Annotated in this window: 54 protein-coding genes, 1 tRNA gene and 3 pseudogenes (1 of these 58 cut by a window edge); 27 read left to right on the top strand and 31 right to left on the bottom strand. The window is 71.5% G+C overall.

Annotated elements, in window-relative coordinates; translation table 11 throughout:
* The 7 genes and pseudogenes from ORI94_RS30215 to ssd form a co-directional block, all read right to left on the bottom strand.
* Window positions 1–180, bottom strand: a pseudogene (locus tag ORI94_RS30215) (Rv3654c family TadE-like protein); its annotated part reaches 30 nt to the left of the window's first position; the annotation flags it as partial.
* A 341-nt stretch (window positions 181–521) separates the two neighbouring features.
* The gene (locus ORI94_RS30210; protein ID WP_266073141.1) at window positions 522–887 is read right to left on the bottom strand and encodes a TadE family type IV pilus minor pilin; all 366 of its coding nucleotides are present in this window, start codon (window positions 885–887) and stop codon (window positions 522–524) included.
* Window positions 874–1083 carry a DUF4244 domain-containing protein gene (locus ORI94_RS30205; RefSeq protein ID WP_266073242.1) on the bottom strand — a complete coding sequence of 70 codons (210 nt, stop codon included), beginning with the start codon at window positions 1081–1083 and terminating at the stop codon, window positions 874–876. The genes ORI94_RS30210 and ORI94_RS30205 overlap by 14 nt, the downstream gene beginning before the upstream one ends.
* A gap of 93 nt (window positions 1084–1176) precedes the next feature.
* A complete protein-coding gene (locus tag ORI94_RS30200) occupies window positions 1177–1965 on the bottom strand; it encodes a type II secretion system F family protein (RefSeq protein WP_266073139.1) in 789 nt (262 codons plus the stop codon).
* Window positions 1962–2819, bottom strand: coding sequence for a type II secretion system F family protein (locus tag ORI94_RS30195; protein WP_416237783.1), 858 nt, complete (start codon window positions 2817–2819; stop codon window positions 1962–1964). Before ORI94_RS30195 ends, ORI94_RS30200 begins: the two co-directional genes overlap by 4 nt.
* A gap of 157 nt (window positions 2820–2976) precedes the next feature.
* Window positions 2977–4194 (bottom strand): TadA family conjugal transfer-associated ATPase, encoded by a 1218-nt coding sequence (locus tag ORI94_RS30190; RefSeq protein ID WP_266073138.1) that lies wholly within the window; start codon window positions 4192–4194, stop codon window positions 2977–2979.
* A gap of 197 nt (window positions 4195–4391) precedes the next feature.
* Window positions 4392–5492, bottom strand: coding sequence for a septum site-determining protein Ssd (gene ssd / locus ORI94_RS30185; protein WP_266073137.1), 1101 nt, complete (start codon window positions 5490–5492; stop codon window positions 4392–4394).
* 576 nt (window positions 5493–6068) lie between these two features.
* On the opposite strand from ssd, the gene ORI94_RS30180 reads away from it, so the two are divergent.
* The gene (locus ORI94_RS30180) at window positions 6069–6902 is read left to right on the top strand and encodes an HAD family hydrolase (RefSeq protein WP_266073135.1); all 834 of its coding nucleotides are present in this window, start codon (window positions 6069–6071) and stop codon (window positions 6900–6902) included.
* Between the two features lie 400 nt (window positions 6903–7302).
* Here ORI94_RS30180 and ORI94_RS30175 read toward each other — a convergent pair whose 3' ends face one another.
* Together ORI94_RS30175 and ORI94_RS30170 are read right to left on the bottom strand one after the other, a co-directional pair.
* On the bottom strand, window positions 7303–8127 hold the full coding sequence (locus ORI94_RS30175; protein WP_266073133.1) for an oxidoreductase: 825 nt from the start codon (window positions 8125–8127) through the stop codon (window positions 7303–7305).
* Between the two features lie 94 nt (window positions 8128–8221).
* Window positions 8222–9493: a hypothetical protein gene (locus tag ORI94_RS30170; RefSeq protein ID WP_266073131.1), complete on the bottom strand. Its 1272-nt coding sequence runs from the start codon at window positions 9491–9493 to the stop codon at window positions 8222–8224.
* Between the two features lie 336 nt (window positions 9494–9829).
* On the opposite strand from ORI94_RS30170, the gene ORI94_RS30165 reads away from it, so the two are divergent.
* The 6 genes from ORI94_RS30165 (at window position 9830) to ORI94_RS30140 (ending at window position 18348) form a co-directional block, all read left to right on the top strand.
* Window positions 9830–12406: a bifunctional SulP family inorganic anion transporter/carbonic anhydrase gene (locus tag ORI94_RS30165; RefSeq protein WP_266073129.1), complete on the top strand. Its 2577-nt coding sequence runs from the start codon at window positions 9830–9832 to the stop codon at window positions 12404–12406.
* Between the two features lie 215 nt (window positions 12407–12621).
* Complete coding sequence (gene acs / locus ORI94_RS30160) at window positions 12622–14577, top strand: acetate--CoA ligase (RefSeq protein WP_266073126.1); 1956 nt, start codon at window positions 12622–12624, stop codon at window positions 14575–14577.
* A gap of 261 nt (window positions 14578–14838) precedes the next feature.
* On the top strand, window positions 14839–16281 hold the full coding sequence (nhaA, locus tag ORI94_RS30155) for a Na+/H+ antiporter NhaA (protein WP_266073124.1): 1443 nt from the start codon (window positions 14839–14841) through the stop codon (window positions 16279–16281).
* A gap of 219 nt (window positions 16282–16500) precedes the next feature.
* Complete coding sequence (locus ORI94_RS30150; RefSeq protein WP_266073122.1) at window positions 16501–16989, top strand: phage holin family protein; 489 nt, start codon at window positions 16501–16503, stop codon at window positions 16987–16989.
* The gene (locus tag ORI94_RS30145; RefSeq protein WP_266073120.1) at window positions 16986–17936 is read left to right on the top strand and encodes an alpha/beta fold hydrolase; all 951 of its coding nucleotides are present in this window, start codon (window positions 16986–16988) and stop codon (window positions 17934–17936) included. The genes ORI94_RS30150 and ORI94_RS30145 overlap by 4 nt, the downstream gene beginning before the upstream one ends.
* 223 nt (window positions 17937–18159) lie before the next feature.
* A complete protein-coding gene (locus ORI94_RS30140; protein WP_266073118.1) occupies window positions 18160–18348 on the top strand; it encodes a hypothetical protein in 189 nt (62 codons plus the stop codon).
* Window positions 18349–18450: 102 nt separating this feature from the next.
* On the opposite strand, the gene ORI94_RS30135 is transcribed toward ORI94_RS30140, so the two are convergent.
* From ORI94_RS30135 to nth, 3 genes are all read right to left on the bottom strand, one after another.
* Window positions 18451–19650, bottom strand: a complete 1200-nt coding sequence (locus tag ORI94_RS30135; protein WP_266073117.1) for a MarP family serine protease — start codon at window positions 19648–19650, stop codon at window positions 18451–18453.
* Window positions 19651–19767: 117 nt separating this feature from the next.
* A complete protein-coding gene (locus ORI94_RS30130; protein WP_266073115.1) occupies window positions 19768–20463 on the bottom strand; it encodes an NUDIX hydrolase in 696 nt (231 codons plus the stop codon).
* A 128-nt stretch (window positions 20464–20591) separates the two neighbouring features.
* A complete protein-coding gene (gene nth, locus ORI94_RS30125; RefSeq protein WP_416237782.1) occupies window positions 20592–21533 on the bottom strand; it encodes an endonuclease III in 942 nt (313 codons plus the stop codon).
* Window positions 21534–21930: 397 nt separating this feature from the next.
* Between nth and ORI94_RS30120 the strand changes: the two genes are divergently transcribed.
* Complete coding sequence (locus tag ORI94_RS30120; protein WP_042163713.1) at window positions 21931–22605, top strand: Crp/Fnr family transcriptional regulator; 675 nt, start codon at window positions 21931–21933, stop codon at window positions 22603–22605.
* An 84-nt stretch (window positions 22606–22689) separates the two neighbouring features.
* On the opposite strand, the gene ORI94_RS30115 is transcribed toward ORI94_RS30120, so the two are convergent.
* The 4 genes from ORI94_RS30115 to ORI94_RS30100 form a co-directional block, all read right to left on the bottom strand.
* Window positions 22690–23520: an MBL fold metallo-hydrolase gene (locus tag ORI94_RS30115; protein WP_266073110.1), complete on the bottom strand. Its 831-nt coding sequence runs from the start codon at window positions 23518–23520 to the stop codon at window positions 22690–22692.
* Entirely contained in the window at window positions 23517–24446 is a 930-nt protein-coding gene (locus tag ORI94_RS30110; RefSeq protein ID WP_266073108.1) for an NUDIX hydrolase, read from the bottom strand. The genes ORI94_RS30115 and ORI94_RS30110 overlap by 4 nt, the downstream gene beginning before the upstream one ends.
* Before the next feature lie 153 nt (window positions 24447–24599).
* Window positions 24600–25070: a RidA family protein gene (locus ORI94_RS30105; protein WP_266073106.1), complete on the bottom strand. Its 471-nt coding sequence runs from the start codon at window positions 25068–25070 to the stop codon at window positions 24600–24602.
* Window positions 25067–25228: a DUF4177 domain-containing protein gene (locus ORI94_RS30100; RefSeq protein WP_019355547.1), complete on the bottom strand. Its 162-nt coding sequence runs from the start codon at window positions 25226–25228 to the stop codon at window positions 25067–25069. Before ORI94_RS30100 ends, ORI94_RS30105 begins: the two co-directional genes overlap by 4 nt.
* Before the next feature lie 81 nt (window positions 25229–25309).
* Between ORI94_RS30100 and ORI94_RS30095 the strand changes: the two genes are divergently transcribed.
* On the top strand, window positions 25310–26287 hold the full coding sequence (locus ORI94_RS30095; protein ID WP_266073101.1) for an ArsA family ATPase: 978 nt from the start codon (window positions 25310–25312) through the stop codon (window positions 26285–26287).
* Between the two features lie 94 nt (window positions 26288–26381).
* The gene (locus ORI94_RS30090; protein ID WP_266073100.1) at window positions 26382–27899 is read left to right on the top strand and encodes an ArsA family ATPase; all 1518 of its coding nucleotides are present in this window, start codon (window positions 26382–26384) and stop codon (window positions 27897–27899) included.
* Between the two features lie 292 nt (window positions 27900–28191).
* On the opposite strand, the gene wblA is transcribed toward ORI94_RS30090, so the two are convergent.
* Window positions 28192–28527 carry a transcriptional regulator WblA gene (gene wblA / locus ORI94_RS30085; protein WP_266073099.1) on the bottom strand — a complete coding sequence of 112 codons (336 nt, stop codon included), beginning with the start codon at window positions 28525–28527 and terminating at the stop codon, window positions 28192–28194.
* A gap of 783 nt (window positions 28528–29310) precedes the next feature.
* Here wblA and ORI94_RS30080 point away from each other — a divergent pair.
* The 3 genes from ORI94_RS30080 to ORI94_RS30070 all read left to right on the top strand — a co-directional run bounded on the left by ORI94_RS30080 (window position 29311) and on the right by ORI94_RS30070 (window position 32522).
* A complete protein-coding gene (locus ORI94_RS30080) occupies window positions 29311–31656 on the top strand; it encodes a transglycosylase domain-containing protein (protein ID WP_266073098.1) in 2346 nt (781 codons plus the stop codon).
* A 170-nt stretch (window positions 31657–31826) separates the two neighbouring features.
* Complete coding sequence (locus ORI94_RS30075) at window positions 31827–32327, top strand: hypothetical protein (protein WP_266073246.1); 501 nt, start codon at window positions 31827–31829, stop codon at window positions 32325–32327.
* Between the two features lie 18 nt (window positions 32328–32345).
* A complete protein-coding gene (locus ORI94_RS30070; protein WP_266073244.1) occupies window positions 32346–32522 on the top strand; it encodes a hypothetical protein in 177 nt (58 codons plus the stop codon).
* Between the two features lie 111 nt (window positions 32523–32633).
* Here the strand turns inward: ORI94_RS30070 and ORI94_RS30065 are convergent, their stop codons facing one another.
* On the bottom strand, window positions 32634–33098 hold the full coding sequence (locus ORI94_RS30065) for a GatB/YqeY domain-containing protein (protein WP_266073097.1): 465 nt from the start codon (window positions 33096–33098) through the stop codon (window positions 32634–32636).
* 189 nt (window positions 33099–33287) lie between these two features.
* On the opposite strand from ORI94_RS30065, the gene ORI94_RS30060 reads away from it, so the two are divergent.
* The 3 genes from ORI94_RS30060 (at window position 33288) to ORI94_RS30050 (ending at window position 35260) form a co-directional block, all read left to right on the top strand.
* On the top strand, window positions 33288–34214 hold the full coding sequence (locus ORI94_RS30060; protein ID WP_266073096.1) for a metallophosphoesterase: 927 nt from the start codon (window positions 33288–33290) through the stop codon (window positions 34212–34214).
* A 135-nt stretch (window positions 34215–34349) separates the two neighbouring features.
* Window positions 34350–35153, top strand: coding sequence for a Pr6Pr family membrane protein (locus ORI94_RS30055; RefSeq protein WP_266073094.1), 804 nt, complete (start codon window positions 34350–34352; stop codon window positions 35151–35153).
* A 33-nt stretch (window positions 35154–35186) separates the two neighbouring features.
* Window positions 35187–35260: transfer RNA gene (locus ORI94_RS30050), tRNA-Pro, on the top strand.
* Between the two features lie 289 nt (window positions 35261–35549).
* Here ORI94_RS30050 and ORI94_RS30045 read toward each other — a convergent pair.
* The 4 genes from ORI94_RS30045 to ORI94_RS30030 all read right to left on the bottom strand — a co-directional run bounded on the left by ORI94_RS30045 (window position 35550) and on the right by ORI94_RS30030 (window position 38874).
* Complete coding sequence (locus ORI94_RS30045) at window positions 35550–36617, bottom strand: alkene reductase (RefSeq protein ID WP_266073092.1); 1068 nt, start codon at window positions 36615–36617, stop codon at window positions 35550–35552.
* A 47-nt stretch (window positions 36618–36664) separates the two neighbouring features.
* Window positions 36665–36916, bottom strand: a complete 252-nt coding sequence (locus ORI94_RS30040) for an alpha/beta hydrolase (protein ID WP_266081558.1) — start codon at window positions 36914–36916, stop codon at window positions 36665–36667.
* Between the two features lie 81 nt (window positions 36917–36997).
* Window positions 36998–37939, bottom strand: a complete 942-nt coding sequence (locus ORI94_RS30035) for an NADP-dependent oxidoreductase (protein ID WP_266081551.1) — start codon at window positions 37937–37939, stop codon at window positions 36998–37000.
* 113 nt (window positions 37940–38052) lie between these two features.
* Window positions 38053–38874, bottom strand: coding sequence for a helix-turn-helix transcriptional regulator (locus tag ORI94_RS30030; RefSeq protein WP_266081549.1), 822 nt, complete (start codon window positions 38872–38874; stop codon window positions 38053–38055).
* A 485-nt stretch (window positions 38875–39359) separates the two neighbouring features.
* On the opposite strand from ORI94_RS30030, the gene ORI94_RS35645 reads away from it, so the two are divergent.
* On the top strand, window positions 39360–39632 hold the full coding sequence (locus ORI94_RS35645) for a hypothetical protein (RefSeq protein WP_266081547.1): 273 nt from the start codon (window positions 39360–39362) through the stop codon (window positions 39630–39632).
* Window positions 39633–39904: 272 nt separating this feature from the next.
* Here the strand turns inward: ORI94_RS35645 and ORI94_RS30020 are convergent, their stop codons facing one another.
* Window positions 39905–40396, bottom strand: a complete 492-nt coding sequence (locus tag ORI94_RS30020; protein WP_266081545.1) for a DUF5994 family protein — start codon at window positions 40394–40396, stop codon at window positions 39905–39907.
* Window positions 40397–41173: 777 nt separating this feature from the next.
* On the opposite strand from ORI94_RS30020, the gene ORI94_RS30015 reads away from it, so the two are divergent.
* From ORI94_RS30015 to ORI94_RS30000, 4 genes are read left to right on the top strand one after another with little or no spacing between them, the layout of a single operon-like run.
* The gene (locus ORI94_RS30015; protein ID WP_266081543.1) at window positions 41174–41521 is read left to right on the top strand and encodes a hypothetical protein; all 348 of its coding nucleotides are present in this window, start codon (window positions 41174–41176) and stop codon (window positions 41519–41521) included.
* A 57-nt stretch (window positions 41522–41578) separates the two neighbouring features.
* Window positions 41579–42319, top strand: a complete 741-nt coding sequence (locus ORI94_RS30010) for a DUF5994 family protein (protein ID WP_266081541.1) — start codon at window positions 41579–41581, stop codon at window positions 42317–42319.
* A gap of 10 nt (window positions 42320–42329) precedes the next feature.
* On the top strand, window positions 42330–42602 hold the full coding sequence (locus ORI94_RS30005) for a hypothetical protein (RefSeq protein ID WP_266081540.1): 273 nt from the start codon (window positions 42330–42332) through the stop codon (window positions 42600–42602).
* Window positions 42603–42654: 52 nt separating this feature from the next.
* Window positions 42655–43095, top strand: coding sequence for an STAS domain-containing protein (locus ORI94_RS30000; RefSeq protein ID WP_416237928.1), 441 nt, complete (start codon window positions 42655–42657; stop codon window positions 43093–43095).
* A gap of 153 nt (window positions 43096–43248) precedes the next feature.
* Here the strand turns inward: ORI94_RS30000 and ORI94_RS29995 are convergent, their stop codons facing one another.
* Both ORI94_RS29995 and ORI94_RS29990 read right to left on the bottom strand, forming a co-directional pair.
* Window positions 43249–44220: a class I SAM-dependent methyltransferase gene (locus tag ORI94_RS29995; RefSeq protein ID WP_266081538.1), complete on the bottom strand. Its 972-nt coding sequence runs from the start codon at window positions 44218–44220 to the stop codon at window positions 43249–43251.
* Window positions 44221–44353: 133 nt separating this feature from the next.
* Complete coding sequence (locus ORI94_RS29990; protein WP_266081536.1) at window positions 44354–44950, bottom strand: helix-turn-helix domain-containing protein; 597 nt, start codon at window positions 44948–44950, stop codon at window positions 44354–44356.
* A gap of 212 nt (window positions 44951–45162) precedes the next feature.
* Between ORI94_RS29990 and ORI94_RS29985 the strand changes: the two genes are divergently transcribed.
* Window positions 45163–46818 (top strand): MFS transporter, encoded by a 1656-nt coding sequence (locus ORI94_RS29985; RefSeq protein ID WP_266081534.1) that lies wholly within the window; start codon window positions 45163–45165, stop codon window positions 46816–46818.
* A 244-nt stretch (window positions 46819–47062) separates the two neighbouring features.
* Here the strand turns inward: ORI94_RS29985 and ORI94_RS29980 are convergent, their stop codons facing one another.
* Together ORI94_RS29980 and ORI94_RS29975 are read right to left on the bottom strand one after the other, a co-directional pair.
* Window positions 47063–48136 carry a TerC family protein gene (locus ORI94_RS29980; RefSeq protein ID WP_266081532.1) on the bottom strand — a complete coding sequence of 358 codons (1074 nt, stop codon included), beginning with the start codon at window positions 48134–48136 and terminating at the stop codon, window positions 47063–47065.
* 247 nt (window positions 48137–48383) lie between these two features.
* Window positions 48384–49100 carry a restriction endonuclease gene (locus ORI94_RS29975; protein WP_266081530.1) on the bottom strand — a complete coding sequence of 239 codons (717 nt, stop codon included), beginning with the start codon at window positions 49098–49100 and terminating at the stop codon, window positions 48384–48386.
* Window positions 49101–49623: 523 nt separating this feature from the next.
* Here ORI94_RS29975 and ORI94_RS29970 point away from each other — a divergent pair.
* Window positions 49624–50247 (top strand): DUF4291 domain-containing protein, encoded by a 624-nt coding sequence (locus ORI94_RS29970; protein WP_266081528.1) that lies wholly within the window; start codon window positions 49624–49626, stop codon window positions 50245–50247.
* Here the strand turns inward: ORI94_RS29970 and ORI94_RS29965 are convergent.
* A complete protein-coding gene (locus ORI94_RS29965; RefSeq protein ID WP_416237927.1) occupies window positions 50202–50708 on the bottom strand; it encodes an ATP-binding protein in 507 nt (168 codons plus the stop codon). The genes ORI94_RS29970 and ORI94_RS29965 overlap by 46 nt on opposite strands.
* Window positions 50709–50908: 200 nt before the next feature.
* Here ORI94_RS29965 and ORI94_RS29960 point away from each other — a divergent pair.
* From ORI94_RS29960 to ORI94_RS29950, 3 genes and pseudogenes are all read left to right on the top strand, one after another.
* Window positions 50909–51827 (top strand): annotated as a pseudogene (locus ORI94_RS29960) (helix-turn-helix domain-containing protein).
* Window positions 51784–51999 (top strand): DUF397 domain-containing protein, encoded by a 216-nt coding sequence (locus ORI94_RS29955; RefSeq protein ID WP_323056101.1) that lies wholly within the window; start codon window positions 51784–51786, stop codon window positions 51997–51999. Before ORI94_RS29960 ends, ORI94_RS29955 begins: the two are co-directional and overlap by 44 nt.
* 222 nt (window positions 52000–52221) lie before the next feature.
* Window positions 52222–52401 carry a hypothetical protein gene (locus tag ORI94_RS29950; RefSeq protein WP_266081560.1) on the top strand — a complete coding sequence of 60 codons (180 nt, stop codon included), beginning with the start codon at window positions 52222–52224 and terminating at the stop codon, window positions 52399–52401.
* A gap of 152 nt (window positions 52402–52553) precedes the next feature.
* Here ORI94_RS29950 and ORI94_RS29945 read toward each other — a convergent pair whose 3' ends face one another.
* The 3 genes from ORI94_RS29945 to ORI94_RS29935 all read right to left on the bottom strand — a co-directional run bounded on the left by ORI94_RS29945 (window position 52554) and on the right by ORI94_RS29935 (window position 55160).
* Complete coding sequence (locus ORI94_RS29945) at window positions 52554–53099, bottom strand: sigma-70 family RNA polymerase sigma factor (protein ID WP_266081524.1); 546 nt, start codon at window positions 53097–53099, stop codon at window positions 52554–52556.
* A gap of 205 nt (window positions 53100–53304) precedes the next feature.
* The gene (locus ORI94_RS29940) at window positions 53305–54285 is read right to left on the bottom strand and encodes a hypothetical protein (protein WP_266081522.1); all 981 of its coding nucleotides are present in this window, start codon (window positions 54283–54285) and stop codon (window positions 53305–53307) included.
* Window positions 54286–54311: 26 nt separating this feature from the next.
* Window positions 54312–55160: a transglycosylase SLT domain-containing protein gene (locus ORI94_RS29935; protein WP_266081520.1), complete on the bottom strand. Its 849-nt coding sequence runs from the start codon at window positions 55158–55160 to the stop codon at window positions 54312–54314.
* A gap of 464 nt (window positions 55161–55624) precedes the next feature.
* Here ORI94_RS29935 and ORI94_RS29930 point away from each other — a divergent pair.
* Window positions 55625–55828 (top strand): annotated as a pseudogene (locus ORI94_RS29930) (ABC transporter ATP-binding protein); the annotation flags it as partial.

Genomic DNA, 55828 nt, shown 5'->3' with positions numbered 1-55828 from the left:
CACCAGGCGCGTGCCCTGTGCCCCGGCCACCCGGTCGGCCCGCGCGCAGGCCGCCGTCGTACCGTCCATCCACCGGCCCGCCGCCGCCAGCGCGGCGAGATCCGCACCGCCGGCCGCCCGGTGCCGGACCACGACGGCCTGTCCCAGGGTGAGGACGGCGCCGAAGACGACACACAGCACGGTGATCGCCCCGACGCTCCAGACGGTCGCGGAACCCCGGTCGGGTACCTGTCCGGAGTACCGGCGCCGACCTGGGGGCCGGGCCTGGTGCCGGCGGTACTCCTGACGCCGGTCCGCGTCCCGGCACCGGTCGGGCTCCTGGTGGCGGTTGCCGTCCGGGCTCAGTCCCCGCCCGGGCCCGGCCGCCTCCCGTCCGGCCTGTGCGGCGCGCCCTCCGGCACGCTCCCCACGGGTACGGCGCTCGGCCCTCCGGTCCGACGGACCGGCTCCACACCCCCGCCCGCGCCCTCGGCCACGCCCCCGGTCGCTCTGCCGTCGCCGCCTGTCACGGAGCTCCTGCTTCACGTGTCCGCCCCCACGGTCTCCTCCACGGCCGCCACCGCCTCCTCCCGTACGTCGAAGGGCAGTCCGTGCAGCAGCGGGGGCCTGGCCACGACCGTCACGCGGACGTGCGTCGCCTCCCGGCGCACGGTGACCTCCGCGCCGGACGGTGCCGCCCGGCGGGCCACCTCGGCGACGGCACCGGGGGAATCCTGCCGGGCCGCCGCGCGGGCACCGGTGCGGGCCGCGTCCACGCACCGGATCTGCGCCGCCACCACCAACAGCGCCCACACCAGCGCCATCGCGAACATCACCAGTACGGGCAGCACCATCGCCGACTCCGCCGTCACGAAGCCGCGGTCCGAGCGCCGTTCACATGTCGCCATCGAGCGCCTGCTCCACGATCCTCGTCAGCGCCTCGTCGACCGGGCCGCTCGTGACCACCTTGTAGAGCACGACGGCGAAGGCCACCGCCGCCACGATGCCCATGGCGTACTCGGAAGTGACCATTCCGGCGTCCTTCCGTGAGGCGCGCCCCCTGCACAGCAGGGCATACAACCGAGCCCGTACCACCTGCACCACCTGATACATCTCCACTCCTTCATGCGAAAGTCCTGTTGAAACACCACTCGCCTGTCTGACGGTTCGTCCTGCCGCCGTTCCGGTTCCCTCCCGTCATCGACCACCTCCTCCCAGCACCCCGCCGGCGAGTCCGATCACCACGGGCAGCACGCCGACCGCGATGAAGGCGGGAAGGAAGCACAGCCCGACCGGCGCGGTGACCATGACGGCGGCCCGCCGTGCCCGTGCCGTCGCCTCGCGGGCCCACTGCGCGCGGGAGTCCGCGGCGAGCCGCGCGACGGGCGCGGCCATGGGGAGTCCGGACACGTCAGCCCGTTCCAGCAGCCTGGCCAGGGCCGCGGCTCCCGGCACAGCGGCCAGCCGGCGCCAGGCCTCGCCCGGTTCCCCACCGAGCCGTACCTCCGCCGCGCCTCCGGCCAGCGCGTCCCCGACCGGCCCGCCCAGGGCCTCACCGACGGCCTGCGCAGCGGGCACGGGTCCGGCGCCGGCCGCGATGCAGGCGGCCAGCAGATCGGCGGCAAGGGGGAGTTGCCGTGCCGCACAGGCCTGCGCGCGTTCCCGCTCGTGCGCGCCGGCCACCGTCTGCCGCAGGCGCCATCGCCACAGTCCGGTGGCGCAGGCCAGCCCGACCAGTACTCCGGTGGGACCGCCCACCAGTAACCAGCCCGCGCAGGCCACGCCAGCCGGAGGCAGCCAACCGCGCGCACCTTCCGGCACGGTGAGGCGCGGCCGGGCAGTCGCCTGTCCTTCGGCCAGCATCTCGGCCAGCCGTCGTCGCAGCCGGCGCTCGCACCGCACGTGGCGCAGCCACCAGGCCGGCCAGCCGAGCGCCAGCGCCGCCCCCACCACAATCCCCAGCCTGTGGACAGCCTCGCCGCTCATGCCGACACCTCCTCGGCACCCCGCATGATCCGCAGCACCCACCACAGCCCCAGGCCCTCCAGGACCCCGCCGGCCACGAGACAGCCGAGCCCCGACGGGGTGTGCAGGAGGACGTGCAGGGGGTCGGCCCCGAGTGCGGCGCCGAGCCCGAGCCCCAGGGCGGGGAGCCCTGCGAGTACCACCGCGGTGGCGCGGGCACCGGACAACTGGGCGCGCAGGTCGGCACGCTGGTCCCGTTCGGCACGCAGCGCCGCTTCCAGCCTGTCCAGTCCGGCCGCGAGTCCCGCCCCCTGGTCCACGGCGACCCGCCAGCACGCGGCGAGTCCCCGGAGCCCTTCGGCGCCCGGCTGCCGCGCCGCCGCCGCGAGCCCTTCCGGCACGTCCCCGCCGAACCGTGCCGCCGCCAGCACCGCCGCCTGGGCGGCACCGAGCCCACCGGAGTCCCGCACGGCCGGTGACAGCGCCTCACCCGGCTGCCGCCCCGCGCGCACCTCCCCGGCGAGCGCCCCGCACAGTGCGATCACCGCGTCGCCCCGGCGCTCACGGGCCCGGCGCTCCCCAGCGGCCAGCCGCCCCCGCCGCAGCAACGGCACCCCGACCGCGCCCGCGACGAGCGGCAGCGCCGATGCGCCCAGCAGCGCGAGCACCGCCCCGGCGGCCAGGGCCCACCATTCGGCCCGCAGTCTTCCCCGGATGCGTCCCCACGCGCGGATCACCCGGGGCCATCCCGGTGGCCCGCTCCCGACCGGCCCCCCGTGGGCCAGCAGCAGCCGCGCCCGCCTGGCTCCGGCCCGCCGGCCGCCCAGCAGCCACGCGGCGGCCCCCAAACACGCCATGGCCGTCCCCACCGACATCCCGGTCGGCATCCCGGCAGTCCCGTTCACCCTCGGTCCTTCCTCACCGTCTGCTGTCTCCACCGGTTCAGCGGCCCTTCGGTCAAGGGCTCCTCGGTCAAAGACCTCTCGTCCAGAGGCCGACCTCCCGCGAGCCGGCCTCCCACGAGCCGCCCGCTCACAGTCCGCCGCCGTCGGCGCCGCCGCTCCGGAGCAGGACCCGCAGCCGCTCCCATCCCCGCTCGGGGACGAACGCGTCGGAGCCCCAGCGCAGGGCGGGCACGGTCCGCACCAGCCCCGACGCGTCCCGTTCCAGCACGTGCAGCTCAGCGATCCGCCGCCCGCCGGTCCGGTCGCGGACGAGGTGCAGCACCACGGACAGGGCAGCTGCCAGCTGGCTGTGCAGTCCGAAACGGTCGAGCCCGGCCGCCGTGCCGAGCGCCTCCAGCCGGGCGGGCACGTCCGCGGCGGCATTGGCATGGACGGTCCCGGCGCCCTCGTGTCCGGTGTTGAGGGCCGCCAGCAGATGGACCACCTCGGGGCCGCGCACCTCACCCACGACCAGCAGGTCCGGCCGCATCCGCAGCGCCTGGCGCACCAGGTCCTCGAGCGTGACGAGCCCGGCGCCCTCCTGGTTCGCGGGCCGGGTCTCCAGGCGCACGACGTGCGGATGGTCGGGCCGCAGTTCGGCCGAGTCCTCGGCGAGGACGATCCTCTCGTCCGGACCGACCAGCCCCAGCAACGCGCTGAGCAAGGTCGTCTTACCGGTCCCGGTGCCGCCGCTGACCAGGAAGGACAGCCGTGCGTCGAGCAGTGCGCGCAGAATCCGGTCGCCGCCCGGCGGCACCGTGCCGGCCGCCGTCAGTTCGTCCAGGGTGAAGGCTCGGGGCCGTACGACGCGCAGCGACAGGCAGGTGCAACCGACGGCCACCGGGGGCAGCACGGCGTGGAGCCGCGTCCCGTCGGGCAACCGCGCGTCGACCCAGGGCCGGGCGTCGTCCAGACGGCGGCCTGCCACGGCGGCGAGCCGCTGGGCGAGCCTGCGTACGGCCACCGCGTCCGGGAAGGAGACGCCCGTCAGCTCCAGTCCGCCGCCCCGGTCCACCCAGACCCGGTCGGGCGCCGACACGAGCACGTCGGTGACCGACCGGTCGGCGAGGAGCGGGTCCAGCGGTCCGCTGCCGATCAGTTCGGACCGCAGGTGTTCCGCGGCGCCCAGCACTTCGGCGGCACCGAGCACCCGCCCCTGCTCCCGCAGGGCCTGAGCCACCCGCGCGGGCGTCGGTTCGGACCCGCTCTCCGCGAGCCACCGCCGTACTCCGTCGAGCAGTCCGGGAGGCGCCCCCGGCCCACTCCCGGCGGCGCTCACCGGCGTACCGGGCGTCCTTCCCGCCATCGGCGCCCCGGCCCCGTGCCCCGCCGCCCCGCCGCTACGGGAGCCCGCGGCAGCCACACCGCCGCCCCCGCCACCGGCCGGGGCCATGTCCCCGAACCCTGTTGGTGGCGTCCCCCACGACTCCGGGGGCAGGGCAGCCTCCCGGCCGCCCGCCGGCATCCCGTGCGGCCCCTCCGGCCTCTGACGTACTCCGATGTTCATGCGGCCCTCGCCTCCACCAGCGCCCGCTCCCAGAACTCCTTGCAGAACCGGGCCAGTGGGCTCCGGCTCGACGCCCCGGGTGGCCGTCCCGAACCGGGCGGGCGCTGCAGTCCGGGCTCGACGGGTACGTCGCCCACGAGAGGCAGGCCGAGCAGCCGGGCCACCTCCCGGTCGTCGAGGCCGGGCGCGTACGGGCCGCGCACCGCCACCCGCAGGTCCCGCAGCACCATGCCGACGGCGGAGACGACGCGTCCGGCCGCCGCGACGGCGCGCAGTTCGGCGGGGACCACCAGGAGCCCGAGGTCGAGTTGCGCGAGGATCTCGGCCACCCCGCCGTCGACGCGCCGGGGCAGGTCGACCACGACCGCGCCGCCCCCTCGCCGGGCCGCGGCGAGCACCGCCCGTACGGCCTGCGGCGGCACGGTGACGCAGTCGCCGCGATCCCAGCTGAGCACCCGCAGGGAGTGCAGTTCGGGCAGCGACTCCTCCAGGGCGCCACCGCCGACCCGCCCCCGTGAGGCGGCGAAAGCGGGCCAGCGCAGCCCTTCCGCCGTTTCGCCGCCGAGGACCACGTCGAGTCCGCCGCCCAGCGGATCCGCGTCCACCAGGAGGGTGCGCAGCCCCTCACGCGCCGAAGTGACGGCGAGCGCGCACGCGAGCGTGGAGGCGCCGGCCCCGCCCCGGCCGCCGAGGACGCCGACGGTCAGGGCCGGCCGGCCCACGCCCTCGGCCACATCGGCGATGCGGTCGACCAGCCACTGCTCGCCATCGGGCAGCATCAGCACATGGTCGGCGCCGATCTCGACGGCCCGGCGCCAGACCCCGGAGTCGTCCTGGTCGCGGCCGACCAGCACCACTCCGCGCCGCCGCGCGGCACCGCGCACGCGCCGCGCGGCGTCGTCCCCGACGAGGACGAGCGGTGCGGCCTCCCAGCTGCCCCGCTGCTCCGGTACCCCGTGGTGGACCTCCGGGGTGGCACCGGCCGCCGCGCACAGGCGCAGCAGATCGTCGAGAAGTCCGGCGTCCTCGGTGACGATCAGCGGTCCGCCCGGCCGGCCTCCGGCGGCGGGCGGATCGTGTGTAACGGTTCCTGCCATTTCCTTCCCCCTTCGCTGCATCACGCGCCGCCTCTGCGGCCCCGCGATTCCCAGACGTGTGAAGAACCGGCAAGCGGTCTTCTTATGAACGGCCGGTGGAAACCGGCCGTACGCGACTCGGCAAACGGAACGGGCGGTGAACCCGCCGCGAGCGGGACGCGCTGGAATCACGGTGCGGCGATCCGGAAAATCGTGTGGATCTTGGTCGAAAACTGTGGACAGTCCGACGCCTGTGAATATCGCCGTCACCCGTACCGGTGAGTCCCGGGCACCCCTGGGAGAATCTCGCAGAGCACCCCAATGACTACGCAGAGCAACGAGCCATGGGCATGACAATCAATCCGGGCAGGGCCGTCGAGCGGCGCCTCGGCTGTGAAGAGAAGGAGGAAAACCCACCCGGACATGCGACGACCCCCGCCGGGGGGGAGAGCGGGGGTCGTCCCCACGGCCGACTCGGGGGGGGAGGAGCCGGACCGGGTTAGCACGGTCGCGAACGATCCGTGACTTCCATGGTGTACCCGAGAGCCCTCTCAGGCAAACCCACGCGCCACACCTTACGCCGAATGGGCTGCCCCTATGCTCAGGGGCGTGGAAAACCACTCACTGCCCCGTACAGCCGCCTTCTTCGACCTGGACAAGACGGTCATTGCGAAGTCGAGCACGCTCACGTTCAGCAAGTCGTTCTACCAAGGCGGTTTGATCAACCGCAGGGCAGTCCTGCGTACCGCGTATGCCCAGTTCGTCTTCCTGGCCGGCGGCGCCGACCACGACCAGATGGAGCGGATGCGCAAGTACCTGTCCGCACTGTGCCGCGGCTGGAACGTCCAGCAGGTCAAGGAGATCGTCGCCGAGACCCTGCACGACCTGATCGACCCGATCATCTACGACGAGGCCGCCACCCTCATCGAGCAGCACCACACCGCCGGCCGCGACGTGGTGATCGTGTCCACCTCGGGCGCCGAGGTGGTCGAGCCGATCGGCGAGCTGCTGGGCGCGGACCGGGTCGTCGCCACCCGCATGGTCGTGGGCGACGACGGGTGCTTCACCGGGGAGGTGGAGTACTACGCGTACGGGCCGACGAAGGCCGAGGCGATCAGGGAGCTGGCCGAGTCGGAGGGCTACGACCTCGCCCGCTGCTACGCCTACAGCGACTCGGCGACCGATGTACCGATGCTGGAGTCCGTGGGCCACCCGCACGCCGTGAACCCGGACCGGACGCTGCGCCGCGAAGCCGTCGCGCGCGCATGGCCGATCCTGGACTTCCACCGGCCCGTCCGGCTCAAGCAGCGCATCCCCGCGCTCTCCGTCCCGCACCGCCCGGCCCTTGTGGCGGTGGCCGCGATAGGAGCCGCCGCGGCCACCGCGGGCCTGGTCTGGTACACCAGCCGACGCCGCGCGCCGGTGGCCTGACCGGGCACAGCGAAGACGCACCCGCGGGTGCGGGTTTCCGTCCGGCACCCGGACGCCCGATCGGCGCGCCTTCGAACCCAAAAGTAAAGAAGCGGGCCCTCCACTTCCGCTTGCTTGGAACCTGGAGTACAAAGGACTCAACGGCCCGCGAGACCAAGGACATCCGAGAGGATCACCTTCACAACGCATTTGGCCCCACGGACCGAGCATGGCCACAGGGCACCCACGCGACGTCGACCCGTCGATTACGGGCCAGCCGCACCAGGGACGGGCAGAGTTCCCGACCTGATGGGTACATATCGAGGACGCCTGGTAACCAGGTGGACATGCCAGCGGCGGTACGAGAACTCGTACCGCCGCATTTCTGCGCAGGCCCCCGCACTCGGGCCCCGAGCGCGCGTTACGCCGCCCCGCGCTGCAGTGCCTCGCACACCGCCGTGGACTCGCGTGCCCCCAGCTCGACCGCCCGGCCGCAGTGGGCGATCCAGGCGGCCACACCCCCGGGGGTGCCGGAGACGTAGCCCTCCAGCGCCGTCAGATAGGCCTCGCGGCCCAGCTCGGCGTGACCGACCTCGGCAGGGCAGACCGACTTCGGGTCCAGTCCGCTGCCGACCAGCACGATGCGCTCGGCCGTACGTGCGAGAAGGCCGTTGTGGGAGGTGAAGGGGCGCAGCGCGAGCAGTTCGCCGTGCACGACGGCGGCCGTGACCAGCGCCGGGGCGGGACCGCCCGCGATGATCAGTCCGGCCAGGCCCTCCAGCCGACCGTGTGTCTCCGCCGAGCCGGGCAGCGGAAGGCCGATCAAGGGCTCGTCGACCCGCTCACCGTCCTTCCTGGGCCGTCCGACCCGGTCGGCCCGGTCGGCTGCCGCCACCAGGTGCAGCCGGGCGAGCACCCTCAGCGGGGACTGCCGCCAGATGGTCAGCAACTGGCCCGCCTCGGCGGACAGCCGCAGCGCGGCGCCCATCGTGCGTGCCTCGTCGTCGGTGCCGAAGTCGCTGCGCCTGCGCACCTCCTCCAGCGCCCAGTCCGCGCCGGACAGCGCGGCCGAGCCGCGGGCGCCGCGCAGCGCCGCCTCGGAAGTGATCTCGTTGCTGCGCCGCCGCATGACCCGGTGTCCGTAGACGCGGTCCACGGCCTTGCGCACGGTTTCCACGGATTCGGCCACACCGGGCAGCGAGCCCAGGGCCGCGAGCGGATCGGCGGTCGCCCCTGTCGTACTCATGAGTACGACATTACGCACCCCCGGCGCCCGCCCCTCGAAGGAGTGGCCTTCCTCACGCCGGACCGCCGCTCGCGGCCACGGCGGAGACCGCCGCTCACCCCTCCGCGGCGGGTGCCCCGGGTACGCCCTTGGGAGCCGGGGCGGGACTGGCGGACAGGAAGGACTTCCAGCCCTGCTTCGGGGCCTCGCCCACATTCAGGGTGCGCAGCTTCTCCAGGGTCTGCGGGTCCTGGGCGTCCAGCCAGTCCGCGAGCTGCCGGAAGGAGACGCAGCGCACCTCCGGCTTGGTGCACACCGCCTCGACGGCCTCCTCGACGGCGCGCATGTAGGTGCCGCCGTTCCAGGACTCGAAGTGGTTGCCGATGACCAGAGGTGCCCGGTTGCCGTCGTAGGCCCGCTGGAAGCCCGCGATGAGGCCGTCCCGCATCTGGTCGCCCCACAGTTCGTGCTTCGCGGGGTCGCCCTGGGTGGTGGTGCCGGACTGGTTGACCATGAAGTTGTAGTCCATGGTGAGCTGCTCGAAGGAGTGCCCGGGGAACGGGACGAGCTGCAGCGACAGGTCCCACAGGCCCCGCTTCTTCTTCGGCCACACCTGGTTGTTGACGCCACTGGTGTCGTAACGGAAGCCCAGTTCGCTCGCGGCCCTCGTGAAGTTCTCCTGACCTTCCAGGCAGGGGGTACGGGCGCCGATGAGCTCCTTGTCGTAGTCGAAGGGCAGGGGGGCCGCGTCCTTCATGCCGGTGTGTGTCTTCCAGGACTTCACGAACTCCTTGGCCTGGGCGATCTCGTCCTTCCACTCCTCCACCGACCATTCGCCGACCCCGCCGTCGGCACCACAGAAGTGGCCGTTGAAGTGGGTGCCGATCTCGTTGCCCTCCAGCCACGCGAGGCGCAGCTGCTCCACGGTGGCCGCGATGCCCTCCGCATCGTTGAAGCCGATGTCCGAACGGCCCGGTGAGTGCTGCGGCGGGCGGTACAGGTCCCGCTTCTCCTCCGGGAGCATGTACACGCCGCTCAGGAAGTACGTCATGCTCGCGTCGTTCTCCCTGGCGACCTTGCGGAAGTGCGAGAAGAGCTTCTGGCCGTCCTCACCCGCGCCGTCCCACGAGAAGACGACGAACTGCGGGGGCTTCTCGCCGGGCTTCAGCCGCTCGGGCTCGGTCAGGTACGGCTGCTCCCCGGTGTACGCGGTGGAGCCGTCGCCGATCAGACGGACCACCTTCTCCGGCGCGGGCGCCGGCTTCGCCCTCTCGGGGCCGTGCGACTCCTTTCCGGGTCCCTCGGCGCCGGTTCCGCAGCCGGCGAGCGAGGCGGCGCAGACCGCGGTGATCACGGTGCCCACGGCGATCCTTCGGGTGGCGGCCATGTCCGCCCACCTTCTTCCTTCTCTCGGGCCAACCCTGGCGGGGGCGATGTCTGGTGCCGTGTCGGCCCAGGCCGACAGAGCCGCCAAGGTCGCACGCAATCGAGAAGGAATTAGTACGACAAGCCGATGGAATGCCCACTTCACCCGTAAAGGTGATTCATTGCCCCATTTACCGGGAAAATCTATGCCTGCCCTTTACTCTGGATTACGATCCGTTTACTGATAGTTGGGATCCCCTCGTTCCGACGCCGTGCCCCAGGGCCGCGTCCCCCTGCAGTCGATCGGGTCACCACCCCCTTTCCGTGACCGCGCAGCCCCCCGGAGGAGACGGGAAACATGCCAGCCTGTGTTCCCACCCACGCCGCCGACCCGAACCGGCCCGAACGCGCTCATCCACCGCACAGTCCGCCACCGGCCCGGCCGCCCCGGCCCCGCCGCCTGCGCATCGCGGGCGCCGACCTGTCGGCCGCCGTGGCGGTCTTCCTGATCGCCCTGCCCCTGTCGCTCGGCATCGCCCTCGCCACCGGCGCGCCGCTCCAGGCCGGCCTGGTCGCCGCCGCCGTGGGCGGAATCGTCGCCGGACGGATCGGCGGCTCCCCGCTCCAGGTCAGCGGTCCGGCCGCCGGACTCACCGTCGTCACCGCCGACCTCATCCAGCAGTACGGATGGCGGACGACCTGTGCCATCACCGTCCTCGCCGGGCTCGCCCAGATCGGCCTGGGCTGCCTGCGGGTGGCGCGCGGCGCGCTCGCCGTCAGCCCTGCGATCGTGCACGGCATGCTCGCCGGCATCGGCGTCACCATCGCCGTCGCCCAGGTACACATCGTCCTCGGCGGCACCCCACAGAGCTCCGTCCCCGACAACCTCCGGGCGCTTCCAGCCCAGTTGGCGAACGTGGACCCCGCCGCCGTCGCGGTGAGCGTGCTCACCCTGGCCCTGCTCCTGCTGTGGCCGAGACTGCCCGGACAGGCCGGACGCCTTCTGCGCAGGATCCCCGCCGCTCTCGTCGCCGTCACCGGGGCCACCGCGACGGCCGCAGCGGCCGGACTCGTCCTGGCCGAGGTCGACCTGCCGTCCTGGCGCAGCCACGCATTGGCCGGGCTCCCCGAAGGGCCCGTGCTCGGGCTCGTCGCCGCCGTGCTCACCACCACGCTGGTGTGCAGCGTTCAGTCGCTGCTGGGCGCGGTCGCCGTGGACAAACTGGTGTCCCGGCGCCCCGGCCCGGGCCAAGTCCCACGCTCCGACCTGGACCGCGAACTGCTCGGCCAGGGCAGCGCGAACATCGCCTCCGGCTGCCTCGGCGGCCTGCCCGTGGCCGGGGTGGCCGTGCGCAGTTCCGCGAATGTGCACGCAGGTGCCGTGAGCCGGAACTCCACGATGCTGCACGGCGTTCTCGTAGTGGTCGCCGCGTTGCTGATGGTTCCCCTCCTGGAGCTCATCCCGCTGGCCTCGCTCGCTGCCCTGGTGATGGCCGTCGGCATCCAGATGGTGTCCCTGCACCACATCCGCACGGTGACCCGCCACCGTGAAGCCCTGGTCTACGCCGTGACCGTCGTCGGCGTGGTCTTCGCGGGAGTCCTGGAGGGCGTGGCCCTGGGGATCGCCGTCGCCGTGGGCGTGGCCCTGCACCGTCTCACCCGCACCCGGATCACGCATGAGGAGAAGGAAGGAGTCCATCACGTACATGTCCGAGGACAGTTGACGTTCCTGGCGGTGCCGAGGCTCAGCCGGGCCCTGCATCTCGTGCCCCAGGGGGCCACAGGTGTCGTGGCGTTGGACGGCTCGTTCATGGACCACGCGGCGTACGAGGCTCTGCACGACTGGCAGAACACGCACACCGCCCGGGGCGGGGCGGTGGAGATCACCGGGCGCCGGCCCGGAGTGGGCGTGCGGATCGCCGAGCCCGCGGTCCTCGCCTCCTCTCCCGCGGCGGACGAGACCGGCGTGCCGTCCAGCGCCGGGTGCCGCTGCCGGCCCTGGACCGCCTGGCGCAACCACCAGTGCGAGCCCCCGCTCTCCGCACCGGACGACGACCTGGGCGACCACGGCAGCCATAGCGCCGGAGACGCTGGTGGCGGGCAGAGTGGTCCCCGCGGGCGGCCGAAGCCGCCCGGCGTGGGGAACGACCCGTCGGGTACGGGGAACGACCCGTCGGGCACGGGCTCAGCCGTGGGCACGGGGTTGGACACCGCCTCCGGCACCGGCACCGTGTCAGGTGTCGGCAATCCGGAGACGTCCGGGACCGGGACCGACCTGGTGCGCGGGCTCAGTACGTTCCAGCGGAGCACCGCTCCTCTGGTGCGCGGTGAGCTGGCCCGGCTGGCGCGCGAGGGGCAGCAACCGACGCAGCTGTTCCTCGCCTGCGCCGACTCCCGGCTGGTCACGTCGATGATCACCTCCAGCGGCCCGGGCGACCTGTTCGTGGTCCGCAATGTCGGCAACCTCGTGCCACCGCCCGGCCAGGGGAGCGGCGACGATTCAGTGGCAGCCGCCCTCGAGTACGCCGTGGAGGTGCTGGCGGTGCGGTCCATCGCGGTGTGCGGGCATTCGGGCTGCGGTGCGATGCAGGCACTGCTCGACCCCCAGCCGGACGGCGCCCGCACCCCGCTGAGACGGTGGCTGCGGCACGGGCTGCCGAGCCTGGAGCGCGTGCGGGACACGAGCGGGCCCCGGGTGCGGCTGGCCGGGCGGGCACCGGCGGACACGGCCGAGCAGCTCTGTCTGGCCAACGTCGTCCAGCAACTGGAGCACCTGCGCGCCCACGAATCGGTGGCCCGCGCCCTGAAGGACGGGCTCCTGACGCTCCACGGCCTTTATTTCCACGTGGGTGAGGCACAGGCATATCTCCTCACCGAGGCGGACGGAGGAGAGCGGGTGTTCGACCGGGTACGGGCCGAGGACCTGGCACCGTGAGGGACGGCGACCGGACCCCGCAGGCACACGAGGCAGGGCCGAGGCTGAACCGCACATCACCGGCGTCCGTGGGTAGGGGTGACCTCTGGCCACGGAAGCAACCGGTCGACCTCGAAAGGTCTAAACCACTTTGCCGTCGACCCTTGTCAGCGCACCCCTGGTTCTGATGAGCTGTGGCCTGGGACACAACGGACACTCCGGGAAAGGCAGATGCCGTGAGCAACGAAAGCCTGGCCAACCTGCTCAAGGAAGAACGCAGGTTCGCACCCCCCGCCGACCTGGCCGCACACGCCAACGTCACCGCGGAGGCGTACGAACAGGCCAAGGCTGACAGGCTCGGCTTCTGGGCCGAGCAGGCCCGCCGGCTGACCTGGACCAAGGAGCCCACCGAGACCCTCGACTGGTCGAACCCGCCGTTCGCCAAGTGGTTCAAGGACGGCGAGCTGAACGTCGCCTACAACTGCGTGGACCGCCACGTCGAGGCCGGGAACGGCGACCGCGTCGCCATCCACTTCGAGGGCGAGCCCGGCGACGGCCGCGCGATCACCTACGCCCAGCTCAAGGACGAGGTCTCCCAGGCCGCCAACGCCCTGCTGGAGCTGGGCGTACGAAAGGGCGACCGGGTCGCCGTCTACCTGCCGATGATCCCCGAGGCCGCGATCGCGATGCTGGCCTGCGCCCGCATCGGCGCCGCGCACTCCGTCGTCTTCGGCGGCTTCTCGGCCGACGCGCTCGCGACCCGTATCCAGGACGCCGACGCCAAGGTCGTCATCACGGCCGACGGCGGCTACCGGCGCGGCAAGCCGTCCGCACTCAAGCCGGCCGTGGACGAGGCGGTCGGCAAGGCCGGCACCGTCGAGCACGTCCTCGTCGTCCGCCGCACCGGCCAGGACGTCGCCTTCGCCGAGGGCCGCGACGTGTGGTGGCACGACCTGGTGGGGCGCCAGTCCGCCGAGCACACCCCCGAGGCGTTCGAGGCCGAGCACCCGCTGTTCATCCTCTACACCTCCGGCACCACGGGTAAGCCGAAGGGCATCCTGCACACCTCCGGCGGCTACCTCACCCAGACGGCTTACACCCACTGGTCGGTCTTCGACCTCAAGCCGGAGACGGACGTGTTCTGGTGCACGGCCGACGTCGGCTGGGTCACCGGGCACTCGTACATCGTCTACGGGCCGCTCGCCAACGGCGCGACCCAGGTCATGTACGAGGGCACGCCCGACACCCCCCACCAGGGCCGCTTCTGGGAGATCGTGCAGAAGTACGGCGTGACGATCCTCTACACGGCGCCGACCGCGATCCGGACGTTCATGAAGTGGGGCGACGACATCCCCGCGAAGTTCGACCTGTCCTCGCTGCGGGTCCTCGGCTCCGTCGGCGAGCCGATCAACCCCGAGGCCTGGGTCTGGTACCGGAAGAACATCGGCGCGGACCGCACCCCCGTGGTGGACACCTGGTGGCAGACCGAGACCGGCGGAATCATGATCTCGCCGCTGCCGGGCGTGACCGCCGCCAAGCCGGGCTCCGCCCAGACCCCGCTGCCCGGCATCGCCGCGACCGTCGTCGACGACGAGGCGAACGAGGTACCGAACGGCGGCGGTGGCTACCTGGTCCTCACCGAGCCGTGGCCGTCGATGCTGCGCACCATCTGGGGCGACGACCAGCGCTTCCTCGACACGTACTGGTCCCGCTTCGAGGGCAAGTACTTCGCCGGTGACGGCGCCAAGAAGGACGACGACGGCGACATCTGGCTGCTCGGCCGGGTCGACGACGTGATGCTGGTCTCCGGGCACAACATCTCCACCACCGAGGTGGAGTCGGCGCTCGTCTCCCACCCGTCGGTCGCCGAGGCGGCCGTGGTCGGCGCGACCGACGAGACGACCGGGCAGGCCATCGTCGCCTTCGTCATCCTGCGCGGCACGGCCTCCGAGACCGAGGACCTGGTCGCCGAGCTGCGCGCGCACGTGGGTTCCGCGCTGGGACCGATCGCCAAGCCCCAGCGCATCCTGCCGGTGAACGAGCTGCCGAAGACCCGTTCCGGCAAGATCATGCGCCGCCTGCTGCGGGACGTCGCCGAGAACCGCGAGCTCGGGGACGTGACGACGCTGACCGACGCCACGGTCATGAACCTGATCCAGGCGAAGCTGCCCCAGTCGTCCAGCGAGGACTGACACCAGGGCGGGTTCCCTCTCGGAACCGTCGGTCACGGCCCGCCCGCCCGCGGGCCACGGAGCAACCCGGCGCCGCGTGGGCGCCGGGTTGCTCCGTGACATCCGTCACCGAAAGCTGTCGGTGCAGCAGCCAAGCACGTTGGTTACAGTGACCATGAAAGGTGGCCACAACAGGCCACCCGAGCAAACGTCGTCTCATGGAGCGCCGGGAAGTCTGGTCGGCACGCGATTCGTGCTGCCCGCCTACCAGAGGATCACCCTGTGCCCGCACCCCGCACCCCCACACCCACCCCGCCCAAGGCTTTCGGCCGCCTCTCCCTGCCTGAGCGGAACTACGTCGCGGACGCGCTGCGCACCGAGACCGTCGGCGGCGTGCTGCTGCTCATCGCCGCGGTCACCGCGCTGATATGGGCGAACGTACCCGCCCTGCAGGACAGCTACGAGAGCGTCAGCGACTTCCACTTCGGGCCCGCGACCCTCGGCCTGGACCTGTCCGTCGCGCACTGGGCCGCCGACGGACTGCTCGCGATCTTCTTCTTCGTGGCCGGAATCGAACTCAAACGCGAACTCGTCGCCGGTGATCTGCGCGATCCCCGGGCCGCCGCGCTCCCCGTCGTCGCCGCCCTGTGCGGCATGGTCGTACCGGCCCTCGTCTACGCGCTCACCAACGGCATCGGCGGCGGTTCGCTGGCCGGCTGGGCCGTTCCCACCGCCACCGACATCGCCTTCGCGCTCGCCGTGCTCGCCGTCATCGGCACGTCCCTGCCGAGCGCGCTGCGCGCCTTCCTGTTGACCCTCGCGGTCGTCGACGACCTCTTCGCGATCCTGATCATCGCGGTCTTCTTCACCAGCGACCTCGATTTCCTCGCGCTCGGCGGCGCCGTGGTGGGCCTGGCCGCCTTCTGGCTGCTGCTGCGCAAGGGCATACGCGGCTGGTACGTGTACGTGCCGCTCGCCCTGGCCATCTGGGGCCTGATGTACAACAGCGGGATCCACGCCACCATCGCCGGTGTCGCGATGGGCCTGATGCTGCGCTGTCACCGCCACGAGGACGAGAAGCAGTCCCCCGGTGAGCACATAGAGCACTTGGTCCGGCCCATCTCCTCGGGTCTCGCGGTTCCGCTGTTCGCCCTGTTCAGCGCGGGGGTCACGGTCTCCGGCGGCGCGCTCGGGGAGGTGTTCACCACGCCCGAGACGCTCGGTGTGGTCCTCGGCCTCGTCGTCGGCAAGACGGTCGGCATCTTCGGCGGCACGTGGCTGACCACCCGCTTCACCAGGGCCTCGCTCAGCGACGACCTCGCCTGGGCGGACATCCTGGCGGTGTCGGCCCTCGCCGGGATCGGGTTCACCGTCTCCCTGCTCATCGGGGAGCTCGCCTTCGAGGGCGACGCCCTGATGTCGGACAGCGTCAAGGCCTCCGTGCTGGTCGGTTCGCTGGTCGCGACAGTCCTCGCGACCGTGCTGCTGAAGATCCAGAACGCCAAGTACCGCAAGCTGACCGAGGACGAGGAACGCGACGACGACCTCAGCGGCGTCCCGGACATCTACGAGGAGGACGACCCGGCGTACCACCTGCGCATGGCGGAGATATGCGAGAAGAAGGCCGCCGAGCACCGGCGGATCGCGCGGGAGAAGGCCGAGGAACAGAACGGGCTTGCCGACGTACCGGGCGGGGCAGGCGAGGACCACGACGGTCCGGCATGATCTGACGGGACAGTACGAAGTCAGGACGGTCGAACGCCCCCGTCGGACGCCCGCACCCGCCCCCGCCGCACCCGCAGCCCTCACCACGGCCGCCACCACAACGGGACACACGCGGTCGGGCGCAGGTGGTGGGCGGACGAGGGCCGTCGGGCGGCAGACTGAGCCTTACCCAGAGGTACGCAGAGGCACCCAGGACGAAAGAAGAAGAGGGAGACCGCGATGAGCGCACCCGACGGCAGCCCGGTCGGCGCCGAACACAGCATCGGCCAGTTGTTCGCCTCGGCGACGGAGAACATGTCCGCGCTGGTGCACGACGAGATCGCGCTGGCGAAAGCACAGCTCAAGCGGGATGTGCAGCGGGGCGCGACGAGCGGCGGGCTGTTCACCCTGGCCGGCCTCGTGCTGCTCTTCTCCCTGCCGATGCTGAGCTTCGCCCTGGCCTACGGCATCCACACCTGGAGCGACTGGAACCTCGCCGTCTGCTTCCTGCTGTCCTTCGCGGCGAACGTGCTGCTCGCGCTCCTCCTGGCCCTGATCGGGGTGGTCTTCGCGAAGAAGGCGAAGAAGGGCCGCGGTCCGCAGAAGGTCGCCGCCTCGATGAAGGAGACGGCGGTCGTGCTGCAGAAGGCCAAGCCGCACCCGCGTCCCGAACTCCCCAAGGACCGGGTCCCCGAGGCGATCGAAGCTGTGGCACGCTCATCCTCATGACGGACCCCGCCACTCCTTCGGCGCAACCCCTCTCGGCCGTACGCCTCGACATCCCGGGCGGTGCCGAGGTGACCCACCGGGACGTCGCCGCCAACGGCGCGCGCTTCCACATCGCCGAACTCGGCGACGGGCCGCTGGTGCTGCTGCTGCACGGTTTCCCGCAGTTCTGGTGGACCTGGCGGCACCAGCTGACGGCGCTCGCCGACGCCGGGTTCCGCGCGGTCGCCATGGACCTGCGGGGCGTCGGCGGCAGCGACCGCACACCGCGCGGTTACGACCCGGCCAACCTCGCGCTGGACGTCACCGGTGTGATCCGTTCCCTCGGCGAGCCGGACGCCGCGCTGGTCGGGCACGACCTGGGCGGATACCTGGCCTGGACGGCGGCGGCGATGCGCCCCAAGCTCGTACGGCGGCTCGCGGTGTCGTCCATGCCGCATCCGCGGCGCTGGCGGGCGGCCATGGTCGCCGACGTGCGGCAGTCGTCCGCCATGTCGCACATCTGGGGGTTCCAGCGGCCCTGGATCCCGGAGCGGCGGCTCACCGCCGACGGGGGGGCGCTGGTGGCCAGGCTGATCCGGGACTGGTCCGGTCCCTGCCCGCCCGAGGAGAAGGCGCTGGAGCACTACCGACGGGCCATGTGCATCCCCTCCACGGCGCACTGCTCGATCGAGCCGTACCGCTGGATGGTGCGGTCCCTGGCCCGGCCGGACGGCATCCAGTTCAACCGCCGGATGAAGCGGCCGGTGCGGGTGCCGACGCTGCATCTGCACGGCTCGCTCGACCCCGTGGTGGGTGCCCGCAACGCCGCCGGGTCCGGGGAGTACGTCGAAGCGCCCTACCGCTGGCGGCTGTTCGACGGGCTCGGGCACTTCCCGCACGAGGAGGACCCGGCCGCGTTCTCCTCCGAGCTGGTCAACTGGCTGAAGGACCCGGAACCCGACCGCTGACAACCGGCCGAGGCGGCGGCTTCCGATGCCTCTCCCGCCCTTCCGCTCCGCGCTTCTCGGCACCCCTCAGCACTGCTCCGTGCTCTTCCGCCCCCTTCCGGTACACAGATCCGACCACCGGAACTGAACACCTGTCCTACGAAAGGCCATTTGCCTGGCGCATAGGCCAATTGGCCCCCCTCCAGGCGGTTATAGACCATGTGGTGGGGGCAGGGGTCGGAGTATGGGCTGGACGCACGACCACAGTGACGCAGGCCGCGACCGCCGCTCGGCGGCCGGCAGGGGATCCCACCAGCAAGGCGGTGCACCGCAGATGGCAGGTACGGATCTCCGGGTCGGGATTCCGCATATCCTCCGCCGCCGGGCCCGCTGGGTCTCGGTACGGCTCCGTCACCATCACCCTCGCGGCTGACGACGGGCGTACGGCCGAACGTGCCGCGGGCCGTTTTCCCGGCCGTACGCCCGTCCGCGGCGTTCCCCGCCGTACGCCCCTCCGCGGCAGCTCTCCCGCGGCTCAGAGTGCGCAGCTGTCGCTGTCCACCTGCTGGGTCGCGGAACGGCCCTTGACGATGTCCTCCTGGATCTCGTCCACGGTGAGCGCGTACCCCGTCTCGGCGTCATCGAGGGACTTGGCGAACACCACGCCGTAGACCTGGCCCTCGGGGGTCAGCAGCGGGCCGCCGGAGTTGCCCTGCCGGACCGTCGCGTACAGGGAGTAGACGTCACGGCGGACGGTGCCCCGGTGGTAGATGTCCGGGCCGTTGGCCGTGATGCGCCCGCGCAGCCGCGCGGACCGGACGTCGTACGCGCCGTTCTCCGGGAAGCCTGCGACGATCGCGCTGTCGCCGCTGCTCGCGTCCTCGGTGGTGAACCGCAGCGCGGGCGCCTCCAGGTCCGGGACGTCGAGGACCGCGATGTCGCGTTTCCAGTCGTAGAGGACGACCGTCGCGTCGTACTTCCTGCCCTCGCCGCCTATCTGCACGGTCGGCTCGTCGACGCCGCCCACGACATGCGCGTTGGTCATGACGCGGCGCTCGGAGAACACGAAGCCGGTGCCTTCGAGGACCTTGCCGCACTGCGGGGCGGTGCCCGTGACCTTGACGATGGACCGCTGCGCCCGCCCGGCCACGGGGCTGCCGGCCAGGGCGGGGTCGGGGGGCTGGACGTTGGTGATCGGCTCGTTCGCGAACGGGCTGAAGACCTGGGGGAAACCGTTCTGCGCGAGGACGGAGGAGAAGTCGGCGAACCAGGTGTCGGCCCGGTCGGGCAGTGCCCGGGAGACGCCGGTCAGCACCTTGGACTGGCGGACCTCCTTGCCGAGGGTCGGAAGGGTCGTGCCCGCGAGGGCGGAACCGATCAGCCAGGCGACCAGGAGCATCGCGACGACGTTGACCAGGGCGCCTCCGGTGGCGTCGAGCGCGCGGGCCGGGGACCATGTGATGTGACGGCGCAGCTTGTTGCCGAGGTGCGTGGTCAGGGCCTGGCCGACGGAGGCGCAGACTATGACGACGACGACCGCGACCACAGCGGCGGCCGTGCCGACCTCCGCGTTGTCCGTCATGAGGTCCCAGATGACGGGGAGGATGTAGACGGCGACGAGACCGCCGCCCAGGAACCCGATCACCGACAGGATGCCGACGACGAACCCCTGGCGGTAGCCGACGACCGCGAACCACACGGCGGTGACCAGCAACAGGATGTCCAGCACGTTCACCGCGTTTTGCCTCGCCTCGTCGTTCCGGTCGTCCTTACCGGGCCGGAGTCCGGGGGCACACGGCATGAACCGCCGTCGTCACGAGCCCCCGTACCGCACGGCACCGCGCCCACCCTGTCATGACCGCCAGTCCAGCGGGACCTGCTTCTCCCGGTCCCAGGGGCGCTCCCACCCCGTGTAGTGGAGCAGCCGGTCGATGATCCCGGCCGTGAAACCCCACACGACGGCCGATTCGACCAGGAATGCCGGACCCCGGTGGCCACTGGGGTGGACGGTGGTCGTCCGGTTGTCCGGATTGGTGAGATCCGCCACGGGAACGGTGAAGACGCGCGCGGTCTCGTTCGGATCGACGACACCGACCGGGCTGGGGGTCCGCCACCAGCCCAGGACCGGCGTGACGACGAAGCTGCTGACGGGGATGTAGAGCTTCGGCAGCGCTCCGAAGAGCTGGACGCCGTCGGGATCGAGCCCCGTCTCCTCCTCGGCCTCGCGCAGCGCGGCCCGCAGCGGCCCGTCGGCCAGCGGGTCGCCGTCCTCGGGGTCGAGCGTGCCGCCGGGGAAGGCAGGCTGTCCGGCATGCGAGCGCAGCGCGGCCGACCGCTCCATGAGCAGCAGCTCCGGGCCGCGCTCACCGTCGCCGAACAGGACGAGGACGGCGGCCTGGCGGCCCGCGCCGTCCGCCGGGGGCAGGAAGCGGCTCAACTCGTTCGGTGCGACCGTCTCCGCGACCCGGACCACGGGGTCCAGCCAGGAGGGCAGGCCCTCCGTATTGAGCGTCACCCGGCCGCCCCGGGGGTCGGTCACCCGTGTCATCGCCACCTCTGCCGCCCTCGCCCCACCGCTCCCCTGCCCCGTTCGTTCAACGCCCGCCGGTCCCTGGATCGTTCCACCGAGGCCCGCCGTGTATGCCCCCGTCATGCGGTTCAGGCGGCCCAGGCGACTCACCCGGCACCCAGCGGCGGGGCCGGCCGGCCGCCCGCGTCCAGGTAGGCCTGCGGGGGGTTCAGGCGCTGGCCCGGGAAGCCGCCCTTCTCGTACTTCAGCAGCTTCCGCGCCTTGTCGGGGTCGGTCTCGCCCTCGCCGTACGCCGGGCAGAGCGGGGCGACGGGGCAGGCGCCGCACGCGGGTCTACGGGCGTGACAGATGCGGCGGCCGTGCCAGATCACGTGGTGCGAGAGGTCGGTCCATCCGCTCTTCGGGAAGAGTGCGCCGACGGCCGCCTCGATCTTGTCGGGGTCGGTCTCCTCGGTCCACTTCCAGCGCCGCACCAGACGCTGGAAGTGCGTGTCCACGGTGATGCCGGGCCGGCCGAAGGCATTGCCGAGCACGACGAAGGCCGTCTTGCGGCCCACACCGGGCAACTTGACGAGATCCTCGAGCCGGCCCGGCACCTCGCCGCCGAAATCCTCCGTCAGCGCCTTCGAAAGGCCTATCACCGACTTGGTCTTGGCCCGGAAGAAACCGGTGGGGCGCAGGATCTCCTCCACCTCCTCCGGGTTGGCGGCGGCCAGGTCCTCGGGGGTGGGGTATTTCGCGAAGAGGGCGGGGGTCGTCTGGTTGACGCGCAGGTCGGTGGTCTGGGCCGACAGGACCGTGGCGACCACGAGTTGGAAGGGGTTCTCGAAATCCAGCTCGGGGTGGGCGTACGGGAAGACCTCGGCGAGCTCCCGGTTGATCCGCCGGGCGCGGCGGACGAGGGCGATGCGCGACTCCGTCTTGGGCGGCTTGGCCGCCCTGCCGGCGTCCGCGGGCTTCGACGGGCTCACCGGCTTCGCCGAATCCGCCCCGACCGCGCGGCTCGCACTCGCACTCGCACTCGAGGCCGCACTCGAGGCCGCGTCCGAGGCGGGGTTCGAGTTGCCGTCCAGGGTCGGGGCCGACATCGGATCCGAGGTCGTGCTCCCGGTCGTACTCGCGGTCGATTTCTTCTTCACCGGCGCCTTCTTTGTCGGTTTCGCCGTTTCCCTGCCGCCATCCGAGCCCTGTTCGCCCACGGCGGAATCCCGGTGCGCCGCCGCCCGAACAGTCCCTTGGGCGTGCTCTCCCACTGGCTCTCCCACCGGCGATGTGGACACCCGGCCAGCCTACGGCTCGGCACTGACATCCGTCCCGGCCCCTGGAGACCGGCCCCCAATTGGACCCCTGCCGCTTACCCCGGCAGGCCTGTGCGGCATCCTTGTGACAGATCACACTGTTTGGACTGTCCGGCAAAATGGGCACTTCGGTCCCCTGGTACGTGGGGATCAGGATCCCCTGAGCAGGTCGACAAGGAGAGAACACGTGGACGACGTTCTGCGGCGGAACCCGCTCTTCGCGGCGCTCGACGACGAGCAGGCCGCGGAGCTTCGCGCCTCGCTGAGCGAGGTGACCCTCGCACGGGGCGACTCCCTGTTCCACGAGGGCGACCCGGGAGACCGGCTCTACGTGGTCACCGAGGGCAAGGTCAAGCTCCACCGCACCTCCCCCGACGGCCGCGAGAACATGCTGGCCGTCGTCGGACCCAGCGAGCTCATCGGTGAGCTGTCGCTCTTCGACCCGGGTCCGCGCACCGCGACCGCCACGGCACTGACCGAGGTCAAGCTGCTCGCCCTCGGCCACGGCGACCTCCAGCCCTGGCTGAACGCCCGCCCCGAGGTCGCCACCGCGCTGCTGCGGGCCGTCGCGCGCAGGCTGCGCAAGACCAACGACGCCATGTCGGACCTCGTCTTCTCCGATGTTCCGGGTCGGGTCGCCCGTGCCCTGCTGGACCTCTCCCGCCGCTTCGGCGTGCAGTCCGAGGAGGGCATCCACGTCGTCCACGACCTCACGCAGGAGGAGCTGGCCCAGCTGGTCGGCGCGTCCCGCGAGACGGTCAACAAGGCCCTGGCGGACTTCGCCCAGCGCGGCTGGCTCCGCCTGGAGGCCCGCGCGGTGATCCTCCTGGACGTCGAACGCCTCGCGAAGCGGTCCCGCTGACCCCGCTGTCCTGACCTCACCCCGGCCCGGCCCTCCGGAGCCCCGGAGGGCCGGGGCCCCGGGGGCCCCGGGGCCTGCCCGGCCCTAGATGAGCCCGTGCTCCCGCAGGTACTCCAGCTGCGCGCGGACCGACAGCTCCGCGGCCGGCCACAGGGAACGGTCCACGTCGGCGTAGACGTGGGCGACGACCTCGGACGGGCTGCGGTGGCCGTTCTCCACGGCCGTCTCCACCTGGGCCAGGCGGTGCGCGCGGTGCGCCAGGTAGTACTCGACGGCGCCCTGGGCGTCCTCCAGTACGGGGCCGTGGCCCGGCAGGACCGTGTGGACGCCGTCGTCGACCGTGAGCGAGCGCAGACGGCGCAGCGTGTCCAGATAGTCGCCGAGGCGGCCGTCGGGGTGGGCCACGACGGTCGTACCGCGCCCCAGGACCGTGTCGCCGGTGAGGACCGCACCGTCGGCCGGCAGGTGGAAGGCCAGCGAGTCGGCGGTGTGGCCGGGGGCGGGGACGATCCGCAGTTCCAGGCCGTCCACGGTGACCACGTCCCCGCCGGACAGTCCCTCGTCCCCCAGGCGCAGCTCCGGGTCCAGTGCCCGTACGTTCGTGCCGGTCAGCTCGGCGAAACGGGCGGCGCCCTCGGAGTGGTCCGGGTGACCGTGCGTCAGCAGGGTGAGGGCGACGCGGGTGCCGGCCCGCTCGGCGGTGTCGACGACGTTGCGCAGATGTCCCTCGTCCAGCGGACCCGGGTCGATCACGACCGCCCGCGCGGAGCCGGGTTCCGACAGGATCCACGTGTTGGTGCCGTCCAGGGTCATCGCCGAGGCGTTCGGCGCCAGGACGTTGACCGCCCGCGCGGTGGCGGGTCCGGAGAGGACTCCTCCGCGCGGTTGGCCGGGAAGGGCTGCCGCGTCCGTCATGCGAGGGCTCCACCGTTCGGGATGTGCCGGGTGAACTCGTCGTGCCCCGGCCAGGACAGTACGACCTCGCCCTCGTCCAGCCGCGCGGTGGCCAGCACCGGCGTGAGGTCACGCGCGGTTGCCGCCTCGAGCGCCTGTGCCGCCGCCGTGTACGCCGTCAGCTGGCGCAGGGTCGCGATGGTCGGCGGCATCATCAGCAGCTCGCCCCGGTCGTACGCGGCGGCCGCCTCGGCCGGGGCGATCCACACCGTACGGTCGGCCTCCGTGGAGGCGTTCCGGGTGCGCTGTCCCTCGGGGAGGGCGGCGACGAAGAACCAGGTGTCGTAGCGGCGGGGCTCGAACTCCGGGGTGATCCACCGGGTCCACCCGCCGAGCAGGTCCGAGCGCAGGACCAGCCCCCGGCGGTCGAGGAACTCCGCGAAGGACGTCTCCCGCGCGACGAGGGCCGCGCGGTCCGCCTCCCAGTCCGGGCCCGTGGTGTCGCCGACCACGGAGTCGGGCGCAGGGCCCGCGAGCAGCACGCCGGCTTCCTCGTACGTCTCGCGCACCGCGGCGCAGACGATCGCCTGGGCCGCCGTTTCGCCGACGCCGAGCCTGTCCGCCCACCACGCGCGCGGGGGGCCCGCCCAGCGGACGTGAAGATCGTCGTCGCGCGGGTCGACCCCACCGCCGGGATAGGCGTAGGCGCCCCCGGCGAAGGCCATGGAGGCGCGTCGGCGCAGCATGTGGACGGCGTAGCCGTTGCCGGTGTCCTTCAGGAGCATGACGGTGGCCGCGCGCTTCGGTGCGACCGGGACGAGGGTCCCGGTCGCGAGCGCGCGGATACGCTCCGGCCATTCCGGCGGATACCACTGTCCGCCGGTCCGACCACCCGCCCGGCCACCCGACTGGCCCCCGGCCCGCCCATCAGCCTGCGCATTCGCCATGGCCGGAGGCTATCCCGCGACGGGCCGATGTTCGAGGGGGAGCGAGGAGCGGGGAGCAGCGAGGAGCGGGAGCAGCGAGGAGCGGGGAGAAGCACCCGCCCGCCCCCGTAAGCCGCCCCGTAGCCGCCCCCGTCGGTCCGCGGTCCTTCTCCGTCAGTCCGTCTCGGTCAGTTCCACCTGGATCTCGACCTCCACGGGCGCGTCCAGCGGCAGTACCGCGACGCCCACCGCGCTGCGGGCGTGGACGCCCTTGTCGCCGAGGACGTCGACCAGCAGCTCGCTCGCGCCGTTGAGGACGCCCGGCTGGCCCGTGAAGTCCGCGGCCGAGGCCACGAACCCGGTGACCTTCACCACGCGCGCGACGCGGTCCAGGTCGCCGGCGACGGACTTCACGGCGGCGAGGGCGTTCAGCGCACAGGTGCGCGCCAGTTCCTTCGCCTCCTCCGCCGTGACCTCGGCGCCGACCTTGCCGGTCAGCGAGAGCGCGCCGTCCACCATGGGCAGCTGGCCGGCGGTGTGGACGTACCGGCCGGACAGCACGGCCGGACGGTACGCGGCCAGCGGCGCGGCGACCTCGGGCAGCCTCAGCCCGAGCTCGGCCAGCTTCGCCTCGACCGCACTCACGCCTGCTTCTCCCGCTTCAGGTAGGCCACCAGCTGCTCGGGGTTGTTCGGGCCGGGAACGACCTGTACGAGCTCCCAGCCGTCCTCGCCCCAGGTGTCCAGAATCTGCTTCGTGGCGTGGACCAGCAGCGGAACCGTGGAGTACTCCCATTTCGTCATGTGGCGACTCTAGCGGCTGCATTCCGGGGAGATCCCACCCGGATCCACCGGGACGCGCGGGGAGGAATTAGGCTCAAAGGCGTGAGCAGGCTTCAGGTCGTCAGTGGCAAGGGCGGAACCGGCAAGACCACGGTGGCCGCGGCCCTCGCGCTGGCTCTGGCCACGGAGGGGAAGCGGACGCTTCTCGTCGAGGTCGAGGGCCGCCAGGGAATCGCACAGGTTTTCGAGACGGAGGCGCTGCCGTACGAAGAACGGAAGATCGCCGTCGCTCCCGGGGGCGGGGAGGTGCACGCCCTCGCCATCGACGCGGAGCGGGCGCTTCTGGACTACCTCCAGATGTTCTACAAGCTGGGCGGCGCCGGGCGTGCCCTGAAGAAGCTCGGCGCGATCGACTTCGCGACCACCATCGCGCCGGGCGTACGGGACGTCCTGCTGACCGGCAAGGCGTGCGAGGCGGTACGGCGCAAGGACAGGAGAGGGCGGTTCGTCTACGACTACGTCGTGATGGACGCCCCGCCGACCGGGCGCATCACCCGCTTCCTCAACGTCAACGACGAGGTCGCGGGCCTCGCCAGGATCGGCCCGATACACCATCAGGCACAGGCCGTGATGCGGGTGCTGAAGTCGCCGGAGACGGCGGTGCACCTGGTCACGCTGCTGGAGGAGATGCCGGTCCAGGAGACCGTGGACGGCATCGCCGAGCTACGGGCGGCCCGGCTGCCGGTGGGGCGGGTCGTCGTCAACATGGTGCGCCCGGAACTGCTGGACGCGTCCGATCTGGAACTCGTGGGGACGGTCACGCGTTCCTCCGTGGCGCGGTCGTTGTCCTCCGCCGGTCTCGGTGGCGCACGGCGCGGCGGCCACGCCGAGCGGCTGGTGGACCCCCTGCTCGCGCAGGCGCAGGAGTACGCCGAGCGGTACGCGCTGGAGGCCGAGCAGCGCGCCGCGCTGGCCGAGGTGGAGCTGCCCCGGCACGAGCTGCCGCTGCTCGCGGAGGGCATGGACCTGGCCGGCCTGTACGAGCTGGCCGAGGAACTCCGCGCCCAGGGTGTGTCATGACCGGCAAGAACCCGCCCGCCGAAGCCGCGCCCCGTACGGGCGTGCCCGTCACCGACCGGCAACCGAACCGGAAGCATCGGAAGCAGGGAGTGTCATGAGTCGTCGTCCGGAACCGGCGCAGTCGCCCGGCCCGTCCCTCTCGGGGGGCTCCGCCGACACGGTCCACCCGGGTGGTCCCGCCCACTCGGGCGACTCGGCCCGCCACCACCTCTCCTCTGTGGCCTCGCTCGACATCGACCCGCTGATCGAGGACCGCGGCACCCGGATCGTGGTGTGCTGCGGTTCGGGCGGGGTGGGCAAGACGACCACCGCGGCGGCGCTGGGTCTGCGCGCGGCCGAGCGGGGACGCAAGGTGGTCGTCCTCACCATCGACCCGGCCCGCAGACTGGCCCAGTCCATGGGCATCGACTCGCTCGACAACGTCCCCCGCCGGGTGAAGGGCATCGACGACTCCGCGGGCGGCGAACTGCACGCGATGATGCTCGACATGAAGCGCACGTTCGACGAGATCGTCGAGGCGCACGCGGACCCCGAGCGGGCCTCGGCGATTCTGCGGAACCCCTTCTACCAGTCGCTCTCGGCGGGCTTCGCGGGCACGCAGGAGTACATGGCGATGGAGAAGCTGGGGCAGCTGCGGGCCCGGGACGAGTGGGACCTCATCGTCGTCGACACCCCGCCGTCCCGGTCCGCGCTGGACTTCCTGGACGCGCCGAAGCGGCTCGGTTCCTTCCTCGACGGCAAGCTCATCCGCGTACTGCTGACCCCGGCGAAGGTCGGCGGCCGGGCGGGGATGAAGTTCCTGAACGTCGGGATGTCCATGATGACCGGCGTCCTGGGGAAGGTGCTCGGGGGCCAGCTGCTGGGCGACGTGCAGACGTTCGTGGCGGCGATGGACTCCATGTTCGGCGGGTTCCGTACCCGCGCGGACGCCACGTTCAAGCTGCTCCAGGCACCCGGGACCGCGTTCCTGGTGGTCGCGGCCCCGGAGCGGGACGCGCTGCGCGAGGCCGCGTACTTCGTGGAACGGCTGGCCGCCGAGGACATGCCGCTGGCCGGCCTGGTCCTCAACCGGGTGCACGGCAGCGACGCCGACCGGCTGTCGGCCGAGCGGGCACTCGCCGCCGCAGAAAATCTTGAGGACTCCCGCATTGTGGATCAGGAGGACGGGAAAGCTGGACTTCGTAACTCACCCGACCCATACGAGAGTTCGGCCGATCCCGCTGCGGACACTCCCACTCCGGAGGCACCCGGGGCCCTTGACACGCCCAAGACACCCACACCCGTCTCTCCCGGCACCCCGGCACAGGACGACGTCCCCGACGGAGGCTCCCCCGCCACCGTGGACGACACCGGCGCCGGCGGGGCGGACGAGGCGGACGCGGAACGGTCCGTCGGCCAGCTCACCGCGGGCCTGTTGAGGCTGCACGCCGAGCGGATGCGGCTGCTCTCACGCGAGCAGCGCACACGGGACCGCTTCACCGCGCTCCATCCCGAGGTGGCGGTGACGGAAGTGGCCGCGCTGCCCGGCGACGTGCACGACCTCGCGGGGCTGCGGGACATCGGCGACCGGCTCGCGGCCAACCGGCCGGAGCTGCCCGGGGCGAGCGCCTGACACACGTCGGCACGCCCTGACGGCGGCGCCGCGCCCCGTCACCGGATCAGCCGGAACACCACTGGGCCCCCTGCCCCGAGACGCGCCCCCATCCCCCTGACGGACGGGTCCACGGGTCCACGGGTCCGCACCGACGGCCCCGCCGTGACGCGCAGCCGAGCACTGACCGCCCGCCGAACACTGTCCGCCCGCCGAGCGCCGCCCGCACGGACTCCTGCCCCGCGCGGAGTCTGCTCGTCCGGAATCCTGCCCGCTGTGCTCCCGCGCAGAGGCCAAGGTCCCCCGAGAGCCCTCAGCCCACCGCGGCAAGGTTCGCGTACACCTCGTCGTCGAGGGGGACGATGCCCGTCCCCTGCTCGTACTCCGTGCGCGCGGTCTCCAGCAGCCGGCGCCAGGACGTCACCGTGGGCCGCCGGCGCAGCAGTGCGCGGCGTTCACGTTCCGTCATCCCTCCCCATACGCCGAACTCGACGCGGTTGTCGAGCGCGTCGGCCAGGCACTCCGTGCGTACCGGACATCCGGTGCACACCGCCTTGGCCCTGTTCTGCGCTGCTCCTTGAACGAACAGTTCATCCGGATCAGTAGTGCGACAGGCAGCCTGCGCACTCCAGTCGGTAACCCAGCCCATACCGGCGCCGTCCTCTCCCGAATCGAGGCTCCCCCACGGCGGCAGCGGCATATTCACCGCCGCCAGTTGAGGACGTTACGGAAGGTGGGCACGGCGCAACACCCCCAGCGGGCCCAATCTTGAATGGCCCGAACGGACTATGGGTAAGCGGCAGATCACCCGGGGGAGTGAGCTGACGACATGCGCGACAATCCCGACGTTTCGGGTCGTTTCACTTGCGCCACAACGGACACCATGTGACACGGAAGGCGGATCCGGACACGCACCCAACACGCCCCGACGAAAAAAGCCGGAGGGATCCGGAACGATTCGGGGTCGCCGGACGTATTGATACGTGACCTCAGTGCTGTGACAGTTGTGAGCAGCTTAGGCCAAGGCCTGTACGCCTGTCCGGCGAACGAGAACGTAGCCACCTCACGTTGCTGTGCCGTCAAGTCTTCGGGATGAGTCCTGGGATTGACGACGCCGGACGGCACCAGGTCCCAGCCGAGGCCTCATGGGCCAGGCAGGCTTCAGGAATCCGTCCGGGGCCGACGAGGGTGGTGGCGGTCACGCGAGCGCCGGGCGACGCACGGTCTGCAGCTGGGCATCGAGGTTCGGCGGTCGTGAGGCATCCGTCCGACGCCCACGCGACCGCCACCACCATTCGCACCAGATCGCGCACCGGTCTCCGTTGAGGCCTCGACGGCCCGGCTGCACCTGGATGTCACGGTCTGGTACTCGAACGCTCCGAGAGGCCCCTGCTCCTGCGGAACGCCGCTCACTACGGATTAGGCTGCTCCCATGCCAAAGAAGCGCTCGGGCGGTGGTCTGTCGCCAACGCAGCAGGCCGCCAAGTTCCTCGGTGTCAGTGTCCTGTCGGGAGCCGTGCTGGCCGGTATCGCGATCCCCGCCGTGGGTGCGCTGGGCCTCGCCGCCAAGGGGTCGGTGGAGAGCTTCGACGAGCTCCCCGCCAACCTCAAGACGCCCCCGCTGAGCCAGCGCACCACCATCCTCGACGCGGCGGGCGGCAAGATCGCGACCGTCTACTCGCGCGACCGCACGGTGGTCGACCTCAAGGACATCTCGCCGCACCTGCAGAAGGCGATCGTCGCGATCGAGGACTCGCGTTTCTACGAGCACGGCGCGGTCGACCTCAAGGGCGTGCTGCGCGCGCTCAACCGCAACGCGCAGACCGGCGGCGTCTCCGAGGGCGCGTCCACCCTGACACAGCAGTACGTGAAGAACGTCTTCGTGGAGGAGGCGGGCGACGACCCGACGAAGGTCGCGCAGGCCACCCAGCAGACCATCGGCCGCAAGATCCGCGAGCTGAAGTTCGCGATCCAGGTCGAGGAGGAGCTGGGCAAGAAGAAGATCCTCGAGAACTACCTGAACATCACGTACTTCGGCCAGCAGGCCTACGGCGTGGAGGCCGCCGCCCAGCGCTACTTCTCCAAGCCCGCCAAGGACCTCAACCTCCAGGAGTCGGCCCTCATCGCCGGCCTCGTCCAGTCGCCGAGCCGGTACGACCCGGTCAACGACGAGACGGAGGCGACCGAGCGGCGCAACGTGGTCCTCGCACGGATGGCCCAGGTCGGCGACATCTCCCGGGAGGAGGCCGCCGAGGCGTCGAGGACACCGCTCGGACTGAAGGTCAGCAAGCCGAAGAACGGCTGCATCACGGCGGTCGACGACGCGGCCTTCTTCTGCGACTACGTGCGCGAGGTGTTCCTGAACGACCCGGTCTTCGGGAAGGAGAAGGAGGACCGGGCCAAGGTCTGGAACCAGGGCGGCCTGACCATCCGTACGACGCTCGACCCGCAGGCGCAGAAGTCGGTGCAGGACTCGCTCGAGAGCCACGTCAACAAGAGCGACTCGGTCGCCGCGGCAATCACCCTGGTCGAGCCCGGCACCGGCAAGGTACTCGGCATGGGCCAGTCGAAACCGTACGGCTACGACAAGAACGAGACCGAGATCAACTATTCGGTCGACCACAGCATGGGCGGCTCCAACTACGGCTTCCCGACCGGTTCGACGTTCAAGCCCTTCGTCGCGGCGGCCGCGATCGAGGAGGGGAGGCCTCCCACCCAGGAGTACTCGTCGCCGTACGAGATGCCCTACCCCGACCCCGTGCAGACGTGCAGCGGCAAACCCTGGATGAACGAGAGCAGCGAAACCGTCCCCAACGAGGACGAGTCGGAGGTCGGCCCGTACCGGCTGAAGGAGGCGATGGCCCTGTCGGTCAACACCTACTTCGTGCAGATGGTCGCCGACATCGGCCTGTGCCCGCTGGTGAAGATGACGGACGCCCTGCACGTCGTGCAGGGCAACAGCGAGAAGCTTCCGGAGGTGCCCGCCATCTCCCTCGGCTCCAAGGGCGTCTCGCCGCTGACGATGGCGTCCGCATACGCCGCCTTCGCCTCACGGGGCATGTACTGCACGCCGGTCGCCATCGAGTCGATCACCCAGAAGATCGGCGACCAGCAGAAGTCACTGGCCGTACCGAAGTCGACGTGCTCGCGGGCGATGAGTGAGAAGACCGCGGACACGGTGAACACCCTGCTGCAGGGTGTGGTCGACTCCGGTACGGGCCAGGAGGCCGGTCTGACGGACCGCGCCAACGCAGGTAAGACGGGTACGACGGACGAGCGCAAGAACGCCTGGTTCGTCGGTTACACGCCGAACCTGTCGGGCGCGGTCTGGGTCGGCAGCGACACCCAGCAGGTCAAGATGGTCGACATCAGCATCGGCGGTACCTGGCATCCCAAGGTCTACGGCGGCTCGGTGCCGGGCCCCATCTGGCGGGACGCGATGACCGGCGCCCTGTCGGGCAAGGAAGCACCCAGCTTCAACTTCGTCAGCATCCCGGATCCCAAGGACGAGGACGAGGACGAGGACCGGGACCGCGGGAACAACGGCGGCGGCGGCAACGGCGGCGGCGGTGACGGCCGCAACAACAACGCCGGCGGAATCATCGGAGGCCTCTTCGGCGGCGGAGACGGCGGCGGTGGCGGCAACGGCGGCGGTGGCGGCAACGGCGGTGGCAACGGCGGGACCGCCACCAACGGCGGAGCCGAACCGCTCCCGACCATCTCCCTCCCGGAGGGCTTCCTCCAGGGCCCCGGCAACGGGCCCGGCGGACGACGCTGACCGGCCCGCCGGACAGGATCCGCCTTTTTCCCCACAACCTTTCGGCCGGTCCGGCGCAATAGCGCCAGCTGTTCGAAAAGGGGCACCCTCGGAGCGAAGGCCGTGAAGTATTCACTCACGGCGCGACCACGAGGTTGCCCCTTTTTCTTTTTCCCTTCACATGGAGGGCCATGAAAACCCGATCCCGCCTCGGTGTGACACTCGGCGCGCTGGCGGCCGCCCTCACACTCGCCGTCCCGAATTCAGCGTCGGCCACCGCACTGGCCTGTTACGACTTCGGGTGCGACGGACACGACCCGAACATCCAGAGCTGGGAGTCCGGACCGGTCTCCCCGTACGGTCCCTACGCCCTCGGCAACTCCCTCCTGTACGAGCTGCGGTGGGGAAAGACGGACGGCGACCAGTACAGCTGGGCCCGGCTGCACTACATCAGCGGCTCGGGCCAGCAGGACTGGAACGTGTACGTCCAGCGCTGCACCAAGGATCGGTCTTCCTGCTACTGGCGGCTCGGCCTGAAGAAGGGCGGCGCCTCGGGCTGGACCGCCAAGATCCCAGGCGGGACGAACTACTACTGGACGCGCACACCGATGTACCACAACCCCTCGACGCACATGATGCGAGCCTGCGTCGAGGACCCGTCGGGCGACCAGAGCTGCACGCCCTGGTACTGAGTCCGGTACGAACTCGGCATGGCCGACGGCACCGCCAACGGCGTCTTCGGCCCAGGCACCCGGACCGGCCTGAAGGACCACACCGTCGCCGTCGGCACCACCGGCACCTGGGCGTTGCTCCTCACCGCGGCCATGCGGCCAAGATCCGCGCCTGGAACGAAAGCCGGGCCCGGGCCGGCGTCCTCGGCGACATGACGCAACCGCCCCGACACCGCCGCGCCGCCGGCCACCGGCCACCGCTGAACGCCCTGAGGGACGGCTCGCCGTCGTCCGACGACCGAGAGCGATCCCGGCCGTCGGACGTATTCAGCCGGCGAGGAGCTTCTTGACCGCGGCGGCCACGCGGCCGCCCTCGGCCCGCCCGGCCACCTTCGGGTTGACGATCTTCATGACCGCGCCCATGGCCCGCGGACCCTCTGCACCGGCCGCCTTCGCCTCCTCGACGGCCTGGGCGACGATCGCGTTCAACTCCTCGTCGGACAGCTGCTGGGGCAGGTAGCGCGCGAGGAACTCGCCCTCCGCCTTCTCCCGCTCGGCCTGCTCGGGACGCCCGCCCTGGGCGAAGGCGTCCGCCGCCTCACGGCGCTTCTTCGCCTCGCGGGTGATCACCTTGAGGACCTCGTCGTCGGAGAGCTCGCGCTTCTCCGTCCCCGCGACCTCCTCCTTGGTGATCGCGGTGAGCGTCAGCCGGAGCGTCGAGGAGCTGAGCTCGTCGCGCTCTCTGATCGCAACGTTGAGGTCGTCGTGCAGCTTCGACTTGAGCGTGGTCATGCCCTGATTCTCGCAGGAACGGAGGGAGGGGCGCCCGCACATTTACGGCGTGCTCCCAAACCCCTTTCCCGTGGGGCCCGTTCGGGTGGACGGTCCTCCCCCCGTGCCGACCGGTACCGGCTCCGGGGCCGACCGGTGCGAACTGGTACCGCCGGACCTCCACGCTCCCGGATCTGACACGATGGACACATGCGCGCGCGATACGGAATCCCCCTGGGAATCACGGCGGCCGGCGCCGCCGGACTGGTGTACGCGGCGGGCTTCGAGGCCCGCTCCTTCCGGCTGCGACGGGTGACGATCCCGGTCCTGCCCGCCGGAATGCGCCCGCTGCGCGTGCTGCAGGTCTCCGACATCCACATGGTGAGCGGCCAGCGCAAGAAGCAGCGCTGGCTGCGCTCGCTGGCGGGTCTGCGCCCGGACTTCGTGATCAACACGGGCGACAACCTGTCCGACCCGGAGGGCGTCCCGGAGGTACTGGACGCGCTGGGCCCGCTGATGGAGTTCCCGGGTGCGTACGTCTTCGGCTCCAACGACTACTACGGCCCGAAGCTGCGCAACCCGGCCCGCTATCTGATCGAGAAGGCCCAGGGCCGGCACGGCCTGAACGGCAACGCCCCGGCCGCCGACGTGGTCCACAACCCGTGGGAGGACCTGCGGGACGGCTTCGACGACGCGGGCTGGCGGAACCTGACGAACACCAGGGACACCCTGAAGATCGAGGGCGTCACGATCGAGCTGACCGGCCTGGACGACCCGCACATCAAGCGGGACCGCTACACGGAGGTGTCGGGCGGCCCGTCGGGCACGGCGGACTTCTCGATGGGCGTCGTCCACGCCCCCTACCTGCGCGTCCTGGACTCCTTCACGGCCGACGGCTACCCCCTGGTCCTGGCCGGCCACACCCACGGCGGCCAACTGTGCATCCCCTTCTACGGCGCCCTGGTCACCAACTGCGACCTGGACACCGACCGTGTGAAGGGCCTGTCCTCGCACACGTCCGAGGGCCGGACGTCGTACCTCCACGTCTCCGCGGGCTGCGGCACCAACCGCTACACCCCGATCCGCGTCGCCTGCCCTCCGGAGGCGACGCTGATGACGCTGGTGGGGCGGGAGTAGCCCGGGGACGGGCCTGTCCGGGGACGGCCCGGGGACGGTCCTGCCCGGGGACGAACGCGGCAAGCCACTCGGCGGCGTACCCCTTCCGGCCCACCCGCATCGCCCCGACCAGGTCGTTCACCCACTCTGGGGTTCATGACCGCCCCGATACCCAGGGACATCCCTGACCTCCCCGTCATCCCGGGCAGACGAACGAACCTCATGCCGTCGTCCGCCCCCGCGGGAGCCGTGGCACCACCCGTACGCCGCCCCCTGACAGCGGCGTACCGCCTGCTCCTGGCGCTGGCAGCGATCGCGGCGGTGACCGTGGAGCTCCTGCTCGGCAGCCCTGCGCGCGTCCTGAGCCACTTCGCGATCCAGAGCACGCTCCTGCTGGCCGTGGTCATGCTCGCCTCGGCCGGCAGGGCCTGGGCGGCCCGCCGCCCCCTGCCGGGCGCCGTGACCGGAGCGACGCTGCTGTACGTGGTCGCGACAGCCCTGGTCCACCACGTACTCCCGGCGGACGCGACACCGGCGTTCACGATGACGGAGCCGACGACGACGGCAGCCCTGACCGGAACAGCCGCCACGCTGGCCGCCCTCGCGCCGCCCGCCCTGCACACGGCGCTTCCCGTCGCGGCGGTCCTGGACTGGCTGCTCCTCTCCCCGCCGGCCCGCACACGCCTCGCCCACGCCGCCGCATGGCTCCTGTACCCGACGACGTACCTGACCTTCGCCCCGGCCCTCGGCGCCCTCCTCCCCGACGGCGCAGCCCGCTTCCTCCACCCCTTCCAGGACACCGGCCGACACGGCCACCAGCACGTCCTGGGCGTCTCCCTCCTCCTGCTCCTCGCCCTCTACGCCCTGGCGCTCGTCCTCATCACCGCGGACCGCACCCGCCCGGACCCCGTCCGCCTCGGCGCAAGAACCGGATTTCGTCTCCAGCCACCGGTGGGCTAAAGTGAACGTCGTCGCCGCGAGAGCAGCGACAATCGGGGTGTGGCGCAGCTTGGTAGCGCGCTTCGTTCGGGACGAAGAGGTCGTGGGTTCAAATCCCGCCACCCCGACAGAGAAACACCAGATCAGCCAGGCTACTCATGTGAGTAGCCTGGCTGATCTGCTTTGTGCGTGTCTATCTGCGTGACTACCGTTTCCCGTGTGCCTACGGCCGCTGCGGATCAGCGCCGAAGATCCCGTCCATGACCACGGCGCCGGTCCGGATCACGGGCCGGATCTGCTTCCGGTAGACCTCCTCAGTCACAGCCGTACCGGAGTGGCCGACGAGACGGGAGATCTCCTCCAGTGGGACGCCGTGACGGTCTTGTCGTCGGGCCTGATGAGGAGAGTGGTCATGGTTCAGCTCGCAGCGGTGGTGGTGAGGGCCGGGTAGTCGGTGTAGCCGCGGTGGTCGCCGCCGTAGAAGGTGGCCGGGTCGGGCTCGTTGAGGGGCGCACCCGTGCGGATGCGGTGGGGCAGGTCGGGGTTGGCCAGTGCTGTGGCGCCGACCGTGACGACATCGGCCAGACCGGAGTCGAGATCGGCGAAGCGGGTGTCGAGCGGGGTGCCGGCGCGGTTGACGATCAGTGCGGTGGGCCACTGCCGGCGCATCCGCTGGAGGAGTTCTGCGTCAGGCCCTTGGATGACGTGCAGGTAGGCGAGGCCGAGCGGGCCGACGGCGTCGAGCAGCGCCGGGTAGACGTCGTGGGTGTCGTGCTCGGTGATGTCGTTGTAGGGGTTGCCGGGGGAGATACGCAGGCCGGTCCGGTCGGCGCCGATCTCGGAGGCGACCGCAGATGTCACCTCGGCGGTAAAGCGGATGCGGTTGGTGACGGAGCCGCCGTACTGGTCGGTGCGGTTGTTGGCATTGGCTGAGAGGAACTGGTGGAGGAGGTAGCCGTTGGCGCCGTGGATCTCGACGCCGTCGAACCCGGCAGCGACGGCCGCCGCCGCCGCGTGGCGGAACCCGTCGACGACACCGGTGATCTCGTCGGCGGTGAGGGCCCGCGGGACGGGCATCTCCTGGGGGCCGACGGTGGTGAACATGACGCCCTTGGGTTGTACGGCCGAAGGGGCGACGGGCGTGCGGTGGTGCGGGGTGTTGTCCGGGTGGGAGATACGGCCGGTGTGCATGAGCTGGACCACGATGCGGCCGCCCTCGGCGTGCACGGCGTCGGTGACCTTGCGCCAGCCGGCGATGTGGGCATCGGTGTAGATGCCCGGGGTCAGCAGGTAGCCCTGGCCGTCGTCGGAGGGCTGGGTGCCTTCGGTGATGATCAGGGCCATCGAGGCCCGCTGCCGGTAGTACTCGACGTTGAGCTCGCTGGGTGCGCCGTCCGCCAGGGAGCGGTCGCGGGTCATGGGTGCCATGGCCAGCCGGTGCGGCAGTTCCATGGCCCCGACGGTGAAGGGGGTCCAAAGAGTCACGGGTTGTCGCTTTCTGCTCTTCAGAGCTGTCAGATGAGCGGTAAGGGTCAGAGGGAGACGAGGACGCGGACGCGGTCGGCGATGGCGCGGCGAGCAACGTCGGTGGTGAAGGCGAGGGAGTCGAATTCGTGCGGGACACCGGGGTGCAGGTGGAACTCCACAGGGACGCCGGCCCGGCTGAGCTTGGTCGCGTAGGCGAGGTCCTCGTCGCGGAAGGCATCGAGCTGGCCGACCTCGATGTAGGCCGGAGGCAGCCCGGTCGCGTCCTCGAGCCATCGCGGGGGGCTGCGGTCTGCCAGGTCTGGCAGACCGCAGCCCCCCGCGATGGCTCGACCGCTTGTAGGGAGACGCGACGCGATCGCCGTGCCGGAGAAGGTCGCCTAGGTGAGAGAGGCGGCGGAGGGAAGGACGAGGACCTTGCCGGAGAGCGCACCTTCCGCGGCCTCCGCGTGCAGCGCCGGCAGCTCGGCCAGCGGCACCCGTCGGGCGATGTCGACGTGCAACGCTCCGGAGTCGACCAGCGTCACCAGCCTCGCCAGTTGCGCAGCGTCGCTGTCGACGAAGAGGTTGACGCCGCGCACGCCGCGCTCCTCGTCGGAAGGCGCGGGCATCCACACCGTCGTGTTCACCACGATGCCGCCGTCGCGGACCACGGAGGTCAGCGCGGCCAGTTGCATCGGATCGACCGGCGCGAGGTTGAGCACGACGTCGACCAGCGCGGACAGCTCGGGGACCCCGTGGCCGAACACCTCATCGGCACCCGCCGTCCTGACGCGTTCGCTGCTGCGCGGCCCGGCCGTGGCGATCACGTGTGCGCCGGCGTGCTTGGCCAGCTGGACGGCGTAGCCGCCGACCGCACCGCCCGCACCGTTGATCAGTATCCGCTGGCCGGCAGTGAGCTCGGCGTGGTCGAAGAGGGCCTGCCAGGCGGTGAGCCCGACCAGCGGCAGCCCGCCCGCATCGGCCAGCGGGATGCTCGCAGGCGCCGCCGTCAGCAGGCCGGCCGGGGCGAGTACGTACTCCGCCGCCGCGCCGGCGCCGGTCATCGGCAGGAAGCCGACAACCCGGTCACCCGCCCGGACCCTGTCCGCGCCCTCGCCCAGCGCGTCGACCGTGCCCGCGACGTCGATGCCGGGGGTGTGCGGCAGGGCCACCGGGATGGGGCCCTGCATGAAGCCCGCGCGGATGTTGCCGTCGACCGGGTTGAACGACGTCGCGGCCACCCGGATCCGGACCTCCCCGGCCGCGGGTACCGGCTGTTCCACGTCCTCGTAACGCAAGACGTCCGGGGTGCCGTACTCATGGAAACGTACCGCTTTCATGACAGGTGCGACCTTTCATGACAGAGAGGATGCTTCGGATCTGAAGCATGGTGAGACCCGGGCACGCCTCGGCTTCGAGGCAGTGCCTTCAGGTGTGTGAGGGACGACAGCCGCTAGAGGGCGGTCAGGAGCTGAAGCTTGCCGTGGCTCGGGGAGCCGGGCACGGCGGTGAACACCAGCAGCGTCTGGCACTGCTCCGGATCCAGCAGCATCTCGGCGTACAGCTCGAGCTCCCCCAACTCGGGGTGCAGGTAGCGCTTGAGGTCGTGATGATGGGTCACGCCCACCTCGTGCAACCGCCAGATGTTCGCGAACTCGGAACTGACCTGCAGCAGCGCCGCGACGATCTCGCCGGCCCTCCCTGTGGGGTCCGCCGTGTACGCGTCCCTGATCTCCGCGGCAAAGACCCTGCCTCGTATCGAATGGTCCTCGACGGGGTACAGGCCACGGACTCCCGGATCACCGGTGAACCAACGGTAGACCAGGTAACGGGACATGCCCGAGTACTGGGTGTAGTCACCGAGCAGTGCGATCGCCGGGCGAGTCTGCAACAACGCCTCGCCGAGCCGTGACAGCACGATGGCGGGCACGTCCGAGAGGCCGGCGACGATCCGCATCATCGTGGGACCGATGTAATCGTCCCGCAGGATCCGCCGCGGCGCCGGGATCCCGCCCAGGATGAAGAGGTGGTCACGCTCGCTCTGGTTGAAACGCAGCGCCCGGGCGAGCGCGACGAGCATCCGCTCCGACGGCGCCGGACCTCGCTGCTGCTCGATCCGGCTGTAGTAGTCGGCCGACATCCCGGCCAGCGCCGCCACCTCCTCGCGCCGCAGCCCGCCGGTACGGCGCCGCTGCCCGCGGGGAATCCCGACATCCTCCGGCTGCAACGCCTCACGACGCGCTCGGAGAAAATCCGCCAGCAACGCCCGGTCCATCGCCCAACCTCCTCTGTTCGACAGGGCAATCCTGACGCGAACCGGGAACCGGATGAAGGGTGGTTCCAACCGCGGACAGGTTGTCCCTGGCTGAACGAGCTTGCGCACGGTATGCGGTGATACGGCGAGGTTTCGGCGTGGCTTGGTTTCACCTCTGACGTGCCGGGTCCAGGTCCGCGGTCTGCTGATGTGAGGGCAGGCCGGCGACGGCCCGGACCATGTGACTCATGTGATCGCGGCGACCGGGGCGACGGGCCAGGATCCACCGGCTCTTCGGGTGGCCGAACACGAGCGGCGCCGAACCACCGGAAGGCACGACGCCGGAGAGGCTGCGTGAAGAAGCGAGCTGGTGAGCACGGACAGCGGCCCCTCCGCGTCTTCGTGCTGGACCGTGAAGCCCTGTCCCTTGCGGTGCGCGGCGACCGGAAGAGATCGCCTGGCTCGACCTCGCGGCACGCGGGGAAACCGAGGTGGTGACGTCCCCGATGACACTGGTCGAGGCGTACGACGGCAGAACGACCGAGCAGCGCTGGGACTGGGTCCTGTCCCGGCTCCAGGTCGTCGACATCGGGAAGGACGAGGCCCGCCAGGCACGCCGGCTCCTGGCCGGCGCCGAGTTGCACGGCCACAAGTACGCGATCGACGCCGTGCTCGCCGTCATCGCGCGACAGCAGGAGGGACAGGTCACCGCCTTCGCCTCGGACGTCGACGACCTGGAGAGACTGGTGCCGGACACGGTCGTCGTCAAGAAGGTGTGACCCGATCCGCTCCGGTCTCAGCAGGACGCCGGGGATCCGCCGCCAGGCACCGGGACGTGTTGTTCCGAGCGCGTGCACCGGTCGGCGGGATCGGACGTGCGCAGTCCGGGACGACCGGCCGAGCAAGGTCGCGCGGCGACCGGGCGGGGTGTCCGCCACCACCGGTCCCGGCCGGTTCACACGGTGGTGCTTCCTGCCCGGCTGGTCCGGACGGGTGAAGCATCGAGGGGGCGGGCACTCATCGTGGCGAGACCGCCGCGGCTGCCCCGCCCTCACGTCTCCGGCGCTGTCCGGCCGGTGCCGGTGCCGGTGTCGATGAGGATCTGTTCGGCCTGGGTGACGTTGTCGGCGCGGACGGCTTCGGCCATCGCGGCACGTGCCGCGTCCGGCCTCGCATGGGGCGGGACCACGAGCAGCGAGAAGTGGTCCTGATCGCCCCGGGTGACCAGGACGGTGTCGTCGCCGACCGGGAAGGAGTCGATGTGCACGACGCGGTCGTCGATGACCAGCCTCGTCGGCAGTCCTTCCCAGGCTCCGGCGTCCAGGCCGACGCGTGTGACCGGGCCGAGGTGTTCGGTCAGCGCGGTGATCAGGGCGGGGAGCTCCGCGGCGATGTCCCGGGAACGCGGCCACCACGCCCCGTCGAGAACGCCCCGGCGGTCATGCGTCGTCTCCAGCCGTACGACAGCCGTCCCGGGCTGCACGACCTGGTGGACGGTGTCCGGCAGCAGCCTGGTCACCCGTGGGGAGCCGGATTCGGGCATCGCACTCGCCTGCCTGCCTGTGAGGAAAACTGTGCGGCTTCCTCGTTTCACCGTACTCCGCGGCCCACAGCGGCCGGAAAGCCCGCCGGTCGCGCCGGGGGCCGCGGGGCGTGCCGGGGTGGTGCGGACTCACCGGGAGCACTTCGCACGCCGGCTCCGATGCCGGTGTCGTTCCCGGCGGACGCGGCGGACGGCGCCACCGGCCGGCTGTCCCTGCGCAGAGGTCCGCAGACGGGTTCGCGCGAGGTCCGCGGCCACCTCTCGTCCACTGCTACGGGCTGTTCCCTCCTGTTCCCTCCAGGGCCCCGACCGCGCGCCTCGCGCCGGCTCGCGCCGCCTCGCGCCGAAAGGGGCCGGTTCGGGCACCTGCGGGCGAAGAGCCCTCGTTTCCGCCACCGTCCTTCCGCGCGCTCCGAGTCGGGGCGGGACGGATCGCGTGGCCACCTCGTTGACACGGGCCGTTGCCGGACGTTGACTGGCAGCACGGTGCAGGGCCGTGCCACTGCGGACCACACGGCGGGGCGTTCCGCCTTCCCTCCTCGCCCGGACTCCGCGGGAACCCGCCTGCCGGACGACTTCGAGGTCGGCCACGACCGTTTCACGGACCATCAGGAACAGGGCGCAGACGACGAAGGGCGGGATCACGGAAGAGCCCGGCCGGGTCACCCGCGCCGGGCGACTGCGGCACCGGGGCAGGATCGACCGAGCCTCCGGAAGCCTGGAACAGGTCGTCGAGAAGACCAAGGACGCCTTCGGGCAGGACGGAAGCGGCATTCGATGATGTACGACCAGACTCGCGCCCAGCAGCCCGCGGACCAGCCCTCGGGCCCCGCCGAGCGCCGCAGCCCGGCCCCGAAGCCGCTGCTGCCGTCGGACGGGCAGGACAAGGTCGTCCAGCGGCTCCGGCACGCCCTCAACACCTTCGCCGACACCCCCCGCGAGGCGCTGGAAGAGGCCGAGAGCGCCTATGACGAAGTCACCGCCCAGCTCGTGGACGCCCTCGCAGAACGGCGGCGTGTCCTGCGCGCAGAGTGGCAGGACGGGGATCCCGGGGCACAGCCCGAGGAACTCAGGCTCGCACTGAGGCAGTACCGGGAGATCATCCAGCGACTGCTTCACGTCTAGCTCCAGGTCCAGGCCCGGGCGGCCGCTGCTCCGCGCTGCGGCGGAGCGCGGAGTAGTGTGGACGGTACCGAGGGTATTTCGTGCACCGGCTTCCACGCCGGGTCGTTCTCGGCGAACGATGAAACCCGGGCCGCCGCAGAAGCGGCCCGGAGACGGGTCCGCATCATGTCGGCGACCTTGTACCCGACCCTGCCGCACCCCGAGCCGGTCGCAGCCCCGGCCGCGCGCCTCGCCCTGAAGACCGACGGCACGTCCCGTGGTCTCCTGGACGGCGCCTGGTGGCCCCGCTCCCGGGACCTGCTGAGCGAACTGCCCGCGCTGACCGATGTGTTGGACCCCTTGTGGGGCCGCATCACCCGCATCGCCGTCAACCCGAAGTACTGGCCGGTCGTCCCCCGCGGGGTTCCCGTGCACGGCCACCTCGTCAAGGTCGGCTGGTTCACCCGGGAAATCGACCCGCACAAGCTGCTGCTGCTCTCCTACCGCACCGGACGCTGGGACCTGCTGGTCGTCCCGCCCGGGACCGGAGCGGAGTCGGCGGCCCGGCTGATGGCTGCCGCGTCCGACTGCGACGGCCCGCCCCTGACCGCGGGCGAGCTCATCGCCGCGGACGAGGCCCGGCACGGCGTTCCCGCGACCGACGGGTCACTGGACCCTGACGAGTCGTGGGAGTACGAGGGCGGCGCCTCCGCGATGCCCGCGACGCCTGCACTGCTCGTGATGCCCGCGGTGTCCACGGCCGTTCCGGAACAGACCGGTCCGCCCGGTGGGGCCAGTCGTCCGATCACCGGTATGTGAGGTGGCTGCCATGAACGCCCTCCTGACCGTCGCCGCCGTCCTGGTTCTCATCGCGGTGGGGGCATACGTGCTCCACCGGATCAACGTCCAGCACGCCCACAGGATCGCCGTGCACCGGTACAGCACCGCCCGGCCCGGCCGCCTCGGCCACGGCCGCGGCGCACCGCGGCCCCCGTGGGGACCGGACCGGTCCGAGTCGCCGACCGGCGGCGAACGGCGGGACCACCGCGACGGGAGCCGAGGCCGCTTCCCGTCGCGCCGCCGTACCACTCCCCCCAGGTGAACAGCCGGTTCCCAGCACTGTGCCGTCGACTGCGCGAGGAACGGCCGGCCCCATGAAGCGAGGCGTCATGACCCTTCCGCGGCTGACCGTCCACCGGCACGACCGGGGGGCGCGGGCGCTGATCACCCTGTCCGGTGAGATAGACCTCGACTCCGCGCCGTTGGTGCGCACGTCCCTGGAAGGGTGCCTGCGGGACGGCATCCGCACCATCGACGTCGACCTCACCTCCGTCACCTTCTGCGACTGCAGCGGACTCAGCGCCTTCCTCCACGCCGCGCGGCAGACCACCGTGGCCGGTGGGACCTTGCAGCTGCGCCACCCGCCGACGACGCTGGCTCGGATCATCGACCTCGCCGGTTGCGGGTTCCTGCTCCTCGGCCTTCCGCTCGGCCACCCGCCACCGCCTCTCGACGACCCCCCGGCCGCGCCCCCTCCAGCCCCGCCGCACCGGTCCGTCCCGCTTGCGCGTGTTCCGTCGGTCGATGCGCCATGACGGCCGCACCCGGGCGGGGGCATTCACGGAGGCCGGGGAACGGCGAGTCCTCCGCCATGGCGATCACCATGGCGATCGCCGAGACGGACGACATGGGGGACGCGCCTTCGGGTTCCCGGTACGCGGCGACGGCTCCTGAAGGCTCGGCGTGGTTCAGTTCGCGCGGCGGGCGGCCCAGACGGTGCGTTCGGTGCGGACCATGAGGTCGGTGCGGCGCAGGATGCTGTGGGGGCCGGTGGTGTCGAGGAGCTGGTCGAGAGCGGTGAGGTCCTCGGGGGAGAGCGCTTCGGCCGCGGCACTGCGGACGCGTTGCAGGGCGGCCAGGGCGTAGCGGCCGATCGCCTCGGTGCGGGACCCCTCGGTGCGGGACCTCTCGGTGCGGGAGCCCTCGATGTTCACCGCGATGGTGCGTTCACCTTCGAGGGTGAATCCGGCCGCGGTGAGCATCGGCCCCCAGTCGGCACCGCGGTGGGGCACGTGTTCGGCGTGGAAGTGCTCGGTCGCGGCGTGGCCGCGGTCCTCCAGGCCGGGCCGGTTCCCGGGTGCGTTTTCGGGCAGGAAGCGGGGAAGGCCGGCCAGCTCGACGACGGCGAACAGACCGCCGGGCGCGAGCACGTCGTGGACGGTGCGCAGGGCGTGGCCGGGGTCGGCCATGTGGTGCATCGATGCGGAGGCCCATACGAGACCGGGTGTGCCGAGGTGGGGCCAGTCGGCGGCGTCGAGGTCGGCCTGCACGGTGCGCACGCGCTCCTGCACTCCTCCGGCGCGCGCCTTCTCCCGCAGGCGGTGAAGGTGTTCGGCCGAGGAGTCGACGGCGGTGACGTGCGCTTCGGGGAAGCGGTCGAGGAGGGCGAAGGTGCCGGCGCCGGTGCCGCAGCCCAGGTCCACGATCTCGCGTGGGGCCGCCTCGACGGGCAGCCATGAGGTGATGGCGGCGATGTGCTCGGCGAGGACTTCCGCGTCCAGGTCGAGGATCTCCGTCTGGCTGTCGGAGCCGGTGCCAGAGCCGGAGCCAGGAGCGGAGGCGGGGGCGCGCCGGAGGACCTGGTGACCGTGGTCGCCGTGGTGACCGTGGTCGCCGTGGGACGCGCCGTGGTGGGGAGTGTGCGGGTATGTGTGGGTCATGGCCCCACGCTAGGACGGCCATGCGCGTGCGGCACGATCGCTTTCGGTATACGCAAGAAGGTGTCCGCTCGGGGTGCCGGACACGCAAGACACCCACCGCGGCGCGGACTCACGCGCAGGCGCCGCCTACGCCTCAGTCGCCGTCGGAGCCCTTGCCGACGATGTCGCGCTGGTGGCCGCGGCGGGCGTCGCGGTCGAAGATGCCCAGGATCTCGCACGGGCCGCCCTCGGCGCCGATGGCGTGCGGCAGCATGGTGGGGAACTCCGCGGCCTGGTGGGTCTCGACGCGGAAGCGGCGGTGGCCCAGCATCAGGATCGCGGTGCCGGAGAGGACGACGAGCCATTCGCGGCCGGGGTGGGCACGCATGCGTGAGAGGTCGCCGGGGGGCGGTTCGGTCATGCGCTGACGCATGACGGTCATGCCGGGATCGGCCTTTACGGGCCAGCGCATCAGGCCGTGGGCGGCGTCGATCATCGGGCTGGTGACGACGTCGTCGGAGGCGGTCTCCACCAGCTGGTCCAGGGACGTGCCCAGGACTCGGGCGAGGACGACCAGCTGGTCCAGCGCGAGACGACGCCGGCCGTTCTCGATGCGGGAGAGCGTGGACTGGCTGACGTTGGCGCGGGCGGCCAGTTCCTCCAGGGACCAGCCCTGTGCCACACGCAGGGCCCGGATCCGTTTGCGTACCAGGCTGTCCAGCTCGCCATCATCTTGCGTCATGGGCAACATCGTATGCCTTTGGTGCAAAGCATGGTTACGGTCCTTGCGAGTGGTCCGGCGCCGAACCGACGGGGCCACACCCCAGGACGCCAGCGGCGCCCCACCTGCGGGCCGCGCCGGCCCACCACCTCATCCGCCCGACGACCGGCCCTGCCCAGCGCTGCCCCGCATGCCCCGGCATCGATCCCGCACGCCCTTTTCGAGAGGAATCCGAGGAATCCATGAGCGCGAACGCGAGTACACACCAGCCTCCGCAGGTGACGGCCGCCGGCGGGAGTGGCGGGGGCGCGCCGGACGCGCGTCAGCTGCGCACGATCCTGGTCGCCGTCTCGATCGCGCTGATGGCCGTCATCGCGTCGGTGTCCGGACTGAACGTCGCCCAGACCCACATGGCCGTCGAGTTCGGCGCCTCGCAGAACACGGTCCTGTGGATCATCAACATCTACACCCTCGCCCTGGCCGCGCTGCTGCTGCCGCTCGGCGCCATCGGTGACCGCCTGGGCCGCAAGCCCATGCTGATCGCCGGACTTGCCGTCTTCGGCGTCGCGAGCATCGCGGCGGGACTGGCCCCCACCTCCGAGGTGATGCTCGCCGCACGCGTGGCCAGTGGTGTCGGTGCGGCGATGATCATGCCCATCACTCTTGCCGTCATCACCTCCACGTTCCCCGAGGAGCGGCGCGGCCATGCGATCGGCGTGTGGACCGGTGTCGCCGGGGGCGGCGGCATCCTGGGCATGTTCCTCTCCGCCCTCCTCGTCGACGTCGCGGACTGGCGGTGGCTGTTCGTCCTGCCGGTGGTCCTGGTGGTCGTCGCCCTGGCCATGACGCTGAGGTCGGTTCCCAACTCCCGCGAGAGGTCGGCCCACGCCTTCGACACCGTCGGCGCACTGTTGTCGGCCGTCGCGGTGGTCGGGCTCATCTTCGTCCTGCAGGAGGGGCCGGAGCGGGGCTGGAGTGCCGTCGCGACCCTGATCAGCCTTGCTGCCGGCCTCGCCGCCGGGGCCGGCTTCGTGGCCTGGGAACTGCGCCGCCGGGACGCCTCTCTGCTGGACGTGCGCCTGTTCCGTGAGCGCGGCCTCGCCGGCGGCTCGATCACCCTGCTGGTGGTCTTCGGTGTCCAGGCGGGTATCGCCGTGGTCCTCTTTCCGTTCTTCCAGGCCGTGCTCGGCTGGTCGGGCCTGCTCTCCACGGTGGCGCTGATGCCCATGGCCCTCATGATGATGACGGCCTCCGGCCTGGCCTCCAAGCTCGCCTCACGTATCGGCGCCCGCTCGACCATGACCGCGGGAATCGCGCTGGCCGGCGTCGGCCTGGCGCTCATGGCCCTGTTCGTCTCCGTCGACGGCGGTTACGTGTCCGTCCTGCCCGGCATGCTCGCCATGGGCATCGGCATGGGCCTGTCGATGACGCCTTCCACCGAGACCATCACCGGCTCCCTGCCGCGCGAGAAGCAGGGCGTCGCCTCCGCCCTCAACGACGTCACCCGTGAGTTCGGCACCGCGCTCGGGGTCGCGCTGCTCGGCGCGCTCGTGTCCGCCGGCTACCGCAGCGCTGTCGACGGCAGGCTGGACGGCATCCCCCGGGGGGCCGCGGACACCGCCCGGGAAGGCATCGCCAACGCCGTCGAGGCCGCGGGCGGTGCGGGCCCGCACACACCGGACCTGATCCACGCCGCCCAGCAGTCCTTCGTCGACGGATGGCAGCAGGCCATGTGGGCAGGCGTCGCCGTCCTGGGCGTGCTGTTCGTCCACATCGCGCTGCGCGGACCGAAGAACCCCACCACCCCCACCCCCGTACCCGCAGCCGTGGCCGCGCCGGACGACGCGGAGGCCGCCGGAACCGTCGGCGCCCGGCGCCCGGTGACCGGTGACCGGTGACCGGTGACCGGTGACCGGTGACCGCGGCAAGGGTCGGACGACGCCACGCCGGTTCCGAGACCTCCCCCTGCGACACACTGCGCCGCGCCCCTCCCACCGGACCCCACCGGACCCCACCGGACCCCACTCGGCCCCACCGGGCCCTCGTCCCCGAGGGCCCGGTCTGCCGCCGGCCCCGATCCCGCTTCGGCGGAGGCCGTGGGTGGACATGCCGAGGGACCGTGCACGCCTCCTCCGGCGTGGATCAACCTGCCGGTCGAGGCGGCTCTTTCCCGTCCCGGTCCCTCTCGGCAGGCGCACCTCCGTCCGGGCCGGGTTTCTCGGTGGTGGCCGACTCCGGTGGCGAGGCCGCCTTCTCGTCCGGACCGGCGGGCACCGGGTGCGGCGGAGGGGGCCGGAGCAGGCTGAGGGCCACGGAACCGGCCAGGATGACGACGATGACCGCGAGGCTGACCGGTGAGGGGATCTCGGGAACGCTGGTGCTGATCGTCTTGTGGGCCGCCTGCAGGACGAGCTTGACGCCGATGAAGGCGAGGATGATCGCGAGGCCCTTGCTCAGGTAGTGGAACCGGTCCAGGAGCCCTGAGAGGAGGAAGTAGAGGGCCCGCAGCCCGAGAATGGCGAACGCGTTGCTGGTGTAGACGATGAAGGCGTCGTCGCTGACGGCGAGAACGGCGGGAACGCTGTCGACGGCGAAGATCAGGTCGGCCGCCTCGATGGCGGCCACCACCGCCAGGAGCGGGGTGGCCACGCGTTTGCCGGCTTCCTTGACGAAGAACTTCGTGCCGGCGTACTCGTCGCGGACCGGCATCATCTTGCGGAGCATCCGTACGGCGAAGCTCCTGCCCGGGTCGAAGCTCTCCTCCTCGCCCTTGAGGAGCTTGTAGGTGCTGTAGAAGAGCACGGCGGCGAAGGCGAAGAGCACGACGGTGAAGCGGCTGACCACGGCGACGCCGAGGGTGAGGAAGATCCCTCGGAAGATCAGGGCGCCCATGACACCGAAGAACAGCACACGGTGCTGGTAGGCGCGGGGCACCTTGAAGTACGCGAAGATCACGGCGAAGACGAAGAGGTTGTCGACCGACAGGCTCTTCTCCAGGAGCCACGCGGTGGTGTACTCCGTGCCCGCCGTCGTGCCGAGAACCAGGAAGACGACCACACCGAAGATCAGGGCGAGGCCCACCCACAGGGCGCTCCAGGCACCGGCCTCCTTGAAGCCGATGACGTGCGCGGTGCGATGGGCCAGCAGGTCCACCACCAGCGACACCACCACGGTCGCGGCGAACGCCAGCCACAGCCAAAGCGGGACATCAAGCACACCAGTCACCCCTCAGCGGCCCACGCCGACGCACGGGGCCCGTTTACCGCATTCTGCGCCCATTCGTGTGCTCAAGCGATCCAGGAGACAGGATCGGCTTCCCTCCCGCCCCTCTTCGGCATACCGCCTGATGTCGGGACCGATGCCGTGCGGGCGGCGGTCGTCCCGACGGCCATGCGGGCGGCGGCCGTTCCGACGGCCGTGCGGGCGGCGGGCCTCGTCCACGCCCCGCTCAGCACACAACCCCCTACTCATACGTCTCCTTCCAGCGGACGCGGTGCCTTCGGTCGCCCTGTCCCGCGCCGTTGACCGCGGCGAGGGACAGGAGTGGGACGCCGTTGTTCCACAGGCCGAGGTGGTCCCGGTGGACCGCGATGACGTCGTTCTGCACGGCGGTCCGCTCGGACGGCGCGGTGAAGTACGTGGTCGTCACGAAGATCGCGACATCGACCTTGAAGTGGACCCTCGCGCCCAGGAGGTCTCGGACCTCACGGCTCGGGATCCTGCCCTTCGGCGAGTAGCGCTTGCACTGGATCACCATGCTCCGGCCGTCGGGCAGGCGCCCCAGCACGTCCGCGCCGTTGTCGTGCGAGCCGCCCACCCGGCGCACCTCGGTGCAGCCGTCACGCCGGCACAGCTCCACGACGAAGTCCTCGAACCGGCCTCCCGACATCGCGTCCACCTCGGCGAGCGAGCGACGGCCCGCCTTCAGGGCCTCCTCCTCCCGCCACCGGCCGTCCCGCTCCCTGAGCAGCCGATGCGTACGCCACAGCCGCCACCCGCCGACGCCGCCCCCGACGAGCACGAGTCCGCCGACGACGTACGGCCAGATCGTCTGCCAGAACACGATCAGCGGGACGAGACAGCCGACGCAGGCCACAGCGCCTGCCCCGATCGCCTTGAGACGCCTCTCCCGGCGCTTCCTCGCCGCCGATCGCCTTCGTCTCCGTGGCGTCGTCGTCATCCGACCCCTCCCCCTGAGCCCTGGAAGCAGTTTCGACAGCTCAGCGGGGATCGGTAAGAGGGCGGATCGGCCAGTGGCCGATGTCGGCCGGTTCCCGGCAGCGTCACCACGGTGGTTGCGGGCCTGCGGTGCCCGCCCGGCCAGCCGTTGAGATCGTGAACGTGGATCACTTTGTGCACGATGAGCAGGAGACGCACGATCTCGGTCACGGGCCGAGGAACGTTCTCGTCGAGCAGCAGTTTCAAGCGAGGGCCTGCCGGGGCTCGCTGCTGCCGCAGCTGTCGACGTGCTCGCTGAAGTCAGCCGCGGCGCGAGCGGCCTGAGCAGGCACTCCCGGGGAGAACTCACCGATCTGGCTTCCGTGCCGCACAAGACGTCGACGTGGGGCGACCTCCGGCCGGGGGCCGGGGTCTCGGCCGGGGGCCGGGGTCTCCCCTGGGGAGAGGGGCCCTTCGGTTCGTTGGCCGTCGGGCGCCCCGGTAATTCGGTGGCGCACATCGAACAGTGTCCGCACGCTGTCACCGTGGCAGAACCCAAGCACCGGATCCGCGCCCGCCATACCGCTTCCACGATCACCGTCCATCAGGCATACATGCCGGAGATCGGCCGGCCCGCGGCCCGGGAGGGCCGCTTCCCGGCGAAGTGGCAGCGGGACCGGATGACGTGGATCAAGCCGTCCTTCCTCTGGATGATGTACCGCTGCGGGTGGGGCACCAAGGAGGGGCAGGAAACCGTTCTCGCCGTCGAGATCACCCGCGAGGGCTTCGAGTGGGCACTGGCGAACGGCTGCCTGTCCCACTACGAGCGTGGACTGCACTCGGACCGGGCTTCCTGGAAGCGGCAGTTGCAGCGGGCCCCGGCCCGCGTCCAGTGGGACCCCGAGCGCGATCTGCGCCTGCAACCCCTTCCCCACCGTTCGCTCCAGCTCGGGCTCGCCGGTGAGGCCGCCCGCCGCTACGCGGACGAGTGGACGGTCTCCATCACCGACGTCACCGGCCTCGCGCACGAGATCCACGGGCACGTGCAGGGCGGCGACCTGGAGGCCGCGCGGCGGCTCCTTCCGCGGGAAACCCCCTACCCCGTGCCCGACGGCCTCCTGGATCACCTGCGCCCACCGGTGCAGTCACCGGTCGAGACGTCCTCGTAGCGGGGGCAGTCCAGAGAAACGTCCGCCCAGACCGTCTTGCCGACGGGGTGGCGGGGGGCTGTGCCCCAGCGTTGGGTCAGGGCGTCGACCAGGAGGAGGCCTCGGCCCGATTCGCCCTCCGGCGGCGTGGTGGGCAGGGTCTCGGGGGGTCGCTTCGTCGCGTTGGCGTCGGCCACCTCGATGCGGACCACGTCCGCCGTCGCGTCCAGGGTGAGGCGGACGGCGAAGTCGCGCCCCGGGGTGCGGGCATGCTGTACGGCGTTCGCCGCGAGTTCCGCCACGACGAGCGCGACCGCGCACGACTGGTCCGACTCCGGCGGAAACCCCCACTCCCCCATCGCCTGTACCGCGTGGCCCCGGGCCTGCCGCGCACCTCGCGGCGAGGACGTGAACTGCGCCGACAGGGTGCGGGGTTCGTCGGGCGGAGTGGTGGCGGTCGGCTTGGGCGGCTCTGTCAGCACGGGTCTGTCCTTCGGTGTACGTCGGTGCGGTGCTCCTCTCCGGCGGAACCGGAGAGGTCTCGCTCGGTGCGCGAGTTGTCACGTTCCGTACCCAAGAATCGGGGCGTCGCCCTACGCTCGAAAGGTGACACAGCATTACGTATGGGTCCGTAAAGAAAGGGAGTGACGCCTTGGCCAACGCCATCGGCCCCAGCGCGTCGATGGCCGCCCTGTTCGGCTCGCGGGTGCGCAGGCTCCGCACGGCCGCCGGACCGACCCAGGCCGAACTCGGCTCCAGGACACACGTGGTGAGCACCCGGATCACGCAGATCGAGCGGGCGTCCGGGGCGAAGCCGACCCTGGAGTTGGCCCGTGCGCTGGACGCCGTCCTCGGTGGGGACGACCTGTTGGTCGAGTTGTGGCCGTACGGGTACCGGGAGGCGAGGCGTTTCCGGACTGGTCACGGAAGTTCATGGAGTACTCGGGGCGGGCGGTGGCCGTCAGGCAGTACGCGGCTCATGTGGTGCCGGGCCTGTTGCAGACGGAGGACTACGCGTATGCCGTTCTCAGCCTGGACGCCCTGTTGGACGGTGAAGATCAGTTGGAAGAACGTGTGTAGCCCGTATGGGACGGCAGGACCGGCTGAGTTCACCCGGCAGGCCGGAACTGTACGTGATCCTGGATGAAGCGGTGCTGAGGCGACCGATCGGCAGCCATGCCGTGATGCGGAAGCAGTTGGAGCGGCTCCTCGACGCGGCATCGGTACGTCACATCACCGTGCAGGTGTTGCCGTTCGATCAGGGCGGACACGAGGCAACGGGCGGCTCACTGACGATTCCGACTCTTCCGGACGGCTCGGAGGTCGCCTACACAGAGGGTTCGGACTACGGCCAACTCATCGAAGAAACGGTCAACGTCACCCGCTACAAGGTGATTTACGGTCGGTTGCGGGCGACAGCCCTGCCCCCGCTCATGTCGCTCGACATGATCCGGTCCACGATGGAGGGCAACTACCGTGGCTCGAATCTCCCGTCCCGATCTGAACGACGCCGACTGGCGCAGCAGCAGCTACAGCAACCAGGCCGGCGGCGACTGCGTGGAGGTGGCCCACGGGTTCCGGACCCTCGTCCCCGTCCGTGACGGCAAAGACCCGCACGGACCGACACTGTGCTTCGCAAACGCCCCCTGGGCCGCGTCACAAGCGAGTGGAAGGCCGGCGGGCAGCTCCGTCCCTGAGGTGGCCGGGGTCCGGTCGGCGTCCGGCTGGCGGGGTCACCGGGCCCTTGTCCGCGAGGGTCCGGTGGGCCGCTGACCTCCATAAAGAACCGGGGGAAAGAACTACCCGCCCACCCACCCTCCCCGCCGGAAAGCCCGCGTCACTCGTCCGGGTGGCCGGCTTGCAGGGGCGGGATACGGGCGGTTACGTTCACCGCGAGAAGCGCGTTCAGTGCGACAACCGCAAACAGATACGGCCCCCGATCGGGACGGGCATCCCGGACGAGGGCCTGACCGATCAGGAAGCAGTACCTTCCCAATGGCTGACTCGCAGTCTAACGCGCGCCTGCGCGCCGACGCCGGAGCTCCGATCTCCGGCGGCCCGGCCGTGCTGCCCTTCCAGACCTGCGACGGCTGCGAGCGCGCCTTCCGCGCACCCGAGCCCGGACACTGCCGGGACTGCCGACGACGCGAGGAGTGGCTGCCCGCCGCTGCCTGAGTCGACGGCTCAGGACACGTGGCCTGCCCCGCCCGTCCTCCGTGACCGCGCGGCAACCCGGTGGCGCGTTCCAGGACCTTGACCGGTACCGGGGTGGACAGGCCTGCCCGGCAGTGGACCTGTTCACGAGGGCAGACGGATGCCGGGGAGGGTCAGTGCATGCCGCGTTCCTCCAGGGCTGTCTTCAGGCTGCGCAGGGCGTAGTAGACGCGGGACTTGACCGTGCCCTGGGGGACGCCGAGGGTGACGGCCGCCTGCTGGGTGGTGCGGTCGGCGAAGAAGGTGGCCTCCAGGACCTCGCGGTGTGCGGGGGTCAGGGCCTGGAGGGCGTCGTGCAGGACGATGGACGACAGCATCTGTTCGATGTCGTCGGCCTCGGCGCCCAGTTCGGTCAGCCAGGTCGCGCCGCCTATCTCCAGCGGGCGGGCCATCTTCGTACGGTGTGCGTCGATCACGATGTTGCGGGCGACGCGGAACATCCAGGGGCGTACGGCCATCCCCTCGCCGTCCGCCAGGTTCTGCTTGTTCCAGCAGCGCAGCAGCGTCTCCTGGATGACGTCCTCCGTGCGGTGGGTGTCTCCGCCCAGCATGCGCAGCACGTACGAGTAGAGGGCCGGTCCGTGCTCCAGGTAGAGGTCCCGCAGGGCCCGTTCCTCGGGGGATACCGCGCTCGCCGACCCGATCACCGTCACGTTCATGGTGTGCTCCCGCTCCTGCTCCTTGGGATGGCCGGCCCCAGTCGTGGGGATTGGAGCCGGGGCCTCCGGGGAAGGGAGTGTTCCTAGGGGTGTTCCATGTTCGTTTGACGTTCGATTTACGGCTCGTACAACGCCTGTGGGGCCACCCCGTGCAACGGGGTCGCCTGGGCGGTGGAGCAGGCCGGTTCGCGGGCCGGTTCCCGGGTCAGACGTAGGCCGACAGATCCTCCATCTGGGTGCGGACCCGGTGGGCCAGCTGCTCGTCCGCGGCGGAGAGGCGGCCGCTGCTGTGCAACCTGCCCCACATGTGCAGCAGTTCGTTCCCGTGGATCTCCGCTGCCCTGTCGTCCTCCAGCCGCTGCCACGCGGCCGCCGCCCTCGCCACCGCCGCCGGTGCCTGCGGGTCGCCGGCCCCGCACAGGATGCGGGCCACCGACAGGGCCAGCACCGTGGCCTCCCGGTGGTCCCCGCGCAGGTGCGCCAGGTACGCCTCCATCGCCCGCGCCTCCAGCGCGTCCGGGTGCTCCGTGCCCGCCGAACTCGTCAGACGCTCGCGCAGCGCGGTCGCCTCGGCCGACGCCTCCTCCAGCCGGCCCGTGGTCGCCAGCGCGTTGATGCGCGTGATCTGCTCCGCCAGCTCCGTCGGGAGGGAGCGGGACGGAGGGGGAGGAGGCGGCGCCGGGGCGGGAGCGGGAGGAAGCGCCGGGGCGGGAGCGGGGGGTGCCGTTGCGGCGGCTCGGGCCCGGGCGACCGCCAGGGCTATGGCGGAGGTGGGGGCAGGGGCGGGGGCGGAGGCAGGGGCGGGGACAAGGGTGGGCGCGGGGGCAGAGGCAGGAGCAGGAGCAGGGACGGTAGTGGGGGCAGGGGCGGGCGCGGGGACAGGGGCGGGGACGGTAGTGGGCGTGGGCGCGGGAGTGGGGAGTGGCTGCGGCTCAGGGGACCGGTGCGCGGGGTCCGTCGGGTCGAGGACCCGGCTGGAACCGTCGGGGGACACCTCCAGGACGAAGTGGGACCCGCCCGGGCCGTCGTTCACCGTTGCCCCGACCGCCGCCGCGCGCTGCTCCGCGTACTGCTGCAACCGGTCCAGTACGGCCTCGTGCACGGACTGGCCCGGCGCGGGCGCCAGAGGCTCTCCGTTGATCTCGGCGAGCCCTTCGCCCGAGATCCGCACCTCGAAGTGGGCCATGGCTGCTGTCCTCCTCCTCGTTGTTCTCATTCGGCGGGGGTGGTGGATGGGGAAGGCGACGGGGAAGCGGAGGGCGAGCCCGTCGGGTCCGGGTCCATGCCCGGGGTGACGCCCGGGGTGGAGCCGGCGGGCGGGGCGGCCACGCCCTCGTACTTGGCGAACTGGGCGCGGATGGCGAGGACGTAGCCCTGGGCCTCGTTCGTCTGCGGCACCCCCTTGGCCGCGCGGACGGCGTCCATCCCCACGTGGTAGCCGGCCAGGGCGAGGTCCAGGACGCTGCCGGTGGCCTCGTTCGCGTCGATCATCTGCTGGGCCTCTTCGGCGAGGTCGCACAGGTAACGGCCCTGCGCCATGATCGAGTCCTCCGCGTCCAGCGCCGAGGTCTCGTCGTTGTCGTCGTCGTCCTCGCCGTACTCGTCGAAGATCTCGGGCGGCAGCTGCGAGATGCCCTCCTCGCCGTTCTCGCCGACGAGCGTCTCGTTGAAGCCGGACTCCCGCTCGAGCTGGGAGGCGATGACGATCGGGCCGATCGCGTCGCACAGTTCGCCGGCCTCCTCGATCGGGTCGGCCAGGTCCTCGGGCACCGTCGAGGTGTCCAGCTCTCCCCGGCCGTCGCCGTTGAAGATGGCGATCACCTCGTCCGCGTCGTCCTCACTGGCGGAGCCTCCGTCGCCGCCACCACCCGAGAACAGCAGGATCAGCGCGATGAGCGGGGCCAGCAGCACCCCGAACCCACCGATGATGATGATGACGACCAGGGCACCGAGCAGGGCGAGCGGCGACAGCAGGCAGCCGCAGCCGGTGCCTGCTGCGATGGTGTTCCTGACGGCGGTGGAGGTTCCGCCCTCCCCGCTCTCTCCCGTGCCCGCGCTCATGCGTGCCCGCCTTCTTCCTCTCACCTTGAACCGCGACGGCCGAACGGCCCGTTGTGCTGTCGACGGGCTCGAAAGATCCAAACGGGCCCCGGCGCGAATAAGTTCAAACCCGTGGAAATCAGATGAGCCAGAGCAGCCGAAGCACGAGCGGAGAAGGGGGCGGAGCGCACATGGGCACTCCTCCGGCAACGCCGTCGGGCCCGCAGTCGTGGGTACGAGGGCCGAAACCCGCGCGGCCGACGGCCCCGGCCGCCACACCGCCCGCCGCGGACGGCGGAGCCTCCGGTGCGGGTCAGGCTCCGGTACCCGGGGCTGCTGCGGGTCCGGGGAGCCCGGGTACCGGGCCGGCGACGGGGTACGGCGCGGGTACGGCAGTCCGGCCGGGGACGCCGGTCCAGCCCGGGGCTCCGGGGCAGGCCGGGACGCCGGTCCAGCCCGGGACATCGGGACAGCACCCTCAACCGGTGCAGCACCCTCAGCCGGGACAGCACATCCCGCCGGAGCAGCACTCCCAGGCCGGAGCAGCCGTGCACCCGGCACCTGTTCCGGCTCCCGCCCCGGTGTTCCCCGCGCCGTCTGCGGCGGCGGCCCCCGCGGCCGCGCCCGCCCCGCCCGCGTACGCGGCCGCGCCCGCCCCGCCCGCGCAGGCGGCGGCCCCCGCGCCCGCC

Source organism: Streptomyces sp. NEAU-W12 (assembly GCF_026242095.1).
Taxonomy (GTDB): domain Bacteria; phylum Actinomycetota; class Actinomycetes; order Streptomycetales; family Streptomycetaceae; genus Streptomyces.
This window is presented reverse-complemented; position numbering and strand designations above follow the sequence as displayed.

Excerpts from the sequence above, each read along its gene's own strand:
- ORI94_RS30020 (WP_266081545.1), bottom strand. The coding sequence starts at position 40,396 with ATGCCCGAATCCGGCTCCCCACGGGTGACCAGGCTGCTGCCGGACACC.
- ORI94_RS29985 (WP_266081534.1), top strand. The coding sequence starts at position 45,163 with ATGAGCGCGAACGCGAGTACACACCAGCCTCCGCAGGTGACGGCCGCC.
- wblA (WP_266073099.1), bottom strand. The coding sequence starts at position 28,527 with ATGGGCTGGGTTACCGACTGGAGTGCGCAGGCTGCCTGTCGCACTACT.
- ORI94_RS30035 (WP_266081551.1), bottom strand. The coding sequence starts at position 37,939 with ATGAAAGCGGTACGTTTCCATGAGTACGGCACCCCGGACGTCTTGCGT.
- ORI94_RS30130 (WP_266073115.1), bottom strand. The coding sequence starts at position 20,463 with ATGACACGGGTGACCGACCCCCGGGGCGGCCGGGTGACGCTCAATACG.
- ORI94_RS30030 (WP_266081549.1), bottom strand. The coding sequence starts at position 38,874 with ATGGACCGGGCGTTGCTGGCGGATTTTCTCCGAGCGCGTCGTGAGGCG.
- ORI94_RS30115 (WP_266073110.1), bottom strand. The coding sequence starts at position 23,520 with ATGACGGACGCGGCAGCCCTTCCCGGCCAACCGCGCGGAGGAGTCCTC.
- ORI94_RS30015 (WP_266081543.1), top strand. The coding sequence starts at position 41,174 with ATGATGTACGACCAGACTCGCGCCCAGCAGCCCGCGGACCAGCCCTCG.
- ORI94_RS30065 (WP_266073097.1), bottom strand. The coding sequence starts at position 33,098 with ATGACCACGCTCAAGTCGAAGCTGCACGACGACCTCAACGTTGCGATC.
- ORI94_RS29945 (WP_266081524.1), bottom strand. The coding sequence starts at position 53,099 with ATGAACGTGACGGTGATCGGGTCGGCGAGCGCGGTATCCCCCGAGGAA.
- ORI94_RS30075 (WP_266073246.1), top strand. The coding sequence starts at position 31,827 with ATGAAAACCCGATCCCGCCTCGGTGTGACACTCGGCGCGCTGGCGGCC.
- ORI94_RS30110 (WP_266073108.1), bottom strand. The coding sequence starts at position 24,446 with ATGGCGAATGCGCAGGCTGATGGGCGGGCCGGGGGCCAGTCGGGTGGC.
- ORI94_RS29995 (WP_266081538.1), bottom strand. The coding sequence starts at position 44,220 with ATGACCCACACATACCCGCACACTCCCCACCACGGCGCGTCCCACGGC.
- ORI94_RS30145 (WP_266073120.1), top strand. The coding sequence starts at position 16,986 with ATGACGGACCCCGCCACTCCTTCGGCGCAACCCCTCTCGGCCGTACGC.
- ORI94_RS30165 (WP_266073129.1), top strand. The coding sequence starts at position 9,830 with ATGCCAGCCTGTGTTCCCACCCACGCCGCCGACCCGAACCGGCCCGAA.
- ORI94_RS30150 (WP_266073122.1), top strand. The coding sequence starts at position 16,501 with ATGAGCGCACCCGACGGCAGCCCGGTCGGCGCCGAACACAGCATCGGC.
- ORI94_RS30070 (WP_266073244.1), top strand. The coding sequence starts at position 32,346 with ATGGCCGACGGCACCGCCAACGGCGTCTTCGGCCCAGGCACCCGGACC.
- nth (WP_416237782.1), bottom strand. The coding sequence starts at position 21,533 with ATGTCGGCCCCGACCCTGGACGGCAACTCGAACCCCGCCTCGGACGCG.
- ORI94_RS30000 (WP_416237928.1), top strand. The coding sequence starts at position 42,655 with ATGAAGCGAGGCGTCATGACCCTTCCGCGGCTGACCGTCCACCGGCAC.
- ORI94_RS29975 (WP_266081530.1), bottom strand. The coding sequence starts at position 49,100 with ATGACGACGACGCCACGGAGACGAAGGCGATCGGCGGCGAGGAAGCGC.
- ORI94_RS30200 (WP_266073139.1), bottom strand. The coding sequence starts at position 1,965 with ATGAGCGGCGAGGCTGTCCACAGGCTGGGGATTGTGGTGGGGGCGGCG.
- ORI94_RS30210 (WP_266073141.1), bottom strand. The coding sequence starts at position 887 with ATGGCGACATGTGAACGGCGCTCGGACCGCGGCTTCGTGACGGCGGAG.
- ssd (WP_266073137.1), bottom strand. The coding sequence starts at position 5,492 with ATGGCAGGAACCGTTACACACGATCCGCCCGCCGCCGGAGGCCGGCCG.
- ORI94_RS29940 (WP_266081522.1), bottom strand. The coding sequence starts at position 54,285 with ATGGCCCACTTCGAGGTGCGGATCTCGGGCGAAGGGCTCGCCGAGATC.
- ORI94_RS29935 (WP_266081520.1), bottom strand. The coding sequence starts at position 55,160 with ATGAGCGCGGGCACGGGAGAGAGCGGGGAGGGCGGAACCTCCACCGCC.
- ORI94_RS30005 (WP_266081540.1), top strand. The coding sequence starts at position 42,330 with ATGAACGCCCTCCTGACCGTCGCCGCCGTCCTGGTTCTCATCGCGGTG.
- ORI94_RS30080 (WP_266073098.1), top strand. The coding sequence starts at position 29,311 with ATGCCAAAGAAGCGCTCGGGCGGTGGTCTGTCGCCAACGCAGCAGGCC.
- ORI94_RS30195 (WP_416237783.1), bottom strand. The coding sequence starts at position 2,819 with ATGTCGGTGGGGACGGCCATGGCGTGTTTGGGGGCCGCCGCGTGGCTG.
- ORI94_RS29950 (WP_266081560.1), top strand. The coding sequence starts at position 52,222 with ATGGCTGACTCGCAGTCTAACGCGCGCCTGCGCGCCGACGCCGGAGCT.
- ORI94_RS30060 (WP_266073096.1), top strand. The coding sequence starts at position 33,288 with ATGCGCGCGCGATACGGAATCCCCCTGGGAATCACGGCGGCCGGCGCC.
- ORI94_RS30140 (WP_266073118.1), top strand. The coding sequence starts at position 18,160 with ATGGGCTGGACGCACGACCACAGTGACGCAGGCCGCGACCGCCGCTCG.
- ORI94_RS30090 (WP_266073100.1), top strand. The coding sequence starts at position 26,382 with ATGAGTCGTCGTCCGGAACCGGCGCAGTCGCCCGGCCCGTCCCTCTCG.
- ORI94_RS35645 (WP_266081547.1), top strand. The coding sequence starts at position 39,360 with ATGACACTGGTCGAGGCGTACGACGGCAGAACGACCGAGCAGCGCTGG.
- ORI94_RS30180 (WP_266073135.1), top strand. The coding sequence starts at position 6,069 with ATGCTCAGGGGCGTGGAAAACCACTCACTGCCCCGTACAGCCGCCTTC.
- ORI94_RS30175 (WP_266073133.1), bottom strand. The coding sequence starts at position 8,127 with ATGAGTACGACAGGGGCGACCGCCGATCCGCTCGCGGCCCTGGGCTCG.
- ORI94_RS30190 (WP_266073138.1), bottom strand. The coding sequence starts at position 4,194 with ATGGCGGGAAGGACGCCCGGTACGCCGGTGAGCGCCGCCGGGAGTGGG.
- ORI94_RS30100 (WP_019355547.1), bottom strand. The coding sequence starts at position 25,228 with ATGACGAAATGGGAGTACTCCACGGTTCCGCTGCTGGTCCACGCCACG.
- ORI94_RS29990 (WP_266081536.1), bottom strand. The coding sequence starts at position 44,950 with ATGTTGCCCATGACGCAAGATGATGGCGAGCTGGACAGCCTGGTACGC.
- ORI94_RS30170 (WP_266073131.1), bottom strand. The coding sequence starts at position 9,493 with ATGGCCGCCACCCGAAGGATCGCCGTGGGCACCGTGATCACCGCGGTC.
- ORI94_RS30055 (WP_266073094.1), top strand. The coding sequence starts at position 34,350 with ATGACCGCCCCGATACCCAGGGACATCCCTGACCTCCCCGTCATCCCG.